This is a genomic window from Mesorhizobium sp. USDA 4413, assembly GCF_056280365.1.
Genome location: NZ_JBVPRP010000001.1, coordinates 1,684,650 through 1,741,621 on the forward strand (window position 1 = coordinate 1,684,650; position 56,972 = coordinate 1,741,621).

A 56,972-nucleotide genomic window follows, 5' to 3' on the forward strand; every position below is an offset into this window, starting at 1 on the left:
AGCAGCCAGGCGCGCCGCGCCCGCCCGGCAAGCAGTTCGGGCGTCACGGCGAGGACGGCGGCAGGGCGTTGCAGCATGCCGCATCTGTGCATGATTTCGCACAAAGCACAATCCGACCTATGCGGATAACCGCACGGATTCTCTGGCAGATGCCCCTCGTTAGTTCCGAGAAAGCCAACGAAATCAACATTCCGAGGCTTCGGGCGTCATCTGGCACGCGCGTTGCAAATGCATCCGCAGCAGCCGCGAGGCTGTGGAGGTCAACAGCCCCCAGGGAGGTCGAGCGTCTCGATCGGGGGCCGAACGGAGGACATCATGCAGACAGCAATCGCTGCCGCAGAACCGCGCGGCAAGGTTCCCTTTTACCGGCATCTCTATGTGCAGGTCCTGGTGGCGATCGCCGCCGGCATCCTGCTTGGCCATTTCTATCCCGACATCGGCGCATCGCTGAAACCGCTTGGCGATGCCTTCATCAAGCTGGTCAAGATGGTGATCGCGCCGGTGATCTTCCTCACGGTCGCGACCGGCATTGCCGGTGTTTCGGACCTGCACAAGGTCGGCCGCGTCGCCGGCAAGGCGATGATCTATTTTCTCGTTTTCTCGACTTTGGCGCTCGTCGTCGGCCTCGTCGTGTCGAACCTCATTCAGCCCGGCGCCGGCATGCACGTCAATCCGGCGACCCTCGACCCGTCGAAAGTGGCGACTTTCACCGAGAAGGCGCACGATTCGACGGTCGTCGGCTTCCTGATGAACATCATCCCTGACACCATCACCGGCGCGTTCGCGCAAGGCGACATCCTGCAGGTGCTGTTCTTCTCGGTGCTGTTCGGCATCGCGCTGGCGCTCGTCGGCGAGCGTGGCCGCCCTGTGGTCGATTTCCTCCAGGCGCTCACCGCGCCGGTTTTCCGCCTCGTCGCTATCCTGATGAAGGCCGCTCCCATCGGGGCTTTCGGCGCCATGGCCTTCACCGTCGGCAAATACGGTATCGGCGCGATCGCCAACCTCGCCTTCCTGATCGGCACCTTCTATCTGACGTCGCTGCTCTTCGTGCTCGTCGTTCTCGGCGCCGTCGCATGGTATAACGGCTTCTCGATCCTGGCGCTGATCCGCTACATCAAGGAAGAGCTGCTGCTGGTGCTCGGCACCTCGTCGTCGGAGGCCGCGCTCCCCGGCCTGATGGCCAAGATGGAGCGCGCCGGCTGCAACCGCTCGGTGGTCGGCCTTGTCATCCCGACCGGCTATTCCTTCAACCTCGACGGCACCAACATCTACATGACGCTGGCCGCCCTGTTCATCGCTCAGGCGACCGACACGCCGCTCACCTTCGGCGACCAGATCCTGCTTTTGCTCGTCGCGATGCTGAGCTCGAAGGGCGCAGCCGGCATCACCGGCGCCGGCTTCATCACCTTGGCCGCCACGCTCTCGGTCGTGCCGTCGGTTCCGGTCGCCGGCATGGCGCTCATCCTCGGCGTCGACCGGTTCATGTCGGAATGCCGCGCGCTCACCAACTTTGTCGGCAATGCGGTGGCGACAATCGTCGTGGCGCGCTGGGAAGGCGAGCTCGACCAGAATCAATTCGCCGCCGCCATGGCCGGTCAGTTGCCGGAGGAGGCGGATCTCGCGCTATCGGGCGGGCTGCAGCCGGCATAAGCCACGTTCGGAATTGCGAAAGACGAAGGGTATCCTCCCGATGCCGAACAGGCCGCGGCGATCGCCGCGGCCTGTTCTTTTTGCCGGCCGCCGCATAGGCTGCGCCAGCCGGATTCCCGGTGAAACATTCAGCCGAAAGGGCGGTCGATGAGCAGCGCGTTTCCCGAGATCTATCTTGTCCGTCATGGCGAGACCGAATGGAGCCTTTCGGGCAGGCACACCGGCCGCACCGACATTCCGCTGACGGCAACAGGCGAGGAGGCCGCGCGCTCCGTTGCCGACCGGCTCAACGGTCTGACGTTCCAGGCGGTCTGGTCGAGTCCCTCGCAGCGCGCCTTCGACACCTGCCGGCTTGCCGGCTTCGGCGAGCAGGCCGTGAAAAAGCCGGACCTGCAGGAATGGGATTACGGCGCCTATGAAGGCGTGACCACCAAGGAAATCCTGTCGAAGCGCCCCGGCTGGCAGTTGTTTCGCGACGGCTGTCCGGACGGCGAGACGGCGGCCGACGTCGGCGCCCGCGCCGACGCCGTCATCGCCGCGCTTCGCGCGATCGGCGGCAATGTGCTCATCTTCTCCAGCTCGCATTTCCTGCGTGTTTTCGCGGCGCGCTGGGTAGGCCTGCCGCCGGAAGGCGGCGAGCATTTCGTGCTCGATACCGCCAGCCTCAGCATACTCGGCTACGAGCACGATCTGACCGAGCCGGTCATCCGGCGGTGGAACCAGAAGTAGCGCGACTCCCCGCGGCCAGCTTGTCCCCAAGGGGAGAAGACGCTGATTTCGGCGCCGGTGACCTCTCCCCTCGGGGAGAGGTCGGATTGCCCCGAATTGCCTTGCAATTCGGCTGGCGATCCGGGTGAGGGGGACGCCTCGCGCCTTACGCCGCTAGCATCGCCCGCTCCTCGCTCGTCAAATGTCGCGCCTTGCCCTTGGCAAGCTCGCCGAGTTGAAGACCGCCGATCGCCACCCTGACTAGCCTCAGCACCTCGATATCGAAGGCGCCGAGCAGCCTGCGGATCTGCCGGTTGCGCCCTTCGTCGAGCACGATCTCCAGCCAAGCGGTGCGGCCGCCGCTGCGCAACAGCGCGATCGAGCTTGCTGTGAGCAACTCGCCATCGATGACTGCGCCCTGACGAAAGCGCTCCAGCATGGGCTCGTCGGGCGCGGCGGCGATCTGCACGTGATAGGTCTTGGCGACATGCGAGGCTGGGTCGAGCAGGCTGTTCGCCCAGCGCGTGTCGTTGCTCAGCAAAAGCAGCCCCTCGCTCGCCTTGTCGAGCCGGCCGACCGGCGACACGAAAGGCAGGTCGAGCCCTTTTAAGCAATCATAGACCGTGCCGCGGCCTTCGGGATCGTCGCGGGTGGTGACCAGCCCGCGCGGCTTGTTGAGCATCAGATAGGTCTTGCGCTCTGCGACGACGCGCTCGCCGTCGACGGTGATGCGGTCGCGGTCGGGATCGATGCGCAGCAAGGCATCGCGCGCCGTCTTGCCGCCGACCTGCACGCGCCCCTCGGCGACGAGACGCTCGGCCTGCGTGCGTGAGCAGAAGCCCAGCTTGGAGAGCGCTCGGGCGAGGCTGACCTTGGCGGCGGTGGATCGTCGGTCGGGTTGGCGTGCCAAGATGCTGCTCTCGAACGAATGCCACGCGACTTGGGCCGCCATTCGGCACAAGTCGGCTTTGCAGCGCCCTCTTATCCTCTGCAGTCGCGGTCGTCCAATGTCACTCCTGTGGCGCGCTCAGCCGCCGGTAGGAGGCGCCGTCGAATGTCGCCGTCACGAAGCTTTTGACCGACATTTTCCGCTTGCGTCCATCGCTGCAGGCATAGAGCGGCCAGCCGGCTTCGCTGCACTCGCTGGCCAGGCAGATACGGGCCACACAGTTCCCGACGGTCAGCCGAAAGCCGCCCTTGCCCGCGAAACCTTGCAGCAGGCTGCCGTCCGCCGAGCGCCATGTCCGTTGCTGGAATTCAGGCCGCAGCAGGCGAGGCTCGAGCGGCGCGGCCAGACCGGTCTGGGCCGATTGGCCCGAATATTGAAGCCGGTAGCGCGCCATGCCGGTCGTGTATGCGGTCACAAGATCGGATTGGCCGGAATAGGCCACCGCGAGATCGGGGCGGTCGAAAAGATGGGACGCGCGCAGTTCCGCCGCCGACGGGCCCGTCAAGGCGGCGATGGCGACAAAGACCAGGCATACGCGCAGCATCCCGATTTCCAGCAGCCATTCCGGTCCGGCACGCCAGCTTGCCCGGCTGCCCGCGCATACAATCTTTCCAATCGGATTTTCGCGCAAGCGCCCGGTTTTCGGAGCGGCCTGGTTTTGTCAGCTATTGGCGGCCGGCGGCAACTCGAACAGTGTGGCGCCGTTCTCCCGCCCCCGGTCGACATAGCCGATCACGCGGAACCATTTCGCGACGTCGGGCCGGTCCAGCCAGCTGCGCGAATGTATGGGAAGGTTGCCGGCAAGCGCCTGGACATGCCGGATGTGCCGCTTGCAAAAGCGGACCGTCGCGGCGTTGAAGAAATCCTCCTGCGCTGCAAACAGCGAATCGGCGGCGTCCGCGTGCTCATGCCAGGCGATGATCGCCACCGTCCTGTCGTCCCGCACGAGCGCATGCGCCCGGCCTTCCTTCAGGTTCATCATCAGATTGTCATAGGCGCTTTTGCTGTCCTTGCCGGCCGCCACATACTCGTCCGACATTCGCTTGGACAGGTCTCGGAAAACACTTTCCAGATCTCCGACCGTCGCAGCGCGTGCTCTCATTTCTCCTCCTGACAGCCCGCTGGCAGTTTGCCCCAAGGAAGGACGATCACCAAGAAAACCAAATCCCCGATCCGGGCGACGCGCGCAATCTCATTTCGCACGGAAGGCCTCGACCGCTGATCACACTCGCATATCAGCGTCGGCTTGAGATCACATTTCCGCTGCGCCATCTTGAAGACCCTGCAGCTTTGGCACCACTGCCGCCCCGATGACTTGGGTTGCCTTGGAGCGGCAGGAAAAAAGCGCATCGTTGAATTCCTCGCCCGCCTGCCATAAAAGGCGCAAGTTTTCGACCGGCCTGAGGCTGCAGCGTTAGGAGTGTGCATTGACGTCGAGCAGGCCGATCCTGGTCACCGGCGCGGCCGGCTTCATAGGCTTTCACCTCTGCCGCCGGCTGCTCGCCGAAGGCCGGCAGGTTGTCGGCCTCGACTCCATGAACGAGTACTACGACGTCGCCCTGAAGCAGGCGCGGCTGGAGCGGCTGAAAGCGTTCGCGAATTTTCGTTTCGAGCATGTCGATCTCGCCGACCGCGACGGCATCTCGGCGGTCTTTGCCTCGGCCGCGCCGGAGATCGTCGTCAATCTCGCCGCACAGGCGGGCGTTCGCTATTCGCTGGTCAACCCGCACGCTTACGCGCAAAGCAATCTCAACGGCTTCCTCAATATTCTCGAAGGGTGCCGGCAGGCCTCGGTCGGCCACCTCGTCTATGCGTCGTCGAGCTCGATCTATGGCGGCAGCACGCGCATGCCGTTCTCCGTGCATGATTCCGCCGACCATCCCCTCAGCCTTTATGCCGCCAGCAAGAAGGCGAACGAGCTGATGGCCCACACCTACAGCCATCTGTTCGGGCTGCCGACGACGGGCTTGCGCTTCTTCACCGTCTACGGTCCGTGGGGCCGGCCCGACATGGCCTTGTTCATCTTCACCAAGGCCATCCTCGCCGGCCAGCCGATCGATGTCTTCAACCATGGCAACATGCAACGCGATTTCACTTACATCGACGACATCGTAGAGGGGGTCGTCCGCGTCATGCAGCATCCCGCGACGCCCAATCCTGATTGGACAAGTGCAGCGCCGGATCCCGCGACAAGCAATGCGCCGTTCAGGATACACAACATCGGCGACAGCTCGCCCGTCGAGCTGAGCCGGCTGATCGACGTGCTGGAAGAAGCGCTTGGGCGCAAGGCCATACGCAATCTGATGCCGCTCCAGCCGGGCGACGTACTGGCGACTTATGCCGATGTCACCTCGCTCGAGGAGGTGATCGGCTTCAAGCCCGGTATCCCGGTCGAGATCGGCGTCCCGCGCTTCGTGGAATGGTATCGGGATTTCTACCAGGTCTGAGCGCAGGCAAACCGGGCTCGCTGCCCGTTCAGTCGGCCTGGCGTGCCTGCCTGTCGATCCAGAGCGCGATCAGCGTGCAGGCGGCGCCCGAAAGCAGATAGGCGCCGGCGGCGATGAGGCCGAAAGTGCCGGCCAGCAGCAGCGCGGCAAGCGGCGCGAAGCCGGCGCCGAACATCCAGGCCAGGTCCGACGTCACCGCCGAGCCGGTATAGCGGTGCCGGCGCGAGAAGCTCGACGCCACGACTCCCGAGGATTGCCCGAAGCTTAGGCCCAGCAGGATGAAGCCCAGCACCATGAACACCGTCTCGCCGACGGTGCCGCCATTGAGAAGCTGCGGGGCAAAGCCGCTGAAAGCGGCGATGGCGACGGCGCCGCCACCGAGCAGGGCGCGGCGTCCGACCCGGTCGGCCAGCGGACCCGACGCGACGATCGCCGCGATGCCGAACAGCGCGCTCACCGCTTCGATCATCAGGAAGCGCTCCGGACCCTCGTTGGTGAACAGGAACACCCAGGACAGCGGAAACACCGTCACCATGTGGAACAGGGCGAAGCTCGCCAGCGGCGCGAAGGCGCCGACGATGACGTTGCGACCTTCCGTGCTGATCATGTCCCTGATGCGGGTCGGCTGCAGGTCGCCGCTCTCGTAGAGTTTCGAGAATTCGGGCGTCACCACGATGCGCAACCTTGCAAACAGCGCCACCACATTGATGGCGAAGGCGACGAAGAAGGGATATCGCCAGCCCCAGGCGAAGAAGTCTTCGGCCGAGAGGTTGGCGACGAAGAAGGCAAACAGCGAGCTAGCCACGATAAGCCCGATCGGCGCGCCGAGCTGCGGGATCATCGCATAGATGCCGCGCCGGTTCTGCGGCGCGTTCAGCGCCAAAAGCGAGGGCAGTCCGTCCCATGTCCCGCCGAGTGCCAGGCCCTGCAGGAATCTGGTAAGCCCCAGCAGCCAGGCGGCGACTGCGCCGACATCCTCATAGGAGGGCAGGAACGCCATGGCGACCGTCGAGGTGCCGAGCAGGAACAGCGCGATCGTCAGCTTGGCGCCGCGGCCGTAGGCGCGGTCGATCGCCATGAACAGCACGGTGCCGAACGGGCGCGCGATGAAGGCCAGCGCGAAGATGGCGAAGGAATAGAGTGTCCCAACCAGCGGATCGTGCGTTGGAAACACAAGCCTGGGGAACACGATCACGGAGGCGATCGCGTAAACGAAGAAATCGAAGAACTCCGACGTTCTGCCGATGATCACGCCGACGGCGATATCGCCGGCGCTGACCTGGCCGTGATGCGAGCCGATCAGCCTGCTGTCAGTTTCGGCAGTCGAAGTTTCAGCCATCTTGTCCGTTGCCACCGAGCTCGTCCGGGACGTGCCCGGTCCGCGATGCGATTGTCACTCCATAATGCGTGGCCAGTTTCGTCAAAGCCGTCCCGACTGGGCATTGGACAAATTGTCCAATGTCGTTGCGCTGCCGGCGGCAGTAGCCGTTGGTCCATATCGCATCGCAACCTGCAAAGACCTGCTGCAGGCCCATCGAGGGCAGCGTTTGATGAAACGATCCGGAGTCTTGCTTCTGTTTCCGCTGGCCGTGCTGCTCAGCGGCTGCGACTTCGTCGTGCTGGCGCCCGCGGGCGACGTGGCAGTGCAGCAGCGCGATCTGCTCGTCATCTCGACCCTGCTGATGCTGCTCATCATCGTGCCCGTCATGGTGCTGACCGTGTTCTTTGCCTGGCGTTACCGGCAATCGAGCACGAAGGCGACCTACACGCCAGACTGGGACCATTCGACCAAGCTGGAGCTGGTGATCTGGGCGGCGCCACTGCTCATCATCATATGCCTTGGCGCGCTCACCTGGCTCGGAACGCATCTGCTCGATCCCTATCGGCGCATCGACCGGATCGAGGCTGGACAGCCGGTCACGCAGAGCCATAAGCCGCTCAAGGTCGAGGTCGTCGCGCTCGATTGGAAATGGCTCTTCATCTATCCGGATTACGGCATTGCCTCCGTCAACGATCTCGCCGCGCCAGTCAACCAGCCGATCGACTTCCGCATCACCTCGTCTACGGTGATGAACTCCTTCTACATTCCCGCCCTTGCCGGGCAGATCTACGCCATGCCGGGCATGGAGACGAAGCTGCACGCCGTCATCAACCGTCCGGGCACCTATACCGGCTTCTCGGCCAATTACAGCGGCGCAGGCTTCTCCGGCATGCGCTTCGCCTTCCACGGCCTCTCCGACCAGGCCTTCGGCGAGTGGATGACGCAGGTCAAGAGCGCGCAGGCCACGCTCAGCCGCGAGACCTATCTCGCGCTCGAACGTCCGAGCGAGAACGAGCCCGTCCGCCACTATGCCTCCGTTGATCCCGACCTCTACGGCGCCATCCTCAATCTATGCATCGAGCGCGGCAAGATGTGCATGAACGAGATGATGTCGATAGACGCCAAGGGCGGTCTTGGCCTGGCCGGTGTGCGCAACACCCTGCCGCTGCAATATGACAAGCTTGCCCGGCGCGGGGCGGTGTTCGGCAACGATCCGTCCTATGTCGCAAGCATCTGCACGGCGGAGGAAGCCGCCGCCGCTGCGCGCGCGGCCCATAATGACGATGACAGCGGTTGGCCGCTCCGGGACCTGTCTCCGCTACGCGGCGTCGGCCTGCTTGCGCCCGGCGCGGGCAGCCGCCGCGCCGACGCCGGCGCGCCGTCGCTCGGCCTGCTGCGCTTCGAATTGTGAGGGATGGCGGATGCCTGAGACGCTGACCAAATTCATCTTCGGCCGCCTGACCCTGGAGTCGCTGCCACTGCACGAGCCGATCGTCGTCGTCACCTTCGTCGTGGTGGCGCTCGGCGGTCTCGCGATTCTCGGCGCGGTCACCTATTTCAAGCTCTGGGGCTATTTGTGGCGCGAATGGTTCACCAGCGTCGACCACAAGAAGATCGGCATCATGTATATGGTGCTCGGCCTCGTCATGCTTTTGCGCGGCTTTTCCGATGCCATCATGATGCGCCTGCAGCAGGCCATCGCCTTCAACGGCTCAGAGGGCTATCTCAACGCCCATCACTACGACCAGATCTTCACCGCCCATGGCGTGATCATGATCTTCTTCGTGGCGATGCCCTTCGTCACCGGACTGATGAACTTCGTCGTGCCGCTGCAGATCGGCGCGCGCGACGTCTCGTTCCCCTTCCTCAACAATTTCAGCTTCTGGATGACGGTCGGCGGCGCCATCCTGGTCATGGCCTCGCTGTTCGTCGGCGAGTTCGCCCGCACCGGCTGGCTGGCTTATCCGCCGCTCTCGGGCATCAACTACAGTCCCGACGTCGGCGTCGATTATTACATATGGGCGCTGCAGGTGGCCGGCGTCGGCACGACCCTGTCCGGCATCAACCTGATCTGCACCATCATCAAGATGCGCGCGCCCGGCATGACGATGATGCGCATGCCCGTCTTCACCTGGACCTCGCTCTGCACCAACGTGCTGATCGTGGCCTCCTTCCCGGTGCTGACGGCAGTGTTGACGCTTTTGGCGCTCGACCGTTATGTCGGCACCAACTTCTTCACCAACGACTTCGGCGGCAACCCGATGATGTATGTGAACCTCATCTGGATATGGGGTCACCCGGAAGTCTACATCCTCATCCTGCCGCTGTTCGGGGTCTTCTCCGAGGTCACCTCGACCTTCTCCGGCAAGCGCCTGTTCGGCTACACCTCGATGGTCTACGCCACGGTGGTCATCACCATCCTGTCGTATCTCGTCTGGCTGCACCACTTCTTCACCATGGGCTCCGGCGCCAGCGTTAATTCCTTCTTCGGCATCACCACGATGATCATCTCGATCCCGACAGGGGCGAAGATATTCAACTGGCTTTTCACCATGTATCGCGGCCGCATCCGCTTCGAGCTGCCGATGATGTGGACCGTGGCCTTCATGCTCACCTTCGTCGTCGGCGGTATGACCGGCGTGCTGCTTGCGGTGCCGCCGGCCGACTTCGTCTTGCACAACAGCCTGTTCCTGATCGCGCATTTCCATAACGTCATCATCGGCGGCGTGCTGTTCGGCCTGTTCGCCGGCATCGCCTATTGGTGGCCGAAGGCCTTCGGCTTCAAGCTCGACCCGTTCTGGGGCAAGGTCTCGTTCTGGTGCTGGGTGCTCGGCTTCTGGTTCGCCTTCATGCCGCTCTACATCCTCGGCCTGATGGGCGTGACGCGCCGCATGCGGGTCTTCGACGATCCGTCGCTGCAGATCTGGTTCGTCATTGCCGGCTTCGGCGCGGCGCTGATCGCCTGCGGCATCGCCGCCTTCCTGGTGCAGATCTTCGTCTCCATCCGCAAGCGGGCCGAGCTGGTCGATGTCACCGGCGATCCCTGGGGCGGCCGCACGCTCGAATGGTCGACCTCTTCGCCGCCGCCGGCCTACAATTTCGCTTTCACCCCCGTCATCCGCGACAACGACGCCTGGTGGGACATGAAGAAGGCCGGCTACCGGCGCCCGCTCTCCGGCTTCAGGCCGATCCACATGCCGAGCAACACCGGCACGGGGGTGATCCTCGCCGCGCTCAGCGTCGCGCTCGGCTTCGGCCTGATCTGGTACATGTGGTGGCTGGCGGCGCTGAGCTTCGTCTGCCTGATCGCCACCGCGATCGGCCACACTTTCAACTATCACCGCGACTTCGACATCCCGGCAGCCGAGGTCGCGCTAACGGAAGAGGCGAGGACCAAGCTCCTCGCCGGTCAGGGGGCTAGCGCTTGAGCATGGCATTGACGACGATCACGGCCGACGCCGAACCGGTCTTCCACCTGGAGGAGGAGCATGCGCACGCCGAAGGCGGCAGCACCATGCTCGGCTTCTGGCTCTATCTGATGAGCGACTGTCTGATCTTCGCCATGCTGTTCGCGGCCTTCGGCGTGCTCGGCGGCAATTACGCGGCCGGCCCGGCACCGAAGGACCTGTTCGATCTCGGTCTGGTGGCGGTCAACACCACCATGCTGCTCTTGTCCTCGATCACCTATGGCTTTGCCATGCTGACCATGGACAAGGGCCGCGTCGGCGCGACACAGAGCTGGCTTGCCGTGACCATGCTGTTCGGCCTGGCGTTCCTCTCCATCGAGCTCTACGAATTCGCGCATATGATTCGTGAGGGTGCGACGCCGCAGCGCAGCGCCTTCCTGTCGTCCTTCTTCACGCTGGTCGGCACGCACGGCCTGCACGTCACCTTCGGCATCGTCTGGATGGTGACGCTGATGGTGCAGGTCGCCCGATACGGGCTCATCAAGGCCAACCGCCGCCGGCTTATGTGCCTCTCGATGTTCTGGCACTTCCTCGACGTCGTCTGGATCGGCGTCTTCACCTTCGTCTATCTGATGGGGATGCTCAGATGAGCGCTCATGATCATGCCGATCACGACCTCGTGCATGGCGGCGCTGCGCACGGGTCGTTGAAGGGCTACCTGATCGGCTTCGTCCTGTCGGTGATCCTCACCGCCATCCCGTTCTGGATGGTCATGACTGGCGCCATCGACAACAAGCAGGCGACAGCCATCATCATCATGGCCTTCGCGGTGGTGCAGATCGTGGTGCACATGGTCTTCTTCCTGCACATGAACCCCGCTTCGGAAGGCGGATGGTCGATGCTGGCGCTCATCTTCACGGTGATTCTCGTCGTCATCGTGCTGAGCGGCTCGCTCTGGGTGATGTACCACCTCAACGCCAACATGATGCCCGGGCTCCATGAGATGCGGGAGATGCCATGAACCTTGTGTCGGGCGCGGGGAGGGCCAAAGTCGAGGCAAAAGACATGATCGGCCGGGCAGGCACTGGCCCTCATGCCACCTCGAAGGGCTCCGCGTCGCGATTCTTGGCGGTGCTGCTTGGGCTTCTCGGCGTCCTGGTGTTTCTCGGGCTCGGCATCTGGCAGCTGGAAAGGCGGGTCTGGAAGCTCGACCTCATCGCCCGCGTCGATCAGCGCATCCATGCTCCGGTCGTCGATGCGCCTGGCCCCGGGGCATGGGCTGATATCAACACGGACGGCTACGAATACCGCCATGTGCGGCTGGCCGGACAGTTTCAAGGCGTCAACACGCTGGTGCAGGCGGTGACCGAGCTCGGCGGCGGCTATTGGGTGCTGACGCCGATGCGCGACGACCGTGGTTTCACGATCCTCGTCAACCGGGGCTTCATCCCGCAGGAGCGCAAGGCGGAGTTCGAGCAGGAAAATGCCGCGCTCACCTCGCCGGCGACGGTCGACGGGCTGTTGCGCATCAGCGAGCCCGGCGGCGGCTTCCTGCGCAGCAACGATCCGGCTGCCGATCGCTGGTATTCGCGCGACGTCGCGGCAATCGCCAAGGCGCGCGGCCTGACCGACGTCGCGCCCTATTTCGTCGATGCCGGGGCGTCCGGGGGCGATAGCTGGCCGCGCGGCGGCCTCACCGTCGTCAAGTTTCGCAACTCCCACCTTGTCTACGCTTTGACCTGGTTTGCCCTGGCGGGGATGCTGGCGATGGCGCTTGCCAGGCCGATTCTCGCCGGCCGCGGCCAGCGGGAGGCGCCAAGATGAACATCTCGATCGCGCGGTTTCATCACGGCAAGCCGATCCTGACGGTTCCGTCCACCGGCCAGGGAGGCTCGGCTTCGAACCCCGACGTCACGAACAGGAAGAACCTGCTCCTCCTCATCCAGTTGCGCTGGCTGGCGGTGGCGGGGCAGGTGCTGACCATCCTGGTGACGCAATATTGGTTCGCCATCCCGCTGCCGCTCACCGAGATGGCCGGCGTCGTGCTTTTCCTCGTCGGGCTCAACATCTTCAGCCTGCTCGCGCTGCGCGGCAATCGCCGCATCTCCAACGCGCAGCTCTTCGTCGCGCTGATCTTCGACATGGCGGCGCTGACGACGCAGCTTTACCTGAGCGGCGGCGCCTCGAATCCGTTCGTGTCGCTCTACCTCCTGCAGATCACGCTCGGCGCCGCGCTGCTGACGCCGTGGTCGACCTGGATCCTGGTCGTGGCGGCTTCGGCCTGTTTCGTCTTCCTCATCTTCGTCTTCCAGCCGATCGCCATCCCGCATCACGGCGGCAGCGACCTCCTGGCGCTGCATCTGCGCGGCATGTTCATCTGCTTCGTGCTCGCGGCCGGCCTGATCGTCATCTTCATGACGCGCATCAACCGCAACCTGCGCGAACGCGATGCCTATCTCGCCGACCTGCGCCAGCGCTCGGCCGAGGAAGACCACATCGTGCGCATGGGCCTGCTAGCCTCAGGCGCCGCGCATGAGTTGGGCACGCCGCTCGCAACCATTTCGGTCATCCTATCCGACTGGCGCCAGATGCGCGGCGTCAAGCGCAGCCGCGAGCTTTCCGAGGACGTGGCCGAGATGCAGGCGCAGATCGAGCGCTGCAAAAGCATCGTCACGGGCATCCTCATGTCTTCCGGTCAGGCGCGAGGCGAGGGCACGATCCGCACCACGATCCGCCACTTCCTCGACGATCTGGTGCAGGAATGGCGCGTCAGCCGCCAGCCCATCAAGCTGGATTACCGCAACGGTTTCGAGCCGGACGAACAGATCGTGTCCGACACGGCGCTGAAACAAATGATCTTTAACGTGCTCGACAATGCGCAGGAAGCGTCGCACGATTGGGTCGGCATCACTGCCGAGCGGCAGGATGAGAAGCTGGTACTCTCCGTCGAGGATCGCGGACCGGGTTTCGACAAGGATATTCTGGCCGCGCTCGGCCAGCCCTATATGTCGAGCAAGGGGCGTCCGGGCGGTGGCCTGGGTCTTTTCCTGGTGTTCAATGTCATGCGCAAGCTCGGAGGCGACGTTTCGGCGCGCAACATGGCCGAGGGCGCCTGCGTTACCCTTTCGCTGCCGCTGGCGGCGCTGACCAATGGAGGCGGTCGTGAAATCTGATCGATCCTTGTTTGTCGTCGAGGACGACACGACTTTCGCGCGGACGCTCAAACGTTCCTTTGAAAAGCGCGGCTACGACGTAGTCGTCTCCCATGACCGGGAGGCGCTGCTGGTCGCGCTGGAAACGGCCGTTCCGGCCTATGCCGTCGTCGATCTCAAGCTCGGAGCGGGATCGGGGCTCGAATGCGTCAAGTTGCTCAGCGCCCGCAATCCGTCGATGCGGATCGTCGTGCTGACGGGATTTGCCAGCATCGCCACGGCGGTCGAGGCGATCAAGCTCGGCGCGTGCCATTACCTGGCCAAGCCCGCCAACACCGACGACATCGAAGCCGCCTTCGGCCGCGCCGAGGGCGACGTTTCGGTGCCGCTCACCAGCCGCCCCACCTCGATCAAGAACCTGGAATGGGAGCGCATCCACGAAACGCTGGTCGAGACCGGCTTCAACATCTCCGAAACCGCGCGCCGGCTCGGCCTGCATCGGCGCACGCTCGCCCGCAAGCTCGAGAAGCGTGTGGTGCAGTAGGCGAGCGTCGGCGATTACCCGACGGCCACGCCCAGCACCGAGACACAGTCGCCGGCCTTGACAAGGCCGGGGAAGTGACGCGCGGCGAGCAGCCCGGACATCCTGGCCCTGATTTCCTGCGGCGCCTGGCCGGTGCGGCCGACCGGATAGATGCGCGCGACCACCTGGCTCTCTTCCACGGATTCGCCGAGATCGACCATGGTTTCGATCATGCCGTCCTCCTCGGCGAAGGCGAAGCAATCGCCCGACGGCATGTCCAGCCACTGAGTTCTGCCTTTCTCGACCGCACCGTCGACGATCCCGGCGTGGCGCAGCACGTTGAGGATGCCGCGCCGGGCGATCCGCACCGTCTCGGCGCGGGAGGTTCCGCCGCCGCCGAGCTCGGTGGTGACGAAGACCTTGCCCATCTCCTCGGCGGCCGTGTCATACATGCCGACCGCGTCGATCTCGGTCATGCGCATGGAAAACGGCGCCGAGAAGGCCTCGACGGCGGCGAAGGCCTTTTTCTCCTGCGTCTTGTCGGCGAGTGTATGCGCGGCGCAGAAGGGTACGAAATCCAGCGTCTTGCCGCCGGAATGGAAGTCGAACACGATGTCCGCCCGCGGTAGCAACTCACGCTGGAAATAGTCGGCGATCTTCTCCGTTACCGTGCCGTCCGGCCGTCCGGGGAAGGAGCGGTTCATGTTGCCCTTGTCGATCGGCGAGGTGCGCGTGCCGGCGCGGAAAGCCGGATAGTTCATCGCCGGCACGATGATGACCGTGCCGGAGACATTTTTCGGGTCGAGTGTGCGGGCGAGATCATAGAGCGCCAGCGGGCCCTCATACTCGTCGCCGTGATTGCCGCCGGTGAGCAGCGCCGTCGAACCCTTGCCGTTTCGCACGACGCAGACCGGGATCATCACCGAGCCCCAGGCCGAATCGTCGCGGCTGTAGGGCAGGCGCAGGAAGCCGTGCTGGATGCCGTCGCGCTCGAAGTCGACAGTCGGCGTGATCGGCGACGGACGCAAAGCGGACATCGGCCTCAGTCCTTCACGAAAAGCTTGCGCGGCACGTTGGCCAGGCATTCGACGCCGGTCTCGGTGATGAGGATCGATTCGGTGATCTCCAGCCCCATCGTTTCCAGCCACAGGCCGGTCATGAAGTGGAAAGTCATGCCGGGCTTGAGCTCGGTGCGGTCGCCGGGGCGCAGGCTCATGGTACGCTCGCCCCAGTCCGGCGGATAGGAGATACCGATCGGGTAGCCGGTGCGGTTGTCCTTGACGATGCCGTATTTCTTCAGGACGGCGAAGAAAGCATTGGCGATGTCCTCGCAGGTGTTGCCGGGCTTGGCGGCGGAAAGCCCGGCCTCCATGCCTTCCAGCGTCGCCTTCTCCGCGTCGAGGAAGGCCTGCGTCGGCTTGCCGAGGAACACCGTGCGTGACAGCGGGCAATGGTAGCGGTTGTAGCAGCCGGCGATCTCGAAGAACGTGCCTTCGTTCGCCTTCATCGGCTTGTCGTCCCAGGTGAGATGCGGCGCCGAGGCATCGGCGCCCGAAGGCAAGAGCGGGACGATCGCCGGATAGTCGCCCCCGATCCCCTCCACACCGCGCGTGCCGGCATCGTAGATTTCGGCGACCAGGTCGCATTTGCGCATGCCGACCTCGATCTTGTCGACGATGCGCGTGTGCATGGCTTCGACGATGCGGGCGGCCTTGCGCATATAGTCGATCTCGGTCGGGCTCTTTACGGCGCGCTGCCAGTTGACCAGCGCGGTGGCGTCGACGAAACGGGCATTGGGCAGGTGCTTCTGCAGCGAGGCGAAGGCAGCGGCGGAGAACCAGTAATTGTCCATCTCGACGCCGATGCTGAGCTTGTCCCAGCGGCGCTCGGCAAGCACGCTGGCGAGGTAATCCATCGGATGCCGCTCGGTCGACTGCACATAGTGGTCGGCGTAGCCGATGATGTTGTCATGGGCGAGATAGGCGGTGCGCTTGGCGCCGTTGGCGTCCTGGCCGCGGCCGTACCAGACCGGCTCGCCGGAAGGCGGCACGATGACCGCCTGATGCACATAGAAGGACCAGCCGTCATAGCCAGTCAGCCAGGCCATGTTGGAAGGATCGCTGACGATCAGCAGATCGACGCCCTTGGCCTCCATGGCCTTCCGTGTCTTGGCAAGGCGCTCCGCATATTCGCCGCGCGAGAATTTCAAATTTGGTTGCATTGTTCTTGGTCCTCGTTTGTTGGGCCTATTTCTGTTTGAGCGTGATCTTTTCGGAAAACCGGTTCCCGCTTTTCCGGATCACGCTCCGGCCAGGTATCAGCTTTCAAAAATCGTTCCGGCGTTCGCCGCCCGCGCACGGTCGCGGGCTAACGTGGCAATTGCGGTGTCCTGCACGCCGGTGCCGGTGAGGTCGGCGATGGTGATGTCGCTCGCTGAGCGCCGGCCGGGCTTGTCCCCGGCGATGATCTGGCCGAGTTCGGTGACCTCGGCGTCGGCGGCCATAACGCCCGCATCGATGGCGTGGTGGAGCTCGCCGAGGCGCCGTGTCTGCTTGGCGCTGTCGGCGACATAGACATCGGCCATGCGCAGGATCGCCGGCGCGATCTCGTTCTTGTGCTCGGCATCCGAGCCCATGGCGGTGATATGCTGGCCGGCGGAGACGAAACCGGCTTTGATCAGCGGTTCGGTCGAAGGCGTCGTGGTCACGATGATGTCGGCGCCGGCTGCCGCCTTCGCCGCATCCGGTTCGGCGCGCACCAATATGCCCAGCTTCCCTCGCAGGCGCGCGGCTGTCGCTTCAGCCTTGGCGGCGTCGCGCGCCCAGATGCGTGCCTCCTCGATCGGCCGCACGAGGCGCAGCGCTTCGAGCTGCAGCCCGGCCTGCACGCCGGCGCCGAAGATCGCCGCGACCTTGGAATCTTCGCGCGACAGATGCCTCGCCGCGACCGCGCCGGCGGCCGCCGTGCGGATATCGGTCAGATAGCCGTTGTCGAGCAGCAACGCCTCGATCAGGCCGGTCTTCGCCGACAGCAGCACCATCATGCCGTTGACGCTGGGCAGGCCAAGCTTCGGATTGTCGAAAAAGCCGGGGCTGATCTTGATCGCGAAGCCGTCGATGCCGGGCACATAGGCGGTCTTCACATCGACCTCGCCGCGATGCTCGGGAATGTCGAGCCTCAAGATTGGCGGCATCGCCACCGGCAGCGTGGCCAAGGCGCGAAAGGCGTTCTCGACGCAGGCGACCGCTTCCAGATCGAGCCTCACGATCTTGCGCAGCTCCGCTTCGGTGAGGATGGTCATGCGGCTCATGCTGCGCGCTCCGCGATTGCCTCGCCGCAGATGATGCGGCGGTGCAGGCCCATGTCGATGTTGCGGCCTGAGAGGATGAGAACCGTGGAGCCGCTCACTTTGACCCTTCCGGCAAGCAGCGCGCCGATGCTGACGGCGCCCGCGCCCTCGACGATCTCGCGCTCCTCTTCATAGGCATGGCGGATGCCGGCGGCGATCTCGTCCTCGGAAAGCAGGATCACGTCATCGAGCAGGCCGCGGCACATGGCGAAGGTCAGCCGGTTATCGAGCCCGATGCCGCCGCCGAGCGAATCCGCCAGCGTCGGCAGTTCCTCGACCTGCACCGGACGGCCGGCGTCGAGGCTGGCTTTCATCGCAGCACCGCGCGCCATCGAGATGCCGATGACATTGGTGCGCGGGCTCACGCCTTTGACGGCCGCCGCCACGCCAGCCGCCAGCCCGCCGCCGGAGAGCGGCACCAGCACGCTTGCCGCATCCGGAACCTGCTCCATGATTTCCAGTCCGAGCGTGCCTTGTCCGGCGATGATGTCGGGATGGTCGAAGGGCGGCAGCATGACAAGCCCTTCCTCCGCCACCAGCCTGTCGACTTCCTCCTGCGCGTCGTCCTGGCTGTTGCCGATGATGCGGATATCCGCGCCGAGGCGACGGATCGCGTCGAGCTTGTTTTCCGGTACCAGCCGCGACATGCAGATCACCGCGCGCATGCCTTCGAGCTTTGCCGCATGAGCCAGCGCTCGGCCGTGATTGCCGGTCGAGGCGGCAACGACGCCGCGCGATTTCTCGTCCGCGCTCAGTGCTGCAATCGCGTTGGAGGCGCCGCGCAGCTTGAAGGCACCGGTGGTCTGGTGATGCTCCAGCTTGAGGCGAACCGGATGGCCCGCGCGGTCCGACAGGCTTTGCGACATCACGCAAGGCGTCCGCTCGACTTTGCCGGCAATGCGTTCGCGCGCGGCGCGAATATGCTGAAGCTCGACAGTCATTTCGGTCATGGCCATTTCGTTCACTGCGCCAGCGGCTTCGTCCACAGCCGGCCGAATTCAGGTCGCGCCGCGTCGTCGCCGCAGAGCCGCAGGCAGTTCCAGGCGCTGGCCTGGTTGCTGGTGACGACCGGACGCCCGATCGCCTCCTCCATGCCTGGAACCGCCAGCGCGGCGCGCAGCGCGGTGCACGAGACGAACAGCGCATCGGCCTGCGCATGCATGACTTTGCGCGCCAGTTCGACCAGAGACGCCGGCGTGATGCGCGCCATTTCGCGGTCGTCCTCGAAACCGAGGCATGAGAAGCTCTGGATGTCGAAGCCATGCGCCGCGAAATAGGCGGCCATCGGCCGGCTGGTTTCGACGGTATAGGGCGTGAGGATGCTGATGCGCTTCACCCCGAAGGCGTTCAGGCCGCGCACGCCAGCCATCGGCGGCGTGACCACGGGCACGCCGGGCTTGGCCGCATGGATCGCCTGCTCGATCTCGGCGTCGCCGATCACCACGGAAGCGGACGTGCAGGAGTAGCACACGGCATCGAGCGTCTCGTCCGGCAGGATCAGTGCCGCGCCCGCCGACAGCGACGGCTGCATCTTGCGCAAGTTCTCCGGCGTCGTCGGGTTGGCATAGGGGATGCGTGCGACATAGACGCCGATCCGCTCGCTCGCCACCATGCGGCGGAAGTCCACTTCGCTGGTATGGTCGGTCGCAAGCGCAATCAGTCCAACCCGCTTTTCCAGCGGACGCGCGTCCAGCGTGGGGCGCGCCGTTTCGAGGCGGATATTGGGCAATTCTTTCATGACTTTCATGTTTCGATCCTGCCGTAGCGGTGCTCCAGCCAGCGCAGCAGCACCACGGAGCAAAGGCTGATGACGAGGAAGAAGGCGCCGACCAGCGTCATCGGCTCGATGTAGCGGTAGTAGGTGTTTGCGACGCTCTTGGCCTGGTTCATCAGCTCCAGCACGGTGATCGCCGAAAGCAGCGGCGTCTCCTTGAACATGGCGATGAAATAATTGGCCAAGGCCGGGATCATCGGCGGGATCGCCTGCGGCAGGATGATATGCGTCCAGGTGTGGCGGCCGTTGAGATTGCAGGCCTTGGCCGCTTCCCACTGGCCGCGTGGCACATTGTCGATGCCGGCTCGATAGACCTCGGCCGTATACGTGCCGTAGTGCAGGCCAAGCCCGATGACGCCGGCCACCAGCGGCGGCAGCAGGATGCCGATATCGGGCAGCACGTAGAAGATGAAATAGAGCTGCACGAGCAGCGGCGTGCCGCGGATGAACTCGGCGAACCAGCCGACGCTGCGCGCCACGATCCGGTTCTCCGACCGCCGCGCCAGCGCGATCGCGAGCCCCACGATTGCCGCCAGGATGGACCCCAGAATAGTCGCCAGGATGGTGATCTTCACGCCCTGGATCAGGGTCGGCATGATCTCCCGGACGAAGTTCCAATCCCACTCCATCAGACGCGCACTCCATCGAGGCCGCGCGCCATGCGGCGCTCCAGCGTGCGAACGCCCCAGGAGATGATCAGCGCCAGCGCGAAATAGATGACCAGCACGGAGGCGAAGGGCATCAGCGTGCTACCGGTCTGCGAGCGCACCACCTGCGCCTGGAAGGTCAGGTCGGCGAGCGAGATTAGCGAGACGACTGACGTCGCCTTGAGCAGCTCGATCGCGTTGTTGCCGAAGGTCGGCAGCATGACCAGCAGCGCCTGCGGCAGAATCACGTGGCGCATGCCTTGCCAGCGGCCGAGGTTGAGCGCCGTGCAGGCCTCATATTGCTCGCGGCCGACCGACAGGATGGCGCCGCGGACGACCTCGGCTGCGTAGGCGCCGACATTCAAGCCCAGCGCCAGCACACCGGCCTGCAGCGGTGTCAGCGACAGGCCGGCGAAGGGCAGCACAAAATAGGCCCAGAACAGCTGCACGAAGATCGAGGTGCCGCGGAAGAATTCGATATAGGCCGTGGCGATCGCGCGCAGGATGAAGAAGCGCGACACGCGTCCCATGCCGGCAAGGAAGGCCATGATCAGCGCAAGCACCGACCCCATCAGCGTCAGCTCGATGGTGACAAGCGCTCCCTGCAATATCAGGCCGAGATAGCCGGACCACTGGGTCATGAACTAGAAGTTTCCCAACATTGATGTGCTTGGCATCTGCCCCGCTCAGAGAGGCAGAGACGCCGGTTTACCCTCCGTAGCTGCAGCGCAGCTGCTGCGAAGGACGGGTAGGCAGATGAGGGGCAGCGCGAACCTTGAAATGCTGGCGCCGCCCCTCATCCGGCCCTTGCCAAAAGTGCTCCTTACTTCGCCGAGCAGAGCTTCTCGCGCGTCGTCGACATCGCGGCCGCGGCCGAGAAGCCGTAGGGCTCGATGATCTTGGCGAACTCGCCGGACTTCTTCATCTTGGCGAGCTCGACGTCATAGGCGTCGCGCAGCGCCTCGTCGCCCTTCTTGAAGGCCGCCCCGTCGCAATAGACCGGCGCGCCCTGCACCGGCGCGATCACTTCGAGGTTCGGGTCGTTGGCCTTCTTGACCAGGTCGTTGATCGACAGCACCGGCAGCGAATAGGCGTCGATACGGCCGTCCTGCACCATCTTCAGCCCGCTCTGACCATCGGGCACGACGATGACGCGGTCGCGCGGCACGCCGGCGTTCAGCGCCAGCTTCTCCTCGGTGCCGCCGCCCGGCGCGCCGACGGTCGCCGATGTGTCCTTGGCGATGTCCGCATAGCTCTTGAAGCCCTTCGGATTGCCCTTCTTCACAAGGAGCGCCTCGGCATCGCACAGCACCGGCTCGGAATAGGCGACCGCCGCGCAGCGTTCCGGCTTCATGAACAGGCCGGCTGTGACCACGTCGAAGCGTCCGGCCTGCAGGCCGGGGATCATGGCGCCATATTCGGAGATCGAGGCGACGATGTCGTTGATGCCGAGGCGCTTGAAGATCTCGCGCGCCACGTCGGGCGCTGCGCCTGACACCTTGCCGTCCGCCGCAACCGCCGTATAGGGCGGCTCGTTGGCGATGGCGACGCGGGCGAAGCCCTGCTGCTTGAGCTGCTCGAGCTTTGCATCGTCCGCAGACCGCGCGCCGGAGGCGAGCAGCATCGTGGTGACCGCAAGGCCGGCGACGCCAGCCAGAATGCCAAGTTTCTTCATCGTTCCCAACTCCTTGTTTCTCTTCTTGGTTGCTTGGTTCGGTACGGCCTTGGGCCGCCCTGGGACGACTGCGTCGCCCGCGGACGACTACGTCGCCCGTTTGCATAGCGGTCAGACGCGATGTCCGGCCGCGATGATCTTCTTCAGGAAGCTCTGCGTTCTTTCTTGTTTGGGGTGGCGGAAAATCTCATCGGGCTTGCCTTCCTCGACGATCCTTCCGCGGTCGAAGAACAGCACGCGATCGGCAAAGTCGTGGGCGAAGCCCATCTCATGGGTGACGAGGAGCATCGTCATGTCGGTCTCGGCGGCGAGCTTGCGCATGACGTTGAGCACCTCCTCGACGAGTTCAGGGTCGAGCGCCGAGGTGACCTCGTCGAACAGCATGATCTTGGGCGACAGCGCCAGCGCCCGGGCGATCGCCACGCGCTGCTTCTGGCCGCCGGACAACTGCGCCGGCATCGCTTTCGCCTTGTCTGCGAGGCCGACCATATCGAGCAGTTCCATCGCCCGCTTCTCGGCGGCGGCGCGCGCGACGCCCTTGGTCAGCATCGGCGCCAGCGTCACATTGTCCATGACGCATTTGTGCGGGAAGAGATTGAAGAGCTGGAAGACCATGCCGATCTTCTGGCGCATCCTGGCCAGGTGCCGCTCGTCGGCCGGCAGCAGCTGGCCGTTGCGCTCCATGTGGTAGAGCTGCTCGCCATCGACCTGGATATGGCCGCCGTCGATCCTCTCCAGCGTCATCAGGATGCGCAGGATCGTCGTCTTGCCGGACCCGGACGGGCCGATCAGCGCCAGCTTCTCGCCCGGCATGACCTGCATCGACAGTCCGTCCAGCACCTTGAAGGCGCCGAAGCTTTTCGAAATCGCATCGACCTTGATGATGGGCGCGGGCAAGTCCATTCCCCGTTCTGGAGAAGCCTATGCCCTTAACGATGCGAAACGTGCCAAATCATGTCAATCGGGAAAATAATATCATGACAATATTTCCGGCGCGGCACAATTTCAGGGCAATCTGAGCTCCATTTGTGCATCAGATGGCGAGCAGGAGATGCTCCGGATCGCCGAGCAGCAGCTTGGCGACAACGCTCAAGCCCGCGCGCAGTTCCCCCTCCGTGGTCGACCCGAGCGAGATACGGATCGCGGGATGCCAAGGCGTGTTCGCGATGCGGAACGAAGTGCCCGGCGCGATCGCCACCCCGCGCAGGCGCGCCTGCGCGACAAAGCTCTCCTCGGCACGGTCGCCCGGCAGTTCGAGCCATAGATGCAGCCCGTCGCGATGACAGCGATAGTCGACGCCCGTGAGCACTTCCGCGGCGATCTCCTGCCGGCGTCTTAGTGCGCCGCGCTGCCATTTGACCAGCTCCAAAGCCGTGCCGTCATTCACCCAGCGCGTCGCGATCTCCGCCACCATCGGCGTCGCCATCCAGTTCGAGACGAGATGGCGGTTGGCGACAGCGGCGACATAGCGGTCCGGTACCGCGAGATAGCCGATGCGCAGGCCCGGCACGACGATCTTGGTGAAGGAAGTGACGTAGAGCGTCCGCTCCGGCGCGAAGGCGGCGACGGCAGGCGGCCGGCCCTCGACCAGGGGTCCGAGCACGTCATTTTCGATGATGGCGATGTCGTGCTTGCGCGCGACCGCCGCGATCTGCTCCCGCCTTGTGGCGTCCATCAAGGTCGCTGTCGGGTTGATCACCGACGGCTGGACGAAGACGGCGCGGATGTCCGAGAGGCGGCAGGCATCATCGAGCGCTTCGGGAATCAGCCCGTTGTCGTCGATCGGCAGGCCTTCCAGATTGAAGCCGAGATAGCGGGCAAGCGGGATCAGCGTGTGGTGGCCGATCGCTTCGGTAGCGACCGTGGAGCCGGGCGGCGCCACGCTCATCAACGCCACTGTCATCCCGGCGGTGGCGCCGTTGGTCAGGCTGATATTCTGCGGCGACGCCTCCAGCCCGCAAAGCTTCAGCCATTCGACCGCGACCGCGCGGTGGCGCGGGAAAACCATGTTCGGCCGGAACGACAGCGCCGAGCTCGACGGCAGGTTCTCGGAAAGCCAGCCCAGCGCCTGCTTCAGTTTTTCCAGATGCATCGGCTCGCAGACCGGCTTCAGGATCGAGAGGTCGATGACCTCGCCCAGCCGTTCCGGGATGTAGGGCGGTTCCGGCTCGCGGCGCTGCGTCTGCACGAAGCTGCCGCGGCCGACCTCGCCCGAGATCAGGCCGCGCCGGATCAGTTCCTCATAGGCGCGGCTGACGGTCTGCACCGACAGCTTCAGATCGTCCGCCAGCCGGCGGTGCGTCGGCAGCCGCGTGCCATTGGCCAGCCGACCGTCATGGATGGCGCGGGCGAACTGGTCGGCCAGCGAAAGATAGGCCGGGCGGCGGATGAGAGCAGGATCTGGCTGCCATAATGTCATGACTTATTAGAGATCGAAATCAGTGCAATTGACAATCGAAATAATGCGTCGTCATGGTGTCCGCAACGAAAGGCGGATCCCGCATGGCGGCAGTGAAACTCGACCCGATCGACCTCAGGATTCTCGACGCCATCCAGCGCGACGGGCGGATCACCAAGCTGGCCTTGGCCGAGAAGGTCGGCCTGTCGCCGACGCCGTGCTGGATGCGGCTGCGCAAGCTGGAGAAGGCCGGCATCGTCTCCGGCTATTACGCCGCGATCGCCATGCGCGCCATCGCGCCGGTGGCGACGGTGCTGATGGAGGTCACCCTGGCCAATCACCGCCAGGCGGACTTCGATCGTTTCGAGCGTGTGGTGCGCGGCGTTCCGGAGATCGTCGCCTGCTGGTCGGTGGGCGGCGGCGTCGACTACGTGCTGAAGGTCATGGCGCGCGATATCGACGCCTATCAGCGGCTGGTCGACAGCCTGCTTGAGCGCGAGATCGGCATCGACCGCTACTTCACCTATATCGTCACCAAGACGGTCAAGGACGAGACCGTGCTGCCGGTGGCCGATCTGCTGCCGGAGCAAGGGTGAGGCTCAGCGAAGCCCCTCATCCGCCCGCTTTGCCGCCACCTTCTCCCCGAGGGGAGAAGAGATTAGGCGCCGGCGCTCGCTCTCTCCTCTCCCCTCGGGGAGAGGTCGGATTGCCTCGAATTGCCCTTCGCAATTCGGCTGGCAATCCGGGTGAGGGGGAACCCTGCTCAGCCGCATGCAGACAGATCGTCTGCGGTAAGCGGCCAACAGAGACAATCTCTCTACATCGGACCGTCGAAACAGCCTCTCTGTCTCGATCGTACGACTAGTCTCTCCACATCGCCTCGGCACCGGGAGACCTGACTGATGTCCGCGCATTTCGCTCGCCCTCTCCGCCACGACGCACTCGACCGCCTCGCCGATCGCCGGCTGCTTCGCGATCTCGGCTATGTCGGTGGCCACTGGACCGCCGGCCAGGGAGCGGCGAGCTTCGAGGTCACCGACCCCGCCACCGGCTCAACCGTCGCCTTTGTCGCTGCGCTCGATGGCAGGCAGACGACTGAAGCGATTGACGCAGCCTCCCGCGCCCTGCCGGCCTGGCGCTCGGCGCTGCCGCAGGAGCGCTCGAAAATCTTGCGAAAATGGTTCGACCTGATCATCGCCTCCAAGGACGATCTGGCGCTGCTGATGACGCTCGAGCAGGGTAAGCCGCTGAAGGAATCGCTGGGCGAGATCGACTACGCCGCCTCCTTCGTCGAGTGGTATGCCGAGGAAGCGAAACGCCTCAACGCCGAAAGCGTCACCAGCCATCTGCCGAATACCGAGATGTCGGTGCGCCGCGAGCCGATCGGCGTGGTCGGCGTCGTGACACCGTGGAATTTTCCGTCGGCCATGCTCACCCGCAAGGCGGCCGCGGCCCTCGCTGCCGGCTGCACGGTGGTGGCGCACCCGTCTTCGGAAACCCCGCTATCGGCGCTGGCGCTGGCGGAACTCGGCGAGCGCGCCGGGCTGCCGGCCGGCGTCTTCAACGTCGTCACCGGCGATGCGCGAACCATCGTCGGCGCGATGTGCGCCGATGCGCGGGTCCGCGCCATGAGCTTCACCGGCTCGACCGAAGTCGGCCGGCTGATCGCCGCGCAGAGCGCGCCCACCATGAAGCGGCTGGTGATGGAGCTCGGCGGCCACGCGCCACTGCTCGTCTTCGACGACGCGGATATCGACAAGGCCGTCACCATCGCGCTCGACGCCAAGTTTGCAACGTCTGGCCAGGACTGTCTCGCCGCCAATCGCATTTACGTGCAGCGGCCGATCTACGACCGCTTCTGCGCCGCTTTCGCGCGCCGCATCGAGCAGCTCCACACCGGCAACGGTCTATCCGCGGACGCCGATATCGGGCCGCTGATGCATGAGCGCGCGGTCAAGAAGGTCGAGGAGCAAGTCGCCGACGCGATCGCTCGAGGCGCGCGCTGCCTTGTGGGCGGCAAGCGCCACGCGGCCGGGCCGCTGTTCTACCAGCCGACGCTGCTCGTCGATGTGCCGGACCAAGCTCTGATCATGCGCGAGGAGACCTTCGGCCCTGTCGCCGCCGTCACGCCCTTCGACGATGAGGCGGAAGTCGTCGCCCGCGCCAACGCCACGGAATACGGCCTCGTCGCCTATGTCGTTACCGAGAATGGCGCCCGGCAGGCGCGTCTGGGCCGCGCGCTGGACTACGGCATGGTCGCGATCAACCGCGTCAAGATCACCGGCGCGCCGATCCCCTTCGGCGGCGTCAAGCAGTCCGGCATCGGCCGCGAAGGCTCGCGCCACGGGCTCGAAGCCTTCACCGATCTGAAATATCTCTGTCTCGACGTGGCCTGAGCGCCGCCCGGACCGCCTTCAAGGAGTCAAAAAATGCTCGAACAATCCAATGAACTCTCGGCTTGGGATCGCGACCACTTCTTCCATCCCTCGACGCATATGGGCACGCACGCGCGCGGTGAATCGCCAGCCAGGATCATGGCCGGCGGCGAAGGCGTCACCGTCTGGGACAACACCGGCAAGAAGAGCATCGATGCGTTTGCCGGCCTCTATTGCGTCAATGTCGGCTATGGCCGCCAGAAGATCGCCGACGCGATTGCGGAGCAGGCTAAGAACCTCGCCTATTACCACGCCTATGTCGGCCACGGCACCGAGGCCTCGATCACGCTCGCCAAGATGATCATCGACCGCGCGCCGAAGGGCATGAGCCGGGTCTATTTCGGCCTCTCCGGCTCCGACGCCAACGAGACCAACATCAAGCTGATCTGGTATTACAACAACGTCCTCGGCCGTCCCGAAAAGAAGAAGATCATCTCACGCTGGCGCGGCTATCACGGCTCGGGCGTCATGACCGGTTCTCTGACCGGGCTCGAGCTCTTCCACAACGCCTTCGACCTGCCGCGCGCGCCGATCCTGCACACCGAGGCGCCCTATTACTTCCGCCGCGCCGACCGCTCGATGAGCGAGGAGCAGTTCTCGCAATATTGCGCCGACAAGCTGGAGGAAATGATCCTCGCCGAGGGCCCGGATACGGTCGCCGCCTTCATCGGCGAGCCGATCCTCGGCACCGGCGGCATCGTGCCGCCGCCGGCCGGCTATTGGGCAAAGATCCAGGCCGTGCTGAACAGATATGACGTGCTGCTCGTCGCCGACGAGGTGGTGACCGGCTTCGGCCGTCTCGGCACCACGTTCGGCTCTGATCATTACGGCATCAAGCCGGACCTGATCACCATCGCCAAGGGCCTGACCTCGGCCTATGCGCCGCTCTCCGGCGTCATCGTCTCCGACAAGGTCTGGCAGGTGCTGGTCAAGGGCTCCGATAAGCTCGGCTCTCTCGGCCATGGCTGGACCTATTCGGCGCACCCGATCTGCGTTGCCGCCGGCGTTGCCAATCTCGAACTGATCGACGAGATGGACCTGGTGAGGAACGCCGGCGAAACCGGCGCGTATTTCCGCGCCGAGCTTGCCAAGGCCGTCGGCGGCCACCGGAATGTCGGCGAGGTGCGCGGCGACGGCATGCTGGCCGCGGTCGAGTTCGTGAAGGATCGCGACGACCGCGTCTTCTTCGATCCGGCGCTGAAGGTCGGACCGCAGATCGCTACCGCGCTTGCCGCGAGCGGCGTCATCGGCCGCGCCATGCCGCAGGGCGACATCCTCGGCTTCGCGCCGCCGCTCTGCCTGACTCGCGAGGAGGCGGACATCATCGTCGCCAAGACCGCCGACGTGGTGAACAGCGTGCTTGCCAGCATCTGAGAAGGACATCCGAGAAGCGATATGAATGCCATGACCAGAACCGTTCCCGCCACCATGGCCGCCGTGCAGCTCACCGGCCATGGCGGCCTGGAGAAGCTCGTCTACCGCACCGACGTGAAGGTGCCGGCTCCTGCCGCCGGCGAGGTGCTCATCAAGGTCAGCGCCTGCGGCATGAACAACACTGATGTCTGGGTGCGCCAGGGCGCCTATGGCACCGAGGAGGATGCGGCTGCCGTTTCGACCTGGCGCCGCCAAGGCAACACGCTGATCTTCCCGCGCATCCAGGGCACCGACACGGTGGGCACCATCGTCGCCGTTGGCGACGGTGTGCCGGCGAACCGCGTCGGTGAGCGCGTGATGGTCGACTTTTCGATCTACAACCGCGACGACGATTCGCTGGCCGACATCGACTATATGGGCCATGGCCGTGACGGCGGTTATGCCGAATACCAGGCGCTGCCGGCCGAGAACGCGCATGTCGTCGACACCGACTTGAGCGATGTCGAACTCGCCACCTTCTGTTGCGCCTATCTCACCGGTGAACAGATGCTGGAGCGCGCAGGCTTGAAGGCCGGCGAACGCGTGCTGGTCACTGGCGCCTCCGGCGGCGTTGGCTCCGGCATCGTGCAGCTGGCGCGGGCGCGCGGCGCCATCCCCTATGCCGTCGTCGGCAAGGGCAAGGAACAGGCCGTGCTCGACATCGGCGCCGAGAAGGTGATCACGCGCGGCGTGGCCGACCTGCCAGCCGCCGTCAGCGAGTCCACCGGCGGCAAACCCATAGACGTGGTCGCCGACCTGGTCGGCGGCCCCATCTTCAACGACCTCTTACGCATCCTGCGGCCCGAAGGCCGCTACACCACGGCGGGCGCCATTGCCGGGCCGGTCGTGCAGCTCGATCTCCGCACCATGTATCTGAAGCAGCTCCAGCTCCACGGTTCCAGCCAGGGCACGCGCGCCGACTTCCGCCGCATCGTCCGCTACATCGAGGAAGGAAAGATCAAGCCGCTGGTCGGCGGCGTCTACAAATTGTCGGACTTCCACCGCGCCCAGACAGACTTCATGGGCAAGGACTTCGTTGGCAAGCTGGTGGTGGTGCCGGACGCGATGTGGAGCGGCGCCTGACCCCGGAAAGAGCGCCCGGCGCGGTCAGCCATCGCCATGGTCTAACGAAGCGGCGGCTATCCCCTAGGATCTCAGCCGCTCGAGCATAGGCTCCGTCAGCGGGATGGATTTCCGCTCGGCAAGATTGAAGAAGACCGTTTTGGCAGGCAGCTTCGCCGCAAGCTCGCCGCCATGGAGCCTGCGCATCTCGTAGTCCGTCTGGATGGACGTGCGGCCGATGTAGGCTCCGTCAGCGGGATGGATTTCCGCTCGGCAAGATTGAAGAAGACCGTTTTGGCAGGCAGCTTCGCCGCAAGCTCGCCGCCATGGAGCCTGCGCATCTCGTAGTCCGTCTGGATGGACGTGCGGCCGATGGCGGCGATCGTCAATTGCGGCTGGCTCGGCTCCGTTGCAGCCAGCCGTTCAGACCGTTCGGCCATGCGATGACGAAGACCGCCAGCAGCAGTCCAAGCCCGATGTTGCGATAGTCGGACAATTCCCGCATGCCTTCGTCGGCCAGCATAAGCACGGCGGCGCCGAGCAGGGGGCCCCATATCGAGCCGAGGCCGCCGATGACGATCATCGCGATCAGGAACAGCAGCGTCGAGAAGGAAAATACCGTCGGGCCGACGACACGGAAATGGATGGCGTAGAAGCCACCGGCGATCCCGGTGAAGAAGGCGGAGACCGCGAAGATCCAGAGCTGATATTTGAAACGGCTGATGCCGCGCGACATGGCGTAGCCCGGATTGTCCCGCAGCGCCCGGAAGGCGAGGCCTAAGGGTCCCCTGATGACGACGATCGAGATCGTCACCGCGACTGCCAGCAGCGCCAGCCCGACATAATAGTGGGCGACGTACCATTTCGACGGGAACAGCGCGCGCAAGCCGATATCGCCGAACTGGCCGATGCCGCGCACGCCGCCGAACAGCGGCATGCAGCCTCCGACGGTGGTGAAGCAGTCGGTGTCGTTGACGATGAGCACATACATGACCTGCGCGATCGCCAGTGTCAGCAGCGCTACATAGGGGCCGCGCAGCCGCAGGCAGGCGAGGCCGATCAGCATGCCCACCGCGACGGTGATCACGCCGGCCGTCGGGATAGCGGCGAGCATGGGCACTTTCCAGTAAAAGCCCAGCATCGCGGTGGCATAGGCGCCGGTGGCGAACAGCGCCATCTGCGCCAGCGAGAAGATGCCGCCAATGCCCAGCACCAGGTTCCACTGCACCACCACGATCGCCCAGATGAAGAACAGCGTCGACTGGGTGATGACGTAGCGCCCCGGCATGGCGATCGGCAGCGCGATGGCGAGAGCCAGGCAGACGAGGCCGATCAGGATGTCGCGTCGGACGGATTTCATAGACGCACCACCTGCTGTTTGCCGAACAGGCCGTAGGGCCGCCAGATCAGCACGAGAATGACGAGAAGCAGCAAGGTGGCGAAGCTCCAGCGCACGCCGAGTACATACTGGGTGGCGGCCTCGAGCAGGCCGAGCGCGATCGCCGCGATCACGGCGCCATAGACATTGCCGAGCCCCGCAACCACGCAGACGATGAAGGCTTTCAGCATCGGGTCGCCGCCCATTACCGGCGTCAGCGTGGCGATCGAGCTGATCATGATGCCGGAAACGGCGGCGAGCGCGCCCGAGAGCGCCAGCACCTGCGCGTAGACGCGGCCGACCCTGACCCCCATGAGCTGTGCCGCCTCGCGGTTCATGGAGGTGGCGCGGATGGCGCGGCCGGTGCTGGTGCGCTGCAGGAGGATGGCGACCGCCACCATCAGCACGATGGCGATGCCGAGGATGAACACGTTCTGCTGCGGTACGTGCACATTGCCGATGACGACCTGGCCGCCGACCGCGAGCGGCTGCGGGATAGGATAAGGTCCGAAACCCTTCAGCATCAGATTCTCGATGACGCTGCCGATGCCGATCGTGGCGATGAAGATGTTGGTCTCGAAATTCTCGGCTCTGAGCAGCGGCAGCGCCGCGCTGAAATAGATCAGCAATCCGACCAGCGCGCAGACGAGGGCGGCGGCGAGCAGCGCCAACGCTGGGTGCAAGCCGGCATGGACGATGGCCGCGTAGCAGATATAGCCGCCGAGCGTCAGGATGGCGCCATGCGCCATGTTGAGCATGTTGAGCGAGCCGTAGACCAGCGAGAGGCCTATGGTGGCCACCGCGTACATGGCGCCGAGCGTCAGGCCGGAAGCGACGATCTGGATCAGGACGTCCACCGCTCACACTCCGAGATAGGTTTCGACGATTTCCGGGCGCGCCATCAGCTCGGCGCCCAGGCCCGACCAGGCGATGCGGCCATTGTCGAGCAGGTGGATCATGTCGGCATGCTCGGCGATCCGCTCGGCATTCTCCTCGACCAGAAGGATGGTGCGGCCCTCGCGCCTGAGGTTGAAGATCACCTCATAGATCTGCTCGATGACGATCGGAGCCAGTCCGAGCGAGGGCTCGTCCAGCATCAGCACCTCGCCGCCCGCCATCAGGCCGCGGCCTATGCCGCACATGCGGCGCTCGCCGCCCGAAAGCGTGCCGGCGGTCTGGTTGCGGCGCTCCTTCAGCTTCGGCAGCAGCGCAAAGACGAAGTCGAGCCGCTCGGCCAGTCCGCCGGCGTTGGCATAGGCGCCCATCAGAAGGTTCTCGTGGACGGTCATTGCCGGAAAGAGCAGATCGCCCTGCGGAACCTGGATGACGCCGCGCTCGACGATCTGGTCGGGGCGCAGGCGGTCGATGCGCGAGCCGTCGAGGCGGATCTCGCCGGACGTCACCGGGACAAGCCCGGAAATCGCCTTGAGCAAGGTGCTCTTGCCATGGCCGTTGGGGCCGACAATGGCGGTGAGTTCGCCCTTCCTTGCCGACAGTTTGATGGCGTCGAGCACGATGCGGCCGGCATAGCCGGCGCTGACGTCGAAGATCTCGAGCGCCGCCTCAGCCATGCGTGTCTTCCATGAAGGAGCGCAGCCGATCGGAGGCGCCCTGGCCGAGATAGACGTCGACGACGGTGCGGTCGTCGAGGAGCTTTGTCGGCAGACCTTCGAAGATCTTTTCGCCGTGATGCATGATCATCATGCGGTCGGAGAGGCGCACCAGGAAGCGCATCACATGCTCGATGAGGATGATGGTGACCCCTGCCGCCTTGATGGCGCGCACGGCATCCATCACACGGTCGACCTCACGCGCAGTGAGGCCGCCGACCGGCTCGTCCATCAGAAGCAGTTTCGGCTTCGTCGCCATGGCGCTCGCCATCATCAGGAGCTTGCGGTCGAGCACCGGCAGCTTGCCGGTGACCTTGTCGGCGCGGTCGCCGATGCCGAGCATTTCAAGCGCGGCGTCGGCGGCCTGATGCGCGGCGCGGCCGGCGCGCAGCGTCGGCACGGCCCGGTTGCTGCGGCCGAAATAGGCGCCGACCAGAACGTTCTCGCGCGCGGTCATGCTGTCGAAGCCGGCATTGAGCTGGAAGGTGCGGGCAACGCCGGCATGGCAGATCTGCTCGGGCGCATGCCGGGTGATGTCCTGGCCGTCGAGCACGATCGCGCCTTTGGTGGCCGGGTTCAGTCCCGAGATCACCTCGAACAGCGTCGTCTTGCCGGCGCCGTTCGGTCCGCCGATGCCGAGGATTTCTCCAGCCCCGACATCGAAGGACAGGTCGCGCACTGCCGCGAGCGCGCCGAAGGACTTGCCGACATGCCTGCACGACAGCAATGGCGTCGCGGCGGCGTCTCCCGTCATACGGCTATGCCTTGATCCATGGCGGCATCATGAACTTGGTCGTGCCGTATGGCGCCGGCGCGATCAGGCCCGGACCCTTGGTGTAATCCTGGATCTGCAGAAACTGATGCGGCATGCCAAGCGATGAATCGTTGACCTGGGTCGGATAGGTGTAGGCGGCGTTCTCGAGCGGCATGAAGCGCGTCGTGCCGGTGACGCCGCGCCATATCATTGCGCTCATCCGGGCCGCAACCTTCCGGTTCTGGTCGTTGTTGCCGGGTTCGCCCGTGCCGCCGGCAAGTGCCGCCGCGGTCGCCCAGACATAGGCGCCGTCATAGGGCTGCGCGCCGGAATTGTGGCCGGCATTCGGGCCGAACTTTTCCTTGTAGCGCTTCTCGAAGGCGGTGCCGATGTCGTCCTGCAACGCGCCGACGACGGTCGCGTAGATGATGCCGTTGGCCGCCTGCTTTGCGATGTCGCGGAAGGCCGGGATCGACGGGCCGTACTGCATATAGATAAGGCTCGGCGTCGGGTTCGAGGCGAACTGCAGCGCGAACTGCCCGAGATCGGCGGGCAGGAAGTGGGTGATGCAGATCACCGCCGGCGGATCCTGGCGGATCTTGGCCAGTGTCGGTCCCCATTCCGAAGCGGGCACGCTGACAGTCTCGAACAGGCTGATGTCCCAGCCATAGCTCTTGGCCTGTTCCTTGACCGCGTTGGCGATGTTGGAGGCATAGACGCCGGCCGACAGGATCACCGCCATCTTGTTGTTCTTGCGCTTCCACTCGCCATTTTCCTCCAATTGCTGCAGGAACTTCAGGAAGCCGGGACCATACCAGTATTCGGCGGGGTCGCCCTGGAAGGAGCCCCAGTAGCGGTCCGGATTGGATTTCACCAGATTGTTGTGGCCGATCGTGGTGTCGTAGTGGACATAGATGATGCCGTTGTCGGCGGCGACCTCCTGGATCGCGGCGCCCGAGCCGATATTGTAGCCGTTGAGGATCGCATGCACACCGTGCCGGTCGACAAGGCGCTGCGCCGCCTGCACGTTGGTGGCGTCGCCCATCTGCGCGGTGTCCTCGAAGGACGGCTCAAGCGGTCGGCCGAGAATCCCGCCAAGCGCGTTGATCTCCTCGCAGGCGAGCGTCAGACCGTTCTTGAACTCGATGCCGTCGGGGGCGGCGAAGTCGGTGGTCGGGCCGCACTGGCCGACCGGGATCGGATCGCCTTCGGCGCGCGCCTCGTTGTTCATCGCAAAGAGCATGGCCGGCATGCCGGTCAGCGTCGCGGCGGTCGCAAGCCCGCCCTTGATCAGGAAGTTGCGGCGGGAGCCGGCAATCACATTCGGCGTGGTGAGTTTCGAACTGCGCTTCATCTCGATTCCCCTTGCAAGTTTTTTGTCAGTTTATGTTTTTGACCAGTTCGGCCGCCTGGTCGATGATCGCCGTCTGGTGCGGCTGCGCCGACATTCCACCCCATTGCCCCATCAGCTGGTCCCACGGGTCCTCGACGCCGGTGCGGTGTCCGCAAAGCTCCTCGATCACGGCGAGACCGCAATAGGGCACGTACATTTCGGAGTAGCCGCCCTCATGCGTCATCACCAGGCGCCCGCCGCACAGCTCGCGCGCCGCATCGAGCAGCATGCGCGCCAGCCTGCGGTAGCCGCTGGAATTCATCAGCATGCGTCCCATCGGATCGACACCGGAGGCATCGAAGCCGGAGGGCACCACGATCAGCTCCGGCTTGAAGCGCGTCAGCGCCGGGATCACCACGCGCTCGAAAGCCGCGGCGTAGGCGCCGGGGCCCGACCCGGGCGGCAGCGGGACGTTGATGTTGAAGCCCTTGCCCTTGCCCTCGCCATTCTCGGCGATCGCGCCGGAATTGGCCGGGAACAGATTGTCCTGATGCAGCGAGATCGAAAGCACGCTCGGATCGTCGTAGAAGATCGCCTGTGTGCCGTTGCCGTGATGCACGTCCCAGTCGACGGTCGCGATCCGGGTGAGCCCGTGCAGCTGCTGCGCATGCCGAATGGCGATGGCTGCGTTCGAGAACAGGCAGAAGCCCATGCCGACATCGGCGGTGGCGTGATGGCCGGGCGGACGGATCAGCGCATAGGCGTTGTCGACCTGGCCCGTGATGACGGCTTCGATGGCCTTGATGGCGCCGCCGGCCGCTAGGAGCGCGATCTCATAGCTGCCGGCGCCAAGCGGCGTCAGCGAGCTGGCGTCGCCATAGCCGCGGTCGCTGATCTCCCTGATCTTGGCGATATGCGCCGGCGTGTGGACCCGCGACAGCTCCTCGACCGTGGCGCGTCGCGGCTTGATGGTGACCAGATGGTCGAGGATGCCGCTCACTTCCAGGAGGTTGCGCAGGCGGCGCTTGGTCTCGGGATTTTCCGCATGGGTGCCGGGCTGAACCGTCAGGCTCGGCGGGAAGACCTGGGCCCAGTTCCAGGTGTTGTGCCAAAGATAAAGTTCGTGGAAAACGAAACCAGTCGCCATGCGGCTCCACCCAGCATATCTCGGCTGGATGATTGCGCGCCACATCAGCGCTGTCCCGACACCTTCGGGTAACGGGTGGGTTTTTTGACCCACCCATTCGGGTGGTTAGCCGACCAGATGACGCTCCATTGAGCCGTCGAGCCCGATTTCCTTCAGCTTGAGGACGGCTTCCGTCCGGCTTGAGACGCCGAGCTTGCCGAAGATGTTCTTCAGGTGCCATTTGACCGTGTCGGGCGCCATCGACAGCGTCTCGGCCAGCTGGCGGTTGGTGTAGGCGCGCAGAAGCAGGGCGGCGACATCGGTTTCCTTGCTGCTCAGCATTTGCTTCTTCCCGGCGACTGCTATCGGGCGCGTGCGTTCCGGCGCGGTTTTGTCCAGTTCGCGCAGAAGCGTGTCGACAAAGGTGGCGGTGCTGGAATTGCGCGACCATGCCGGAATTCGAGAGCGGGCGAATTCGAGCACCTCGCGCATCGGCAGGCCCTCATCGATGAGGGAGCGCAATGCATTCTGCGGCAGCGCCAGGGTGACGACATCGACCGCCGCCGCCAGGGCCAGCAGCGTTTCGCCCGCGCTGTGCGCGGCGATCGCGACAAGCGCGCGCACCTGCATGAAGCCGCGCAGGCGGCCGTCGCGGCGCATGCGTTCGGCGATACGGTCGAGCACCGCGATGGCCTTCGCCGGGTGGCCTTCGGCGATCAGCACGCGCGCGGCGCCGATATGGGCGTATTCGTCGAGCGGATGGATCGGGGCGGGCCGGCTTTCGGCCGAAGGCTCAATGCCGCGCGAACGCAGCGCTAGCCGGGCGGCGCGGACGTCGCCGCGCGACAAGAGCAGCCGCACCCGCTCGTTCAAGGCGGCAGCCGTCAGCCGGCGGTAGCGCTTCTCGATGCCCAGCCGCTCGGCGCGTTCGAGGAAGACTATGGCCTCGTCGTGCCGCCCATGCGCGGCGGAGAGTCGCGCCAGATGCAGCTTGCAGGCCATCTCGTGCACGACCAGCCCGCATTCCTCGATGATCTGCCGGTGCTGGTGCAGGATGCGCTCGGCGCCCTGCAGGTCGTTCCATTCATAGGCGAGCTCGACATGGAAGATCGCCGTCATCGCCTCCGTGTAGGAACCGGACCCGAGGCGCTCGCGGGCGAGCCGGCAGGCGCGGTCGAGCAATTGGTGCGCCTCGGCGAGATTGCCGGCGGAAATCTCGACCAGCCCCAGCAAGAGGTCGCAATAGACGATGCCGAAGACGGAATTGGCGGCGGCGTGATGGTCGCGCGCCGCGAGGCTGCGCAGCCGCGCGGCGTCCAGCTCGCCAAGCGAATAATGGCTGAAGGCGCAGATATTGGCGAGCGTGCCGCGCGCGAAGGGCTCGTCTTCGGGAAAATCCGCCAGCCAGCGCGAGGCGACGCGGGTCGCGGTGCGCGAGCGGTCGGTGGCACTGATGACGCCAGCCGTCAGCGTCTGCAGCTCGGCCTTCAGCGAGCGCGTGGTCGCGCGGTCGATCTCTCCGCGCTCGGATAGCTGCCCGACAAGGGTTTTGGCCTGTTTGAGGATGCGGACCGCCTGGCGCGGCCGGCTCATGTGGAACTGCGCCCAGACGCGCGCCAGGAGCAGGCGAGGGCGGGCGGCGATCAGCTCGGGGGGGAGCTGGTTCAGCCACTCCGTCAGCCTGGGAATGTGGCCCTGCATGGTGAGCGGCATGGCGCATTCCTCGACAAGGCGCGCGGCATGGTCGGCATCGCCGCTGGCAAGCGCATGGTCGACCGCGTCGGAGATATGGCCCCGGGCCGCCAGCCAGGCGGCGGCGGCGCGATGCAAGTCCTTGCGTGCCTCCGGCGCCCAGGCATCCAACCTGTTGCGCAGGAATTCCGAGAACAAATGGTGATAGCGGAACCATTGTCCCGTGGAATCGAGCGCGATGAGAAAAAGGTTAGAGTGTTCGATGGTCGCCAGCGCCGCGGCGCAGTCCCGTCCAGGACAAACGGCCTCGACGAGGCCAAGGCAGAAGCGGTCGAGGATCGAGGTCCTGAGCAGGAAATCCTGGATCTCGGGCGCCTGGCGGGCGAGCACGTCGTGAGTCAGGAACATCGCCACGTCGCGCTGGCTGCCGGAAAATTCGGCGATGAAGGCTTCTCTCGATCCTTCATGCGCCAACGCCAAAGCGGCCAGCTGCAGGCCGGCCGGCCAGCCTTCGGTCTTGTGGTGGAGCGCCACCACGGCCGAGACGGCAAGATCGAGGCCGCAGACATTGGCAAGATAGTCCTCGGTCTCCTCGAGCGAAAAGCGCAGGTCGCTGTCGCCGAGGCTGACGACATGCCCCTTCATCTTCATAGGGGCGAGCTCCAGCGGCAGCTCGCCGCGGGTTGCGAGCACGATGCGCAGGGCCGGCGGGGCATAGGCGACCAGCATGTTGATGCAGGCGGCGATCTCGCCGGAGACGATCAGATGCGCATCATCGAGGACGAGGTAGATCGGCGCGGCGTGCCGCGACAATTGGTTGATGATGGCGGTGAGGATGGAATCGACCGGGGTCACGGGACTGGAGTCGATCAGCGATTCCGCGTTGCCGGCAATATCGGGATCGACGCGGTGGAAGGCTGCGGCGAGATATTTGAGGAAGCGGGCGAGATCATTGTCGAGCCGGTCGATCGACAGCCACGCGACCTGGGCTATGCCGCCGGATATGCCGGCCGCCCATTGTGACAGCAGGGTCGATTTGCCGAAGCCGGCAGGCGAGGTCACCACCGTCAGCTTTCCCGCCGTCGCGGCGTCCAGGGTGCGCAGCAGCCGCGGCCTCTGAACCAGGGCGTCGCGCAAATAAGGCGGCTGGAGCTTCGTCTCTATCAGCATCTGGTTCTCGGCTGCTGCTTTCGGCGCTTTTAATAAACGCGCCGTGCGGCGCGGAGGCAATGGCCGGGCTACGCGGGCGTAGCTCGCTGGTGGCGATGCTGCGCCAAACAGCGGCGATACGCCGCCCAGGTCATTGCGGCGCCCGGGCCTCTGAGTTATTTTAGCGGTTCATTGGATGCGCAGCCTGCCTTACTGTCGCAGGCACGTTTCCTTGCCGTTTTGGCGGATTGTGAAGTCTTTAACAGACCACGATGTCGTAAGCTGCGTTCTGTGGCCGACAGGGTGATAGCAGTTAGGGATTTTGCCATGCTGCGATGCTGCGCGCTGATTGCAGCCTTGATCCTCGTGGTCCTCACGACTGTGCAGGCCTGCGCCGATCGAAGGGTTGCCCTTGTCATCGGCAATTCCGAATACCGCGAGATCCCGGCGCTCAAGAATCCCGACAAGGATGCCGAGGACGTGTCGAACACCTTCCGGCTGGCCGGCTTCGATGTGTTCGTCGCCAAGGACCTGACCAAGCTCCAGTTCGAGAAGGAGTTCCGCAATTATCTCTCGGCGGCCGACGGCGCCGATCTGGCGGTCGTCTACTATTCGGGCCACGGTTTTCAGATCGGCGGCGAGAATTTCCTGATCCCGGTCGACGCGTCGCTCAAGGATGCGGCCGATATCGAGGTCCAGGCGGTCAAGCTCGATGACGTCCTGCAGCAATTGCGCGCCAGATCGAAGATCCAGGTGATCATCCTCGACGCCTGCCGCAACAACCCGTTCCCGCGCAAGGATTATTGGCTGCGCGACCAGTTGATCGCGGCCGGCGGCACCGGCCTTGCGCAGGTGAAAAGCTCGCTGAACACGCTGATCGCCTTCGCCACGGAACCCGGCGCGGTCGCCTATGACGGCTCCGGCGATCTCAGCCCGTTTTCATCCGCCTTCTCCCGCCGCGCGCTGGCGCCGAACCAGGAGATACGCTCGGTGATGGCGGCCGTGCGCCGCGACGTGGTCGAGGCCACCAAGGGCGCGCAGGTTCCGTGGGAGAATTCCTCGCTGATCGACGACGTCGTGCTGATGCGCCGTGCCAGCCGGCCGGCTTTGCCGCCGGTGCTGGAGAAGACCGTGCCGTCGGGCGTCGGGCCTGTCGCGCTCGACCTGCCGGTACCGGTCGACGTCGATGGCGGGGCGGTCACCATCAGCATCGAAAGACCGCCGGCGCTGGGGCGTCTGATCCTGGACGGCAAGCCGGTCGCAACGGGTGAGCCGATAGAGGGCAAGGATTTGCCGCGGCTCGCGATGGACGTGCCGAAGGGCGCCGACGCAGAGGATCAGGTCGATATGCTGGCCTATGCCACGCATGACGAGTGGGGCGGCGGATCGCAAGGCATACTGGTGTTCCGGGTCAAGAACGGCGAGGGTGCCGCGGGCAAGCAACTCGTGGCTTCGCTCGAATCCGAGCAGAAGCAGGAAGTGGTGGAGCGCGGCATCCATATCGCCGGCGCCGCCGAGGCGATCGAGAACCGCGACGTCAAGATTCCGGTCGGCGTCGGCCCCGTGCCGCTGAAGCTGGATGTCCCGACCAAGGATCCAGGCGTCAGCCTGAAGCTCGCGAGCTATCCGGCAACCGGGACGCTGTCCCTGCCGGATCGGACCTTGTCGCCTCAATCGAGCCTGATGGCCGATGAAGTCGACCAATTGCGCTACGAACCGCAGATCGGCGCCGCAAAACCGTTGATCGTCGGCTTCGAAATCACGGCTGACAACGGGTCGTCGAAGCCGGCGACGATGAAACTCTCGCCAAGTGTCGATCCCTGCGACACGCAGGCAGGCGAACCCTTGGATCTGCAGGGCGTCGTCCCAGGCCTGTTGCCGAACGAGATCGGCGCCGGCGCGGTGGAGGCCTGCCGGGCGGCGGTGAAGGCCTATCCCGATGTCGCCCGCTTCCACTACGAACTCGGGCGGGCGCTGCTCGCCGCGGGCAAGGTCGACGAGGCGAAGAAGGCGATCCAGAAGGCTGCCGACAAAGGACACGTCCGCGCGGTGTTTGAGCTCGGGTACCTCAACGCGACCGGGACGGGCATGCCAGCCAACCGCAAGCAGGCCAACGCTTTCTACGCGGCGGCGTCCGACAAGGGCGACCCCTATGGCATGACCTCATGGGGCCGCGCCTTGTTCAACGGCTATGGCGTCGACCGCGATACCGGCAAGGGGCTTGACCTGCTGCTCAAGGCGGCGGCGATGGGCCATACCTATGCGATGAACGATCTCGCCGCGATCTTCACCGAGGGCCGCAACGGCGTGCCTGCGGATCCGGCGCGCGCCGTGGCATTCCTCAAGGCCGGCGTCGAGCGTCAGGACATGTATTCGATGAACCTGCTCGGTCGCAATTATCTCGCCGGCACCGGGGTCGAGAAGGACCCCAAGACAGCGCTCTCGTTGTTCCAGAAGTCGATGGATCTCGGCCAGCCTTATGCCCCCGGCAGCCTTGCACGCATGTACAGGGACGGAGTCGGCGTGCAGCAGGATTTGGCTGAAGCGCAAAGGCTGTTCGAGCTGGCGACCGACCGCGGTGATCAGTCGGCCGCGTATGATCGCGCGGCGCTGGAGATGCAAAGAGGCGACAAGGCGGACCAGGCGGTGGCCGTGCGCTACCTTGCCTTCGCGGCCGCGCTCGACCTTCGCAATGAAATTCCGGACGCAAGGACCACGCTGACGAAATTCGGGGCAAAGGCGAAGACAGCGGCTCTGAAACAGATGCGTGGCGAACTCAAATCGAAGATTTCGGCCGACGGCTCGTTGGACGATCAACTGGTCAAGACGGCCAGGGCGGTCTGGGAACAAGCCAATCCGCGCCGGGACTTGTTCTGATCACAAGGAGGCAATGTGGTGGGCTGGGCATCGAAACACGCAATCGTCGCAACATTTCTATCCGGTGCTCTCGCGCTCGCAGGGTGCACGACCGTGACGCCGACGGTCGAGCCGGCCCCGGCGGCGCAGCACAGAACGAAGGTCGTTCGCACGACGACCGCGCCAAAAGTGGTCAAGTCGAAGAAAGTCGTCACTAAGAAATTGATCAAACCGGTGGGAGCGACGCCTCAAACTCCGCCCCCCGTGATACCCGCTGCGGGCGGAGGGGGTGGCGGGAGCGGGGGCAGCAGTGGAGGTGGCGGCGGTTGGGGGGGCTGACACGCGGATCGCTGCGTTCGAATGATACGGCGCACTCAAGGCCGACGATTGCACGGTGATTGTCCTTACTTTGCTGCTCAATGCAGCCATAAGCGCTCGCCAAGCAAGGACAAGTGCTCTTTCCCGCCGCGTGCCGGTATCGAGATCGGGTTGTCCTGGCGGGGGGCGTTCCATGTTCGAAGTCGTCGCATTCTGGCAAAAACTGCGGGTCAAAGCCGCGGCTTTCGGCCTGATCCTTGCCGCGTTGTTGAGCCTGCTGGTCGCTGGATTGCAGACCGCGAGCGCCGCGCCCAACTGGACGCTCGATCCGTCCGCCTCGGTGCTCACCTACCAATCGGTCAAGAAGAACACGATAGATCAGGAACATCACCGGCAAGCTGTGATCCTTTTCGATCGCCTCCGTCGAGTTCGGTGACCCGGCGATCGACGGCAAGAGCATAGCCCAATCGATCAAGGGGGAACCGCTTTTCAGTCCGGTCGAAGGCCTCGACAAATCGGTCTGGCAAGGCAAGCACCTGCGACGGCTGTCACCAGTGGAACGAGACCCGCCTTGCGAGCAGGCGAAGAACTTCGCCGCCAACGACGTCTCCGTCCTGCGCCTGCAGCATCCGCTCGGCACCCGCTTCAAGGTCGCTTTGGCCAGGTGGGCGCAGGGTGGATGCAAATGACCCTGGATCAGAGGCATTCCGGTGCGGCGCCCTAGTGCGTTCTACCATTTCACGGAAACGGCGGAACGCCCTATACATTTGTTTTTTAAGCAATTCCGGACGGAAAACCGCTCACACTTTTCCTGGAATTGCCCTAGTAAGCGTCGATCGATTGGCGTTGCGCCTCCATCTCCACCATCTGGATGCCCATTTCGACGAAGGCGGAAAGCACGCCAAAGCGGTCCGCGGTCGAGACGCGCGCCAGCCCCGCCAGGATCCCGGCGTTGACGGCGTGGGCGGCGGGAAATCCGGTCGACAGCATGTCGAAGGTCGGGTCGCGCCACGCCGCCGACAGCGCGATCCATGCAGCCGGCGTCGCCGGCGACGGATCGACGGCGCTGCTGAGCGCCGCTCGATGACGGGGATTGCCGGGCTCGCCCACCCAGTCATTGACGAGCGCCAACAATTCGAGATCCCTTTCGGCGAGGAGCTCGGCGAGATTGCTCAGGCATTCATGCCCCCACCAGACCGCGGCGCGCTCGGGCAGGAGATAGGCACAGAACGTGACGGCTTCCTCCGGCACGCGCCCGGAAAGCAAAGCGCGGCAGAATTCCAACGGAGGTTGGGCGGCGGCCGGCGATTTCATGTCCCGGGCGATCGCGGGACAGGCAAGAAACAGATCCCTCGCCGTTCTGTATCCGAGTTCATTGGCCATGGCCGCCACACCCCGAGCACCGGCAGAACAACACTCAAGCCCGCGGCTGAGCGCCGGTCAAGCCTCCACCTTTATCAGGCGAAAGCCGCTGGCAACGTGCGCTTGTTCACAGACAATCGCTTCGGGATTTGATATAGTCCGCGCCAGCGAAAACCCGTTCAAACAGGCCCGTTCTAACAGGAGTGACGGTCATGCGGTGGGGCAGCTCAGCCTTGGCATTGGCGGCCGTGCTTTTTTCAACGCACGTTAACGCTGATCCGCTTCAGAAATCGGAAGACATCGTGAAGTTCTTCGCCGGCCAGGGTAGTCTTGGCGCGTCGCGCGGCATCTGCGTCGGCACCGAGGAAGAGTGCAAGAGCAAGACCGCGAAGAACGAGGCGCCGCCCCAGAAGGCCGGCCTCGACATGATGATCAATTTCGCCCTGGATTCGGCCCAGCTCGACCAGACCGCGCGCGCCGAGCTGGACGAGTTCGCCAAGGCGCTGAAGGACAACCGGCTGAGCACGTTCAACTTCGTCGTCGAAGGCCACACCGATGCGACCGGCACCGATCGCTACAATCAGGACCTGTCGCAGCGAAGGGCGCAATCGGTGGCCGCCTTCCTCGAAGCCAACGGCATTGAACCGGCGCGGCTCGAAGCGATCGGCCTCGGCAAGTCGCACCCGCGCGTCGCCAACCCCTACGATCCGGTCAACCGCCGGGTGGAAATGCGGATCAGGACGGAATAGGCCGCCGGCGCCGACCAGCTCATAGCGAAACGTTGATGCAAGCCCTGCCGATGGGCCGGGCTTGCATTCTCGATCAGTTCCTTGCGCGCCGCCACCGCAATATCAGCGCCGCCTTCATCGAACACATGGGCGCTGAGACCGTGGACACTGCCCGTCTCCGGTGGGGCCAGTTAGCTGATTTGGCAAGGTATGTCACCGGCAAGGATGCCGCGTTCACCCGCTTGTCTGGGACTGTCGGTGGCTCTTCGTGCTCGGCCCCTCAACCTTCGATACCGACCGAAGTCGGATGTTGCTGCGCAATGGTCTATCGGCTGAAACAAACCGTCGGCTATTTCATTTGCCATGTCAGACTGGCGAGCATCGTCCCTTCATCGTCAGTTGCGATTGCAAGAAGAAACACCCGCCGCGACCTGCGAAGCGGCGGGTGTTTCCTTGTCAGGAAATGCCCGCATGCAGCTTGGCGAAATCATTGCAAACCTGTTCGCCGCCCTGTTGCTGGCATGTGTTCTCGGGGTCGTTTTCTTTTTTGCCGCCCAGCCGATTTGGCCAGATCACCATAAGGGAAAGATGGTGATCCTCATGCCCGCCGACGCGATCACAACGGGATCGATCAAGGCGACTACACATCCGCATTTGCCCAACGTGGTCGACGGACATCTTGTACGGCCGAGGCCTCCACGGCATTAGAGAAATTCCAGGAAAGTGTGAGCGGTTCTCCGCCCGGACTTGCGTCAAAACAAGGAATAGGGCGTTTCGCGTTTCCATGAAACGGTGAAACGCACTGGACGGCGAAGCGATTTACCACTCGTTTACGATATTAGCGCAGCCTGATGTTCGGTCATGCTGGTACAGCGTCCATGCCCAATGAGCCCTGGCGCCGATCCCCCTCAGCGCTGGGGCTTTTTACGCATGATCCATTCGACCAGGTTGGGGTCGACGTAGTCGTCCCCGGTTACGATGCGAACCAGCTTCGTTGCGCGCGGCCGCCATTGTTCTTCAGGAACCTTATCCTCGTCGACCCAGCGCTTGAACGCTTCGCGCATGACGTCGAATTCGAAGTATGAACCGTTGTCGTTGGATTGCTTTTTGACCATGGCCGGCAACGCCGAATCCCCCGAAATGTTCCAGCCCGCCGCGCCGAAAAACACCATTGCTTGCTGAACCGAAAGGCCCCGGTTAGCCAGGTGCCTGCGTATCCTGGATAGAACCTATCAGCGCCGTTATCGCCTGCTTGTATTTTTCGAATTCCGGCGACGTCTGCCGGACTTCGGCGGTCGTCGTCGGCCGGCCCTGATCGGTCGCCATGCGCGGCAGTTTCTGCCCCATTTTCCGCTCGGCCCAATCGATCACATAGCTCGCGGTCTTGCCGGTGAGGAACGGGTTGGCCTGGATGACGGCCGACCCGAGTATGGCGTTCAGTTGCGTCGAGCCGGGCGCCGCCAGCACCTGGGCCGCGCCTTCCATGCCGAGGAAATGGCAAAGATAGAGCCGGCCGGCGGTGATCTGGTGGCCGCGGGCGCGCAGATAGGCTTCGCCTTCTCGCGCCAGGTTGCGCACCATTTCGCGCGACAGCGTCGCGTCGTAGCGGAGCGCCAAAAGGTCGGCGGTCGAAAGCGATCGGGCAAGGTCGGGCCGATAGGTGTTCATCATCCGGATCCAGGTCTTCGAGATGAACTGGCCGGCGCCGGTTGCCGAGGAAAGCGGATTCTTGGCGCGGGCGCTGCCGCCGCTTTCGACATGCACGATCCGGTCGGTCAGCGTCTCGACCGCGGCATCGCCGGTGCCGCCGGAACTGACGGAGACCGCGGTGGCGACCGCGGTGACCGTGCCCAGCGGGTCGATCGCCTCGCCGTTCTGGTAGAGCTCGAAATGCAAATGCGGTCCGGTCGAAAGCCCGGTGGTGCCGATATAGCCGATTACGTCGCCGGCCTTGACCTTGGTCCCGACGCCGCTGACGATGGCGAATTTCTGCATATGCGCATAACGCGTTTCGCGGCCGTTGGCATGCGTGATCTTCACCAGATTGCCGTAGCTGCCGCCATCGCCCTGGAAGGAGATCTCGCCGTCGAAGGCGGCCATCACCGGCGTGCCGACGGGCGCCGCCCAGTCGACGCCCTTATGGATCCGGACCGTGCCGAGGATCGGATGCTTGCGCGGCCCGAAGGTCGAGGTCATCACCCCGGCGACCGGCGTGACCATGCCGTTGGTGACGGTCAGCGAACGAACCTGATCGTCGCCGGTCACACAGGCATACTGGCCGTCGCTCTGCTGGAAGACGAAACAGTCGAGGCTCTTCTCCGCGCCCTGGACGCCGACATAGAGCACCCGCCCGGAAATCTCGCTTTGGCCGCGCGGCGTCTGCGAATAGATCAGCACCAGGCGCTGGTCCTCGCTGGCGAAGGCGTCGAGGTCCTGCCCGCGCGACAGATACATGATCGCCTCGCCGATGACGCTGGTCGGCACCTTGTTGCGCGCGGCCGTGGAATAGATCGCGTCGAGCAGGCGGTATTGCCGCTTCGGCCCGCCCTGGTCGGACGTGCCGGAATAGTTGAACAGATCCTCGCGGACCCAGGGATCGACGCCCGACACGAAGGCGCCGGCCGCATTGCGCGTCAGCGTGCCGACATAGACATTCTTGGCGTAGATCGAGACCTGCATCAGCGACATGGTCGTCGTCTCGCGGTTCGGCCGAAACCCGCGCATGGCCACCACGAAGCCGGACTCCAGCACGTCGCGATTGAAAAGCGTCTTCAGCGCCTCGCCGGCGAGCTTCGCGTCATCGGCGGAGAAGTGCGCGTCGAGCGCCACGCTGTCCAGGCTGCGGTCGTTGAGGATCTTCACGAAAGTGTCCTCGGTCGCCTCGAAGCGCCGATATTCGCTGGTGACGGTCGCAACGGTCGTGTTGTTCTCGATCGCGGTTTTCTTGAAGGCCGGGAGCGCCGCTTCCCCCTGATCGACGGTCTCGCCCCACCCGGCCTCGGGGTCGTCGGCGTCGGCCTTGGGCGCTGAACCGGCTTCGCTCTCGTCCGGCGCCGCCTGGAGGTCGTTCTCCAGGTCGCCTTGCGGATCGCCCTGTTGCTCGCCCGGCGCCGCGGCCGGCGCGGATGGGGCTGGTTGCGCATCGTCGGGCGCCGTTGACGAAGGCTTGGGAACGGCCTGCCGCTGCGCCTGGAAGAAGGCGAAATCCTCCTGCGTCGACGGGATGGTCGTCATGAACTTTTCGCTGGCGCTCAGCATCACGTCGGACAGGATTTCGATCTGCGGCGAGGCGCCTGAACTGTCGAGTTCGGCCGGGCGCGCCACGGTCTTGCCTCTCGTCGCGGTCTCCGCATCGGGCGCGAGCGTGATCCACATCGGATCGCCGGCGAGATCGATGATCGCCGGCACATAGACCGAGGCGTCGGGCGGCAAGTCTTCCATGCCTTCGACGGGATGCAGCTCTTCGTCCTCGTCGCCGAACGACCAATAGTCCTTGGTCAGGTAGAAGCCGGTGGCCGTGGCAAGGACGGCGAGCGTGGCAAGGCCTGCAAGCGTCCGGCGCCAGAGCCTGCGCCGGCGCTCGGCCAGGCGCGCCAGCTTCTTCTGTTTGAAGCTCGTATCGATTGAGTGCGTCACGGGCTGCTTCCGGTCAGGAAGTAGGTCCAGCGCACCTGCTCGAGCGTATCGACCTCGACGAAGCGCGCCGCGATATGGCCGCGCTGCCAGCACTCCTCGATGCCGCGGATCGAGAAGCGCCGCCGGTCGATGCACATCTCGGTCGACCCGTTGAGGATTGCGTGGCCGAAGACGTCCGTCGCGTAGAGGTAGATATAGCGGTTGGTCAGCTCCTCGCGGATGACGTTGACGCACTGGTTGGCGCCGATGGTCCACCAGCCGTCCGTCTGGTCGGCATTGTCGACTTTCTGTCCGACCGCGAGATTGACGACGTCGAGCGTCTGGTTGCAGACAGTGAATTCGGCATGCGCCTTGCCGGGAGAAAGGATCGAGAGCAACGCCGCGCCAAGCGCCGCAAGCGTCACGCGACCCGGCAAAAGCAACCGGAGCCGGCTACGCTGCCTGCGTGGCGAGGACTGACTCAAGATACGCGGGTGGCGAAGGTCCATCGGCGTTCATGCTATCCGCCAAGCCGGAAATAGGTGGCCGTGGCGGAGAACTGCGACCCGTCGGCCTCGATCTCCTCGAGGATCCTGGGCAACAGCTCCGAGGCCGGTGTCGGCCTGGAGAACATGGCGGCCTGGATGTCCTTGGGCCCGGTGATCACCAGCATGATCTGCGGCACCGCCTGGCCGGCTACCTTGTCCGGGGCGGCAAGGCCGATCGGGATGTTGAAAGTGACCTTGTCGGTTTGCGGTACCATGCGGTCGTCGAGGTTGAAGGCGACGCCCTTGTGATCGATCAGCATGATATTGGAGATCAGCCCGCCGCCCGTATAGAGCGCGCCGCTGACCGGCGAGCCGTCCGGGACAGATGTCCGATCCAGCACAAGCTGTGGCTTCGCAGCCGAGCTCCGGTCGAGGTAGCGAAGGAAAGTGGGCACGCCGCACTGGGGGAGCGTGATGAGGCGCACGCTGATGTCCGGCTCGACATGGAACTTCGTCTGGAAATCGCTGAGCAATTGTTCGAAGGGCTGCACCGCCGTTCCGTATCCCTCGATCGCGGGGGTGGCGCCAGGTCCCGACGTCACGTTCGCGTAGAAACAGCTGCCGCCGCTGAAATCGCGTACCCAGGAGCGTTGGTCGTTCCACTTGGCCGTGTCTTCTTCCAATGACGGGAGCGCCGGCTTGGGCACATTGATGGCGACATCGGTGTTGTTGGTCTGCTTGGTCGCTGGCGGCTGCGGTTGCTGCGCTGGCTGGGTTGGCGCGGTCGGGGTTTCCGGCTGGCTGGCTGTCGAGGTCTGCGCTTTCGGCTCGGCCGGCGGAGGGGCTGGCTGCGCCGATGCCTGGCTTTGCGAAGCCGGGGGCGGGGAAGCCGCCGGCTTGGGCAACTTGGAAAGCTTGTCCACGAGGTCTTTCACGCTGGGCTTGGCCGCCGGCGGATTAGCTTCCTGCGTTGGCTGGTTTTTTGCGGTCTGGGTCGGTTCTGGCGCCTTGGCCGCCGGCTCGCTTGCAGGCTGCGCCGGCTTCTGGCTTTCCGCTGCCTCCGGCGGGGGAGCCGGCGCAGGCGTCGGCGACTGTTGCGCCGGGAGTTGCACGGGTTTGGTCTCGATTTGTGGGAGATGCGCCTGGCTCTTGGCGTCGCTCTCCGGCCGGGTGGCTGGCGGCGTCGGCTGCTCGACCGGTGTCTTGACCTCCGCATCGGGTTGGGCGGATGGCTTTGCCGTCCCTATGGCGGCGCTGTCAGGTTTCGGCGCCTGCGGCTGAGGCGCGGCCGGAGCCTGGGTCTGAGGTTTCGGCGCCACCGGTTGCTGTGCTTCGGCCACTGGTTTGCCGGCGTCGGCGGCCGGCTTCGGCGTCAGCGGCTTGGATTTTTCCGTTACAGGCGGCAGCGCCAGGACGCCGCTGAAATAAAGGCCAGCAGCCGCCAGGACGGCAAGCGCAGCGACGCCGCCGGCGAAGGCGGGCATCCGGGAGGCCTTTTGCGGCTCAGCCGGTGCGGGCGCGCTGGCCGGCGGGGCAGTCGGCGCGGGCCGTGGCTCCGACAGATATGCTGGGCGCACATGCTCAACGAAGCGCGGCTTGCCTTGAGGCAAAGGCGGCTGCGGTTTGGTGTCCGGCAACGCCGTCCAGCCGGCGCGCGGCAGGCCGGAGCGCTCGCGCGCGCCAAACGGCACCGGCGGCGGCAATGTCGGCTCGAGATCCTCGCCGCGCGTCGCCCTGGCGATCTCGGCCATGCTGGCCGGCCGGTCGCGAGGATCCGGTTGCAGCATAGCTTCGATGAGCTCGCGGAAATCGGGATCGATATCCGACAGGTCCGGCACGCTCCGGCGCTTCTCGATGACCTCATATTGCGAGCCGCTCATGTCCAGCGGCTTTCCGCGCAGCGCCGCGGCTAGCACCAGCCCGAGGCTGTAGATATCGGATTGCTCGCTCACCTCGCCGCCATAGAGGCCGAGCTGTTCCGGCGAGACGTAATTGTATTTGCCGGCGAATTTGCCGCCGATCAGCGTTTCGCCGCCGACCGTCGCCGAACGCGCGATGCCGAAATCGATGATCTTGGCGCGCTCGACCCGCCCGCCGGGCAGGATGATGTTGTCCGGCGAGAGGTCGCGGTGGACGGCGCCCGCCTGATGCACGGCGCTCAAGCCCGAAGCGAGGCGATGGCAAAGCCGGCGCACATCCTCGCCCGGCATCGGCCCGCGCCGCATGATGTCGAACAGCGATTGGCCGTCCACGAACTCCATCGCAAGATAGGGTCGGCCGATCCCCGGATCGATCGTAAACACGTGGTAGCGCACCACCGCTTCGTGCGAGAGATGGTTGAGGATCGATGCTTCCTTGCGGAACAGCGACAGGATCGTCTGGTCGCGGGCGAATTCGGGCAGCACGATCTTGATCGCCACATGATCGCCTGTCTGGATGTTGTGGCCGCGATAGACCTCGCCCATGCCGCCGGAGGCGATCCTCTCGTCGAGCTCATAAATGCCGCTGAGCTGCGTGCCGACCCCGGCATGTGTGACATTCGCCGCGATCCGCGTCTTGTCGTCGTCGCTCATCTGGCCACGGCCTCCGCTCCGGACCGATCCGAATGGTGCGCGCCGCTGTGCCCGCTGCCGATCTTCACGAGTACGATGGTCACATTGTCGGTACCGCCGCGCGCGAGCACCGTATCCAAGAGGTTCTGGCATGCCGTGCGCGGCGTGGCGGACCTGACCGCGGCCTCGATCTCGGCGTCGCTGACATGCGCGGTCAGCCCGTCGGTGCCGAGGACGAAGATGTCGCCCGCCATCAGCTCGCCCTGCTGGAAATCGATCTCGAGCTCGTCGCTGACGCCGACCGCATGCGTGATCACATTGCGGCGCGGCCAGTTGCGCGCCTCCTCAGCACTGATCATGCCGCGGTCGAGCAATTCCTGCACCTCGGTGTGATCCTTCGAAACCTGGAAGATCGAGCCGTTGCGCACGAGATAGATGCGGCTGTCGCCGGCCCACAGGCAGGCGAAGCGCCCATCCATGGCAAGCAAGGCGGCGAAAGTGGAGCCGATGGTGATGCCGCGCGAGCGCGATATATCGCGGATCTCGGCGTTGGCACGGCTGAGCCGGTCCTCGAAGCGGGCGCGAAGGTCCGGTGCCGAGCTCGCGATGCCGATCGTCGCCAGGTGGTCGACGATGCTGGCCGAGGCGACTTCGCCGGCTTCATGCCCGCCCATACCGTCGGCCACGACCCAGAGCCCGGTCTGCGGTTCGATGAGGTAGTTGTCCTCGTTGTGATCGCGCACGCAGCCCTGGTGGCTCACGCCGAAGCTGTCGATGGGGAAAGCGACAGTGCTCAATTTGCCACCAAACGCTCAGCCGGCGTCCTCTGTGACCAGCCATGGGCCGCGTGCCCACGCCACTCTGCCATAAGCGTGTACATTAGAGTACCGAAATGAAGGCTGGAGCCGACCATCTCAGAACGCCTTCGGACAGCTGAAGCCGGACAAGGCGGGCAGCAACAAGGGATTGGCCCCCGAGCCGGCCTGGATCGTGTAGGCGACATCGCGTCCGCCGATTACGAAACGCGCCTCGGTGCTGGCGCCGTCGCCGGTGACGGTCGCCTTGTCGAAAAGCCGCTTCAACGCCCACGGCCCTTCGAATTTGAGCGCGGACTCGCGTCCAGGCATTTCCGGCAGGAGGCTGAGGCTCGCCGATCCGGAAGCGGCGCCGCTCGGCCATGTCACGATGCTCGGCGCGTTGCCGGCCTGCGCGCTCTGGACCGTCTGGCCGTCGACGTCGAGCACGGCGCTGTCGACTTCGCTGTTCACCGAAGTGGGGGTGATGGTGATCGAGACCGAGGGCACCGAGCCGCCGGAAGGGAAGAAGGCGCTTCGGATTTCCGCCGCAGCCTGGAACGCCTTCAAGGTCGACTTGGCCAGGTCGCGGCTGGAGCGCGCGTCCGGCTTCCAGGTCCATTCCTGGCCGGTCATGTCGATCAGCGGCGCAAGGTTCTGCGCGAAGAAACGGTCCATCAGGCCGCCCGGCGCGAACAGCTTGGTGAAATCCGCCATCGAGATCTCGTCCGTGCTGTCGCGGGTGAAGGGATAGCGGCCGTTGACCGCCTCCTCGCAGGCGCGCGTCACCGTCTGGTCGAGGCTCTGGTTGAGGTTGGCAACGGAAGTTTCGGCGACATTGCCTTCGAGCTCGTCCGCCGCCGCGTTGACCATGCGCGCCAGCGGCTTGGGCAAGCGCGAGACATTGGCGCGCAAGGTCGAGATCTGCAGCTGCAGATTGGCGTTGACGCGTTCGCTCTGCGTGGGGACATCGGCCGCGAGCTTCAGGCTCTGGAAGATGTCGTGGAAGTTCTGCATCAGCGCATCGAGCGGCCGGCGCCCGGGATTGCCGCTGACCAATGCCTGGAACGAGCGGAACTGCGCCTCGACGCCCGCGCCGGCATTCTGCGCAACGGCCGAGCTTGCGCCGGCGCGGCTCTGCGACTTGCCGCCGGCGATCTGCAGGCCGATGCGGGCGAGGCCCTTGGCCATGCTGGCGGGATCCTGCTGCGCCGTGCCGGTATCGCCTTCGGCGGAGTCGTCCTTGGTCAACGCGGTTTCATCGGCGATTGCGGTGAAGAGCTTGTCGAGAGGCGAGTCCGGAGCGGCGAGGGCGGAGAGTGCCAGATATTGCGGCTTGTCCTTCAGCATCGCCTTGAGCTTCAGTTGGTCGAGCACCCCGTTCCAAGCGCCGGCGAATTCCTTGCCATAGCGATCGATGAGCTCCGGGCCGAGCCTGGGCAGGTCCTGGTCGATGCCGCCCTGTTCGCCGCCGCCGCCGAGCACCCACTGGTCGTCGACGAGCATCTGCGCGATGCGCGAGAGCTGCGGCAGGAGGAAGCGGTTGAAACCGGCGCGCGTGTAAAGGCCGGGGACCTGAAGATCGGCGAGCTCGCTGCCATCCGTGCGCTCGAACAGCAGCTGCGCCTCCGGACCGGCTTTCGCGGCGATGGAGAAATCCTGCAGCCTTGCCGCGTAGACCGCCGACTTGATCTGTGCCGAGGCACGGTCCGCGAGGCTCATGCGTCCGAGCGAGCGCTGCGCGGCCTCGACCAGCGGCTGGTTGAGCGCGAAGGTCGGATCGTAGGCGTCGTCGAGCGAAAGCATGGCGCGCAGATGCTTTTCGAGCTGCGCGCGGCCTTCGCGGTTGTTCTCGCCTGGGTACCGGTTCTCCTCCCAGTCCTGCTTCATCCATGAGACGATCAGCTCGTCGTCGACCTTCGGCGCCTTGCCGCCCAGCATCAGGTAGATCTTGAGCGGCTCGTAGAGCGCGACCGGATCGGCCATCCTGGCCTGGATCGTCCGTTCGGCCTGCACCAGCAGCCGGGAGCGGAAGGTTCGTTCCAGCGCCTGCCGGTACGCGGCCTTGGAGGCCGACAGCAGCCTTTCCCGCTGGCTGAGCCCGAACATCTCCTCGATCGGCTTTCCCTGGTCGCCGTTTTCGAAGCCGGCCGGCAGGTTGCGCAACTGGTCGAGCGGACCGATGACATTTTCGAGGTCGACGTCGGTCACTGTCGTGCTCTTGAGTAGGCTATCGGCGCTGTCGCGATAATGCGCCATGGCCTGCCTTGTAGAGGCGATCAGCTGCTTGTTGGCGAAGAAGCTGAGGCCAAGCACGCCGAGCGCCGCCACGGCTGCCAGCGCGATCGCGGCCAGGCTGCCGAACCTTGCGAGCCGGACGCGGCGTTCGGCCGCCCGGTCGAAGGACACCCAGCCCGATTCCGGGAAGATCACTTTGGTCAGCAGGTCGTGCAGGAAGAAGCTTTTGCCGGAGCCGGAGAGATGCGCTTGCGAAGCACTGCCGAAACTGCGGCCGATCGCGCCCAGCACCTGGTCGAAGGGCGTGCCTTCCTGGGTGCCCGACGAGAAATAGAGCCCGCGCAGGCTGACATTGACCTGGCTGCGCGAGGTGTCGAACAGGCTGCCGACGAACTGCATTATGCGGTCCTTCAGCGCGCCGAACTGGGCAGGAAAACCGAACAGCGCGATCCGCGCCACCGGGTCTGGTTCTTCCTGCAGGCGGTCGGCGATTTCTTCGGCGAGCCGCTTGGCCAGCCCGTCGAATTCCGCCGGCGCTTCGCCGGCCATGTTTTTGGTGCGGTCGGCGGTCTGGAATGTCGCGCCCCATACCTTGCGTCTGCGCGCCTCGTCGAAATCGCCGAAATAATCCATGAAACCGGAGACGAGATCGGCCTTGGTGAAGAGCAGATAGACCGGGAACTGGATCTTCAGCGTCTCGTGCAATTCGCGCAGGCGGCTTCTGATCTCGGTGACATGCGCGTCGAGCTGCCGGTCGTCGAAACCGATCAGGTCGGCAAGGCTGATGGCGAGGATGACGCCATTGATCGGCTGCCGGGTGCGGTGTTTCTTGAGCAGTCCCAGGAAGGCAAGCCAGCTCGCCTTGTCGCGCTCGCGGTCCGACTCGTGCGTGGTGTAGCGGCCGGCCGTATCGATCAGCACCGCCTCGTCGGTGAACCACCAGTCGCAGGACCGCGTGCCGCCGACGCCGGCCACCGGCTGCGTGTTGCCGGAGCCGGCAAGCGGGAACTTCAGCCCGGAATTGACCAGCGCGGTCGTCTTGCCGGCGCCTGGCGGGCCGATGATGATGTACCAGGGGATGTCATAGAGGAAATTGCGCTTGCCGCTCGTCCGCTTCAGCGCCGCGATGGCTTCGCTCATGCGCGCTTCCAGTACCTGGGAATCGTCGTTGCGATCGTCGCCGCGCACAATTGCCGTTTCGAGCGCCTTTTGGGCTTTGCGCCGCCACCAGAAGCGGAGCCCGTAAAACGTCGCGAGCACCGCAACGGTGGCGCCGATGATCGTGGCCCTGAGCCACACGGGCCCAAGCGGGTGCATATCGGCAAAGCGGATCAACGGCCCGGCATACCAGACCGCCGCCGAGAAACCGGCGAGCGCAACCAAGCTGAAGATCCGCAGCAACCAGCGCATCAGCCGCCGTTCTCCGCGCTGGTCTGCAGGGTCTCCTGTTTCGGGATCATCACGTCGACGCGGCGGTTCTTGGCGCGGCCGTCCGCCGTGCCATTGTCGGCGATCGGCTCGTCCTCGCCCTTGCCGTCGGCACTGAGGCGCGTCGGGTCCTTCAATTGCATGGCCATCATCGCCTGGACGGCCTTGGCGCGAGCGACGGAAAGATCGAAATTCGATTTGAACGTGCTCGACTTCTTCGGCTTCACATTGTCGGTGTGACCGACGATCCGGATCGGCCCGGGTTCAGCGTCGAGCGCCGTGGCGATGTCGGCGGCGACCGGCTGGAACTGTGGCTTCAGTTCCGCCTGGCCGGATGCGAACAAGAGCTGGTTGTTGATCTCGACGACGATGAATTCGCCCTTCTCGCCGACGCTCAGCCCGCCGCCGGCGATCGCCTTGGCAAGCGTGGCGCGGATGCGGTCGATCTGGGCGGTATCTGGGACCGCGGGCGGTGGCGGGCTGGCTTGCGCCGGCTCAGTGGGCGCCGCCACGCTGGCGCGTTCGATGGTAACGGGCGTCGAGGGATTGAGCGCCAGCAATTCACCGGCGGTCGCGTCGCCTTCGTCGGTGATCAGCACCCGCAATCCGAAGAAGGCCGCTGTCACCAGCGTCGCCGCGGCGGCCGCCACCGCCCAGAGCGGCAGCCGCGCCCTTGGCTTCGGCAACGCCGCCGCCATGCCTTGCCAGCGCGGCGAGACGTCGTCGCCAGCGCGCGGCTTGAAATAACGCAGTGTGTCGTAGACGTCGCGCCGGACGTGTTCGAGCATGTTTCGCTCTTTGGCCAGCCCGCGATACTGGCCCTCAAAACCCAGTGACAGGCAGGCATGCATCAGCTCGAGCAGGTCGTAATGCGCTTCCGGCCTGGCAAGAATATTGTTGAGCGCCTCGTAGAAGCCGGCGCCGGTCGGTTGAGTGTGGAAGACCTGCGCAACCAGGCTATGCTGAAGCCAGCCGTCCTTGCCCGGCCATGGCAGATTGCCGACAAGATCGTCGGCGGTTTCGCAAAGGGCGAATTTGGCGATCCGCGCGTCTTCCTCGGCTACGCCGGCTTTGGCAATCGCGCGGTCGAAGGTCTCGATCGCGTCGGCGATACGCTCCGCCAGGGTCGCTGCTTGCCGTTCGATCGGCATCAGCCGCAATTGGCCGAAGAGCATCAGCAGCGGCGCCGCGGCGGCTAGGATCGGATTGGCCGCGGCATATCGCACGCCGCCGGCGGCGTCGAGCAGGGCATCCTGCTGCACCCCCGGCGCCGCATTCGCGGCCGCTCCCGGGGTCGGCTCCTGGAAGAGCACGGTTCCGGACGACCACCCTGTTGGCATCTGCCGGCCACCGCCGGGGTCGAACACTGTCGCTTCGCGGGAAGGCGATGGAGCAGGCCGTGCGCCTTCGGGACTGGACCTCTCGGGAACCGCAAGCGGCCTCTGCTTCGGCCGGGATGCGCGGATGACGGTTTTATCCGCAGGCTTGGAGGGATCGTCCTTCGAACTCATTGGCGACGATCCATCGTCGCGGCGCGACAAACATGCCTTCGCCATGGAAAACGCGTTTCAGGCTGAGCCTCGGCGGCGGGCCGCATGGAAAGGCTCATCTCGCTGAAACACGACATTGCTGCACACGCCCCAAGCCGCGCCGCTTTGCCCGCCGGGCAAGCGTCCTTGCGCATTCTAGTCGCCCGGATACCCAATTGAAACGGGGCCGCCGATTGAATCGGAAACCAAGATGCTCGAAGGGGCGGCTTCTTCTGTGAGACCCGTCACATACGGCGGGCGCAGTCGGTGCCTGCGTCTATTTCTGCTTGTCGGCTTTGGCGTAGGCTTCGGCGAAATAGGCGAGGAAGACATCCAGCATGCCGTTCTCGTGCTCGTCCTCCATCCTCCGCCATGTCGCGACGAGCGCGTCCCAGGCCTGGCTCTTCCTGGACGAGAAGGAAGCCGGTGGGATTTTTTTGGCGATCGCCTCCGGCGACAGGTCGTCGAGCAGCCGCGACAGCGCCGCCTGCATGGCGGCATAGGTCGCGATCTCGTGCGCCTTCAGGTCGCGGAACGCATCCTCGAGGCTGTGCCTGGCATCGAGATAGCCCGCCCTGCGCTTGGCGAACATGATCTCCAATATGTCGTCGGTGCCCGGCACGAATTTCAGCGGGTTGTTGCCCTCGGCGCCGATCATCGTGCGATGCGCGCTCTTGGCGAGCACCTTTGCCGCCGCGCGCGCCTTGAGCAGCAGGGATAGCTGCTCGACCGTGGTCCTCAGCACCGCGCCGATCTCGGCCGCGACGTCGTGCGGGTCGCGCGCCTGCAGGAGGTCCGGCGCGATGCCGGCCGCCCTCGCGATTTCCCGCAGGATCGCGTCCGCTTCCGCGGGCCGATTGGGTAGGGCTGCTGGACCCGGCTGTTGCAACGCCGAGGATGTCGAGACGGGCGCCGTCCCGGTCGGGCGCTGTTCCGCCGGACTGAAGAACCGCTCATGGCCGGGGTCCAGCGGGCGGCCGGTCGAGGGCGGCAGCTCGCGCTGCGTCGACCCGGTCCTGGTCTGCGCATGTCCGGCCGCGGCCCGTTCGTCTTCGATTGAAACGCCGACGACATAGCGGCCGATCAGCAGCCGGTCGCCCTGGGCCAGCCGG

Annotated in this window: 49 protein-coding genes (2 of these 49 cut by a window edge); 18 read left to right on the forward strand and 31 right to left on the reverse strand. The window is 64.9% G+C overall.

Features of this window, described 5'->3' with window-relative positions; all coding sequences use genetic code 11:
* Nucleotides 1-77 carry the 5' portion of an ATP-binding protein gene (locus tag ACVMIM_RS08270; RefSeq protein ID WP_476111532.1) on the reverse strand. Its footprint begins 1,789 nt before the window's first position, so 77 of the gene's 1,866 nt are visible here — the first part of the coding sequence; its start codon is at nucleotides 75-77; its stop codon lies off the left edge, out of view.
* A 238-nt stretch (nucleotides 78-315) separates the two neighbouring features.
* Here ACVMIM_RS08270 and ACVMIM_RS08275 point away from each other — a divergent pair, with 238 nt between their 5' ends.
* Both ACVMIM_RS08275 and ACVMIM_RS08280 read left to right on the forward strand, forming a co-directional pair.
* On the forward strand, nucleotides 316-1,650 hold the full coding sequence (locus ACVMIM_RS08275; RefSeq protein WP_476111533.1) for a dicarboxylate/amino acid:cation symporter: 1,335 nt from the start codon (nucleotides 316-318) through the stop codon (nucleotides 1,648-1,650).
* Between the two features lie 147 nt (nucleotides 1,651-1,797).
* Nucleotides 1,798-2,379, forward strand: a complete 582-nt coding sequence (locus ACVMIM_RS08280; protein WP_476111534.1) for a histidine phosphatase family protein — start codon at nucleotides 1,798-1,800, stop codon at nucleotides 2,377-2,379.
* Between the two features lie 145 nt (nucleotides 2,380-2,524).
* On the opposite strand, the gene ACVMIM_RS08285 is transcribed toward ACVMIM_RS08280, so the two are convergent.
* From ACVMIM_RS08285 to ACVMIM_RS08295, 3 genes are all read right to left on the reverse strand, one after another.
* Nucleotides 2,525-3,268: a pseudouridine synthase gene (locus ACVMIM_RS08285; RefSeq protein WP_476111535.1), complete on the reverse strand. Its 744-nt coding sequence runs from the start codon at nucleotides 3,266-3,268 to the stop codon at nucleotides 2,525-2,527.
* A gap of 100 nt (nucleotides 3,269-3,368) precedes the next feature.
* Nucleotides 3,369-3,938, reverse strand: coding sequence for a hypothetical protein (locus ACVMIM_RS08290; protein WP_476111536.1), 570 nt, complete (start codon nucleotides 3,936-3,938; stop codon nucleotides 3,369-3,371).
* Between the two features lie 30 nt (nucleotides 3,939-3,968).
* Nucleotides 3,969-4,409 carry a hypothetical protein gene (locus tag ACVMIM_RS08295; RefSeq protein ID WP_278047487.1) on the reverse strand — a complete coding sequence of 147 codons (441 nt, stop codon included), beginning with the start codon at nucleotides 4,407-4,409 and terminating at the stop codon, nucleotides 3,969-3,971.
* A gap of 325 nt (nucleotides 4,410-4,734) precedes the next feature.
* Between ACVMIM_RS08295 and ACVMIM_RS08300 the strand changes: the two genes are divergently transcribed.
* Entirely contained in the window at nucleotides 4,735-5,754 is a 1,020-nt protein-coding gene (locus tag ACVMIM_RS08300) for an NAD-dependent epimerase (protein WP_476111537.1), read from the forward strand.
* 28 nt (nucleotides 5,755-5,782) lie between these two features.
* On the opposite strand, the gene ACVMIM_RS08305 is transcribed toward ACVMIM_RS08300, so the two are convergent.
* On the reverse strand, nucleotides 5,783-7,093 hold the full coding sequence (locus ACVMIM_RS08305; protein WP_476111538.1) for an MFS transporter: 1,311 nt from the start codon (nucleotides 7,091-7,093) through the stop codon (nucleotides 5,783-5,785).
* 211 nt (nucleotides 7,094-7,304) lie between these two features.
* On the opposite strand from ACVMIM_RS08305, the gene cyoA reads away from it, so the two are divergent.
* Genes cyoA through ACVMIM_RS08340 form a run of 7 tightly spaced genes read left to right on the forward strand, consistent with a single transcriptional unit; the run spans nucleotide 7,305 to nucleotide 14,178 of the window.
* The gene (gene cyoA / locus ACVMIM_RS08310) at nucleotides 7,305-8,486 is read left to right on the forward strand and encodes a ubiquinol oxidase subunit II (RefSeq protein WP_476111539.1); all 1,182 of its coding nucleotides are present in this window, start codon (nucleotides 7,305-7,307) and stop codon (nucleotides 8,484-8,486) included.
* A 10-nt stretch (nucleotides 8,487-8,496) separates the two neighbouring features.
* On the forward strand, nucleotides 8,497-10,503 hold the full coding sequence (gene cyoB / locus ACVMIM_RS08315) for a cytochrome o ubiquinol oxidase subunit I (protein WP_476111540.1): 2,007 nt from the start codon (nucleotides 8,497-8,499) through the stop codon (nucleotides 10,501-10,503).
* Nucleotides 10,504-10,505: 2 nt separating this feature from the next.
* Entirely contained in the window at nucleotides 10,506-11,132 is a 627-nt protein-coding gene (gene cyoC / locus ACVMIM_RS08320) for a cytochrome o ubiquinol oxidase subunit III (protein WP_476117144.1), read from the forward strand.
* Nucleotides 11,129-11,503 carry a cytochrome o ubiquinol oxidase subunit IV gene (gene cyoD / locus ACVMIM_RS08325; protein ID WP_040994200.1) on the forward strand — a complete coding sequence of 125 codons (375 nt, stop codon included), beginning with the start codon at nucleotides 11,129-11,131 and terminating at the stop codon, nucleotides 11,501-11,503. The genes cyoC and cyoD overlap by 4 nt, the downstream gene beginning before the upstream one ends.
* Nucleotides 11,500-12,306 (forward strand): SURF1 family protein, encoded by an 807-nt coding sequence (locus ACVMIM_RS08330; protein WP_476111541.1) that lies wholly within the window; start codon nucleotides 11,500-11,502, stop codon nucleotides 12,304-12,306. Before cyoD ends, ACVMIM_RS08330 begins: the two co-directional genes overlap by 4 nt.
* Complete coding sequence (locus ACVMIM_RS08335) at nucleotides 12,303-13,655, forward strand: ATP-binding protein (protein ID WP_476111542.1); 1,353 nt, start codon at nucleotides 12,303-12,305, stop codon at nucleotides 13,653-13,655. Before ACVMIM_RS08330 ends, ACVMIM_RS08335 begins: the two co-directional genes overlap by 4 nt.
* A complete protein-coding gene (locus tag ACVMIM_RS08340) occupies nucleotides 13,645-14,178 on the forward strand; it encodes a response regulator transcription factor (RefSeq protein ID WP_476111543.1) in 534 nt (177 codons plus the stop codon). Before ACVMIM_RS08335 ends, ACVMIM_RS08340 begins: the two co-directional genes overlap by 11 nt.
* Nucleotides 14,179-14,192: 14 nt before the next feature.
* Here the strand turns inward: ACVMIM_RS08340 and doeB are convergent, their stop codons facing one another.
* The 10 genes from doeB to ehuR all read right to left on the reverse strand — a co-directional run bounded on the left by doeB (nucleotide 14,193) and on the right by ehuR (nucleotide 24,021).
* On the reverse strand, nucleotides 14,193-15,194 hold the full coding sequence (doeB, locus tag ACVMIM_RS08345; protein WP_476111544.1) for a N(2)-acetyl-L-2,4-diaminobutanoate deacetylase DoeB: 1,002 nt from the start codon (nucleotides 15,192-15,194) through the stop codon (nucleotides 14,193-14,195).
* A 5-nt stretch (nucleotides 15,195-15,199) separates the two neighbouring features.
* Nucleotides 15,200-16,378 carry an ectoine hydrolase DoeA gene (gene doeA / locus ACVMIM_RS08350; protein WP_476111545.1) on the reverse strand — a complete coding sequence of 393 codons (1,179 nt, stop codon included), beginning with the start codon at nucleotides 16,376-16,378 and terminating at the stop codon, nucleotides 15,200-15,202.
* 96 nt (nucleotides 16,379-16,474) lie between these two features.
* Nucleotides 16,475-17,467 (reverse strand): ectoine utilization protein EutC, encoded by a 993-nt coding sequence (gene eutC / locus ACVMIM_RS08355; protein WP_476111546.1) that lies wholly within the window; start codon nucleotides 17,465-17,467, stop codon nucleotides 16,475-16,477.
* Nucleotides 17,464-18,456, reverse strand: coding sequence for a hydroxyectoine utilization dehydratase EutB (gene eutB, locus ACVMIM_RS08360; protein WP_476111547.1), 993 nt, complete (start codon nucleotides 18,454-18,456; stop codon nucleotides 17,464-17,466). The genes eutC and eutB overlap by 4 nt, the downstream gene beginning before the upstream one ends.
* A gap of 11 nt (nucleotides 18,457-18,467) precedes the next feature.
* A complete protein-coding gene (eutA, locus tag ACVMIM_RS08365) occupies nucleotides 18,468-19,244 on the reverse strand; it encodes an ectoine utilization protein EutA (protein ID WP_476117146.1) in 777 nt (258 codons plus the stop codon).
* 5 nt (nucleotides 19,245-19,249) lie between these two features.
* Nucleotides 19,250-19,909 carry an ectoine/hydroxyectoine ABC transporter permease subunit EhuD gene (ehuD, locus tag ACVMIM_RS08370; RefSeq protein ID WP_476111548.1) on the reverse strand — a complete coding sequence of 220 codons (660 nt, stop codon included), beginning with the start codon at nucleotides 19,907-19,909 and terminating at the stop codon, nucleotides 19,250-19,252.
* Nucleotides 19,909-20,568 (reverse strand): ectoine/hydroxyectoine ABC transporter permease subunit EhuC, encoded by a 660-nt coding sequence (ehuC, locus tag ACVMIM_RS08375; protein WP_040994212.1) that lies wholly within the window; start codon nucleotides 20,566-20,568, stop codon nucleotides 19,909-19,911. The genes ehuD and ehuC overlap by 1 nt, the downstream gene beginning before the upstream one ends.
* Before the next feature lie 182 nt (nucleotides 20,569-20,750).
* Entirely contained in the window at nucleotides 20,751-21,602 is an 852-nt protein-coding gene (gene ehuB / locus ACVMIM_RS08380; protein ID WP_040994214.1) for an ectoine/hydroxyectoine ABC transporter substrate-binding protein EhuB, read from the reverse strand.
* Nucleotides 21,603-21,713: 111 nt separating this feature from the next.
* Entirely contained in the window at nucleotides 21,714-22,499 is a 786-nt protein-coding gene (ehuA, locus tag ACVMIM_RS08385) for an ectoine/hydroxyectoine ABC transporter ATP-binding protein EhuA (protein ID WP_040994216.1), read from the reverse strand.
* A 136-nt stretch (nucleotides 22,500-22,635) separates the two neighbouring features.
* Nucleotides 22,636-24,021, reverse strand: coding sequence for a MocR-like ectoine utilization transcription factor EhuR (gene ehuR, locus ACVMIM_RS08390; protein ID WP_476111549.1), 1,386 nt, complete (start codon nucleotides 24,019-24,021; stop codon nucleotides 22,636-22,638).
* 83 nt (nucleotides 24,022-24,104) lie between these two features.
* Between ehuR and ACVMIM_RS08395 the strand changes: the two genes are divergently transcribed.
* The 4 genes from ACVMIM_RS08395 to ACVMIM_RS08410 all read left to right on the forward strand — a co-directional run bounded on the left by ACVMIM_RS08395 (nucleotide 24,105) and on the right by ACVMIM_RS08410 (nucleotide 28,931).
* Nucleotides 24,105-24,596 carry an Lrp/AsnC family transcriptional regulator gene (locus ACVMIM_RS08395; protein ID WP_476111550.1) on the forward strand — a complete coding sequence of 164 codons (492 nt, stop codon included), beginning with the start codon at nucleotides 24,105-24,107 and terminating at the stop codon, nucleotides 24,594-24,596.
* A gap of 306 nt (nucleotides 24,597-24,902) precedes the next feature.
* On the forward strand, nucleotides 24,903-26,396 hold the full coding sequence (locus ACVMIM_RS08400) for an NAD-dependent succinate-semialdehyde dehydrogenase (protein WP_476111551.1): 1,494 nt from the start codon (nucleotides 24,903-24,905) through the stop codon (nucleotides 26,394-26,396).
* 33 nt (nucleotides 26,397-26,429) lie between these two features.
* On the forward strand, nucleotides 26,430-27,809 hold the full coding sequence (locus ACVMIM_RS08405; protein ID WP_476111552.1) for an aminotransferase: 1,380 nt from the start codon (nucleotides 26,430-26,432) through the stop codon (nucleotides 27,807-27,809).
* 21 nt (nucleotides 27,810-27,830) lie between these two features.
* A complete protein-coding gene (locus tag ACVMIM_RS08410) occupies nucleotides 27,831-28,931 on the forward strand; it encodes an alcohol dehydrogenase family protein (RefSeq protein ID WP_476111553.1) in 1,101 nt (366 codons plus the stop codon).
* Between the two features lie 364 nt (nucleotides 28,932-29,295).
* On the opposite strand, the gene ACVMIM_RS08415 is transcribed toward ACVMIM_RS08410, so the two are convergent.
* The 7 genes from ACVMIM_RS08415 to ACVMIM_RS08445 all read right to left on the reverse strand — a co-directional run bounded on the left by ACVMIM_RS08415 (nucleotide 29,296) and on the right by ACVMIM_RS08445 (nucleotide 37,973).
* Complete coding sequence (locus tag ACVMIM_RS08415; protein WP_476111554.1) at nucleotides 29,296-30,270, reverse strand: branched-chain amino acid ABC transporter permease; 975 nt, start codon at nucleotides 30,268-30,270, stop codon at nucleotides 29,296-29,298.
* Complete coding sequence (locus ACVMIM_RS08420; RefSeq protein ID WP_476111555.1) at nucleotides 30,267-31,145, reverse strand: branched-chain amino acid ABC transporter permease; 879 nt, start codon at nucleotides 31,143-31,145, stop codon at nucleotides 30,267-30,269. Before ACVMIM_RS08420 ends, ACVMIM_RS08415 begins: the two co-directional genes overlap by 4 nt.
* Before the next feature lie 3 nt (nucleotides 31,146-31,148).
* On the reverse strand, nucleotides 31,149-31,859 hold the full coding sequence (locus ACVMIM_RS08425; protein WP_476111556.1) for an ABC transporter ATP-binding protein: 711 nt from the start codon (nucleotides 31,857-31,859) through the stop codon (nucleotides 31,149-31,151).
* Nucleotides 31,852-32,652: an ABC transporter ATP-binding protein gene (locus ACVMIM_RS08430; protein WP_476111557.1), complete on the reverse strand. Its 801-nt coding sequence runs from the start codon at nucleotides 32,650-32,652 to the stop codon at nucleotides 31,852-31,854. The genes ACVMIM_RS08425 and ACVMIM_RS08430 overlap by 8 nt, the downstream gene beginning before the upstream one ends.
* Nucleotides 32,653-32,656: 4 nt before the next feature.
* Nucleotides 32,657-34,006, reverse strand: coding sequence for an ABC transporter substrate-binding protein (locus ACVMIM_RS08435; RefSeq protein ID WP_476111558.1), 1,350 nt, complete (start codon nucleotides 34,004-34,006; stop codon nucleotides 32,657-32,659).
* Between the two features lie 25 nt (nucleotides 34,007-34,031).
* Nucleotides 34,032-35,132, reverse strand: a complete 1,101-nt coding sequence (locus tag ACVMIM_RS08440; RefSeq protein ID WP_040994237.1) for a class II histone deacetylase — start codon at nucleotides 35,130-35,132, stop codon at nucleotides 34,032-34,034.
* Between the two features lie 105 nt (nucleotides 35,133-35,237).
* Nucleotides 35,238-37,973: a winged helix-turn-helix domain-containing protein gene (locus ACVMIM_RS08445; protein ID WP_476111559.1), complete on the reverse strand. Its 2,736-nt coding sequence runs from the start codon at nucleotides 37,971-37,973 to the stop codon at nucleotides 35,238-35,240.
* A gap of 306 nt (nucleotides 37,974-38,279) precedes the next feature.
* Here ACVMIM_RS08445 and ACVMIM_RS08450 point away from each other — a divergent pair, with 306 nt between their 5' ends.
* On the forward strand, nucleotides 38,280-40,829 hold the full coding sequence (locus ACVMIM_RS08450) for a caspase family protein (protein ID WP_476111560.1): 2,550 nt from the start codon (nucleotides 38,280-38,282) through the stop codon (nucleotides 40,827-40,829).
* Between the two features lie 490 nt (nucleotides 40,830-41,319).
* The gene (locus tag ACVMIM_RS08455; RefSeq protein ID WP_476111561.1) at nucleotides 41,320-41,562 is read left to right on the forward strand and encodes a hypothetical protein; all 243 of its coding nucleotides are present in this window, start codon (nucleotides 41,320-41,322) and stop codon (nucleotides 41,560-41,562) included.
* Between the two features lie 386 nt (nucleotides 41,563-41,948).
* Here the strand turns inward: ACVMIM_RS08455 and ACVMIM_RS08460 are convergent, their stop codons facing one another.
* Nucleotides 41,949-42,440 carry a DUF6931 family protein gene (locus ACVMIM_RS08460; RefSeq protein ID WP_476111562.1) on the reverse strand — a complete coding sequence of 164 codons (492 nt, stop codon included), beginning with the start codon at nucleotides 42,438-42,440 and terminating at the stop codon, nucleotides 41,949-41,951.
* A 260-nt stretch (nucleotides 42,441-42,700) separates the two neighbouring features.
* On the opposite strand from ACVMIM_RS08460, the gene ACVMIM_RS08465 reads away from it, so the two are divergent.
* Entirely contained in the window at nucleotides 42,701-43,237 is a 537-nt protein-coding gene (locus ACVMIM_RS08465) for an OmpA family protein (protein WP_040994244.1), read from the forward strand.
* A 450-nt stretch (nucleotides 43,238-43,687) separates the two neighbouring features.
* Entirely contained in the window at nucleotides 43,688-43,924 is a 237-nt protein-coding gene (locus ACVMIM_RS08470; protein WP_476111563.1) for a polymerase, read from the forward strand.
* Between the two features lie 200 nt (nucleotides 43,925-44,124).
* Here ACVMIM_RS08470 and ACVMIM_RS08475 read toward each other — a convergent pair whose 3' ends face one another.
* The 8 genes from ACVMIM_RS08475 to tagH form a co-directional block, all read right to left on the reverse strand.
* A complete protein-coding gene (locus ACVMIM_RS08475; RefSeq protein ID WP_476111564.1) occupies nucleotides 44,125-44,388 on the reverse strand; it encodes a hypothetical protein in 264 nt (87 codons plus the stop codon).
* 25 nt (nucleotides 44,389-44,413) lie between these two features.
* Nucleotides 44,414-46,852, reverse strand: coding sequence for a M23 family metallopeptidase (locus ACVMIM_RS08480; protein WP_476111565.1), 2,439 nt, complete (start codon nucleotides 46,850-46,852; stop codon nucleotides 44,414-44,416).
* Nucleotides 46,849-47,340 (reverse strand): DUF1036 domain-containing protein, encoded by a 492-nt coding sequence (locus ACVMIM_RS08485; RefSeq protein WP_476111566.1) that lies wholly within the window; start codon nucleotides 47,338-47,340, stop codon nucleotides 46,849-46,851. Before ACVMIM_RS08485 ends, ACVMIM_RS08480 begins: the two co-directional genes overlap by 4 nt.
* Before the next feature lie 11 nt (nucleotides 47,341-47,351).
* On the reverse strand, nucleotides 47,352-49,892 hold the full coding sequence (locus ACVMIM_RS08490) for a serine/threonine-protein kinase (RefSeq protein ID WP_476111567.1): 2,541 nt from the start codon (nucleotides 49,890-49,892) through the stop codon (nucleotides 47,352-47,354).
* The gene (locus tag ACVMIM_RS08495; RefSeq protein ID WP_476111568.1) at nucleotides 49,889-50,668 is read right to left on the reverse strand and encodes a PP2C family protein-serine/threonine phosphatase; all 780 of its coding nucleotides are present in this window, start codon (nucleotides 50,666-50,668) and stop codon (nucleotides 49,889-49,891) included. The genes ACVMIM_RS08490 and ACVMIM_RS08495 overlap by 4 nt, the downstream gene beginning before the upstream one ends.
* Before the next feature lie 117 nt (nucleotides 50,669-50,785).
* Nucleotides 50,786-54,313: a type VI secretion system membrane subunit TssM gene (gene tssM / locus ACVMIM_RS08500; RefSeq protein WP_476111569.1), complete on the reverse strand. Its 3,528-nt coding sequence runs from the start codon at nucleotides 54,311-54,313 to the stop codon at nucleotides 50,786-50,788.
* A complete protein-coding gene (tssL, locus tag ACVMIM_RS08505; protein WP_476111570.1) occupies nucleotides 54,313-55,842 on the reverse strand; it encodes a type VI secretion system protein TssL, long form in 1,530 nt (509 codons plus the stop codon). The genes tssM and tssL overlap by 1 nt, the downstream gene beginning before the upstream one ends.
* Before the next feature lie 295 nt (nucleotides 55,843-56,137).
* A protein-coding gene (tagH, locus tag ACVMIM_RS08510; RefSeq protein ID WP_476111571.1) for a type VI secretion system-associated FHA domain protein TagH crosses the window boundary here: on the reverse strand, nucleotides 56,138-56,972 show its 3' portion. The gene runs 248 nt beyond the window's last position; only the last 835 of its 1,083 coding nucleotides appear in the window; its start codon lies beyond the right edge, outside the window; its stop codon occupies nucleotides 56,138-56,140.

Excerpts from the sequence above, each read along its gene's own strand:
- ACVMIM_RS08395 (WP_476111550.1), top strand. The coding sequence starts at position 24,105 with ATGGCGGCAGTGAAACTCGACCCGATCGACCTCAGGATTCTCGACGCC.
- ACVMIM_RS08485 (WP_476111566.1), bottom strand. The coding sequence starts at position 47,340 with ATGGACCTTCGCCACCCGCGTATCTTGAGTCAGTCCTCGCCACGCAGG.
- ehuB (WP_040994214.1), bottom strand. The coding sequence starts at position 21,602 with ATGAAGAAACTTGGCATTCTGGCTGGCGTCGCCGGCCTTGCGGTCACC.
- ACVMIM_RS08440 (WP_040994237.1), bottom strand. The coding sequence starts at position 35,132 with ATGGCGACTGGTTTCGTTTTCCACGAACTTTATCTTTGGCACAACACC.
- ehuR (WP_476111549.1), bottom strand. The coding sequence starts at position 24,021 with ATGACATTATGGCAGCCAGATCCTGCTCTCATCCGCCGCCCGGCCTAT.
- ACVMIM_RS08450 (WP_476111560.1), top strand. The coding sequence starts at position 38,280 with ATGCTGCGATGCTGCGCGCTGATTGCAGCCTTGATCCTCGTGGTCCTC.
- ACVMIM_RS08425 (WP_476111556.1), bottom strand. The coding sequence starts at position 31,859 with ATGGCTGAGGCGGCGCTCGAGATCTTCGACGTCAGCGCCGGCTATGCC.
- eutC (WP_476111546.1), bottom strand. The coding sequence starts at position 17,467 with ATGAGCCGCATGACCATCCTCACCGAAGCGGAGCTGCGCAAGATCGTG.
- ACVMIM_RS08305 (WP_476111538.1), bottom strand. The coding sequence starts at position 7,093 with ATGGCTGAAACTTCGACTGCCGAAACTGACAGCAGGCTGATCGGCTCG.
- ACVMIM_RS08455 (WP_476111561.1), top strand. The coding sequence starts at position 41,320 with ATGTTCGAAGTCGTCGCATTCTGGCAAAAACTGCGGGTCAAAGCCGCG.
- ACVMIM_RS08330 (WP_476111541.1), top strand. The coding sequence starts at position 11,500 with ATGAACCTTGTGTCGGGCGCGGGGAGGGCCAAAGTCGAGGCAAAAGAC.
- ACVMIM_RS08275 (WP_476111533.1), top strand. The coding sequence starts at position 316 with ATGCAGACAGCAATCGCTGCCGCAGAACCGCGCGGCAAGGTTCCCTTT.
- tssL (WP_476111570.1), bottom strand. The coding sequence starts at position 55,842 with ATGAGTTCGAAGGACGATCCCTCCAAGCCTGCGGATAAAACCGTCATC.
- ACVMIM_RS08475 (WP_476111564.1), bottom strand. The coding sequence starts at position 44,388 with ATGGTGTTTTTCGGCGCGGCGGGCTGGAACATTTCGGGGGATTCGGCG.
- ehuD (WP_476111548.1), bottom strand. The coding sequence starts at position 19,909 with ATGGAGTGGGATTGGAACTTCGTCCGGGAGATCATGCCGACCCTGATC.
- ACVMIM_RS08490 (WP_476111567.1), bottom strand. The coding sequence starts at position 49,892 with ATGAGCGACGACGACAAGACGCGGATCGCGGCGAATGTCACACATGCC.
- ACVMIM_RS08430 (WP_476111557.1), bottom strand. The coding sequence starts at position 32,652 with ATGACGGGAGACGCCGCCGCGACGCCATTGCTGTCGTGCAGGCATGTC.
- doeB (WP_476111544.1), bottom strand. The coding sequence starts at position 15,194 with ATGTCCGCTTTGCGTCCGTCGCCGATCACGCCGACTGTCGACTTCGAG.
- ACVMIM_RS08470 (WP_476111563.1), top strand. The coding sequence starts at position 43,688 with ATGCAGCTTGGCGAAATCATTGCAAACCTGTTCGCCGCCCTGTTGCTG.
- cyoA (WP_476111539.1), top strand. The coding sequence starts at position 7,305 with ATGAAACGATCCGGAGTCTTGCTTCTGTTTCCGCTGGCCGTGCTGCTC.
- ACVMIM_RS08335 (WP_476111542.1), top strand. The coding sequence starts at position 12,303 with ATGAACATCTCGATCGCGCGGTTTCATCACGGCAAGCCGATCCTGACG.
- ACVMIM_RS08295 (WP_278047487.1), bottom strand. The coding sequence starts at position 4,409 with ATGAGAGCACGCGCTGCGACGGTCGGAGATCTGGAAAGTGTTTTCCGA.
- cyoD (WP_040994200.1), top strand. The coding sequence starts at position 11,129 with ATGAGCGCTCATGATCATGCCGATCACGACCTCGTGCATGGCGGCGCT.
- ACVMIM_RS08405 (WP_476111552.1), top strand. The coding sequence starts at position 26,430 with ATGCTCGAACAATCCAATGAACTCTCGGCTTGGGATCGCGACCACTTC.
- ACVMIM_RS08400 (WP_476111551.1), top strand. The coding sequence starts at position 24,903 with ATGTCCGCGCATTTCGCTCGCCCTCTCCGCCACGACGCACTCGACCGC.
- ACVMIM_RS08280 (WP_476111534.1), top strand. The coding sequence starts at position 1,798 with ATGAGCAGCGCGTTTCCCGAGATCTATCTTGTCCGTCATGGCGAGACC.
- ACVMIM_RS08435 (WP_476111558.1), bottom strand. The coding sequence starts at position 34,006 with ATGAAGCGCAGTTCGAAACTCACCACGCCGAATGTGATTGCCGGCTCC.
- ACVMIM_RS08410 (WP_476111553.1), top strand. The coding sequence starts at position 27,831 with ATGAATGCCATGACCAGAACCGTTCCCGCCACCATGGCCGCCGTGCAG.
- tssM (WP_476111569.1), bottom strand. The coding sequence starts at position 54,313 with ATGCGCTGGTTGCTGCGGATCTTCAGCTTGGTTGCGCTCGCCGGTTTC.
- ACVMIM_RS08465 (WP_040994244.1), top strand. The coding sequence starts at position 42,701 with ATGCGGTGGGGCAGCTCAGCCTTGGCATTGGCGGCCGTGCTTTTTTCA.
- ACVMIM_RS08445 (WP_476111559.1), bottom strand. The coding sequence starts at position 37,973 with ATGCTGATAGAGACGAAGCTCCAGCCGCCTTATTTGCGCGACGCCCTG.
- cyoB (WP_476111540.1), top strand. The coding sequence starts at position 8,497 with ATGCCTGAGACGCTGACCAAATTCATCTTCGGCCGCCTGACCCTGGAG.
- eutB (WP_476111547.1), bottom strand. The coding sequence starts at position 18,456 with ATGACCGAAATGACTGTCGAGCTTCAGCATATTCGCGCCGCGCGCGAA.
- ACVMIM_RS08415 (WP_476111554.1), bottom strand. The coding sequence starts at position 30,270 with ATGAAATCCGTCCGACGCGACATCCTGATCGGCCTCGTCTGCCTGGCT.
- doeA (WP_476111545.1), bottom strand. The coding sequence starts at position 16,378 with ATGCAACCAAATTTGAAATTCTCGCGCGGCGAATATGCGGAGCGCCTT.
- ACVMIM_RS08460 (WP_476111562.1), bottom strand. The coding sequence starts at position 42,440 with ATGAAATCGCCGGCCGCCGCCCAACCTCCGTTGGAATTCTGCCGCGCT.
- ehuC (WP_040994212.1), bottom strand. The coding sequence starts at position 20,568 with ATGACCCAGTGGTCCGGCTATCTCGGCCTGATATTGCAGGGAGCGCTT.
- cyoC (WP_476117144.1), top strand. The coding sequence starts at position 10,506 with ATGGCATTGACGACGATCACGGCCGACGCCGAACCGGTCTTCCACCTG.
- eutA (WP_476117146.1), bottom strand. The coding sequence starts at position 19,244 with ATGAAAGAATTGCCCAATATCCGCCTCGAAACGGCGCGCCCCACGCTG.